General features: G+C 69.4%; 55 protein-coding genes, 1 tRNA gene and 1 pseudogene (2 of these 57 running past the window's edge). 27 read left to right on the top strand and 30 right to left on the bottom strand.

All coding sequences use genetic code 11. The annotated features are described in order from the left end of the window. A protein-coding gene (locus tag AB0C46_RS14280; RefSeq protein ID WP_362828103.1) for an ATP-binding cassette domain-containing protein crosses the window boundary here: on the bottom strand, window positions 1-404 show its 5' portion. The gene continues 691 nt to the left of window position 1, outside the view; only the first 404 of its 1095 coding nucleotides appear in the window; the start codon lies at window positions 402-404; its stop codon lies beyond the left edge, outside the window. A gap of 689 nt (window positions 405-1093) precedes the next feature. Here AB0C46_RS14280 and AB0C46_RS14275 point away from each other — a divergent pair. From AB0C46_RS14275 to AB0C46_RS14265, 3 genes are read left to right on the top strand one after another with little or no spacing between them, the layout of a single operon-like run. Beyond that, a complete protein-coding gene (locus tag AB0C46_RS14275; protein ID WP_362828102.1) occupies window positions 1094-1462 on the top strand; it encodes a hypothetical protein in 369 nt (122 codons plus the stop codon). Continuing rightward, complete coding sequence (locus tag AB0C46_RS14270) at window positions 1455-1913, top strand: hypothetical protein (RefSeq protein ID WP_362828101.1); 459 nt, start codon at window positions 1455-1457, stop codon at window positions 1911-1913. Before AB0C46_RS14275 ends, AB0C46_RS14270 begins: the two co-directional genes overlap by 8 nt. Window positions 1914-1931: 18 nt before the next feature. Then, on the top strand, window positions 1932-2258 hold the full coding sequence (locus tag AB0C46_RS14265; protein ID WP_362828100.1) for an IPT/TIG domain-containing protein: 327 nt from the start codon (window positions 1932-1934) through the stop codon (window positions 2256-2258). A 95-nt stretch (window positions 2259-2353) separates the two neighbouring features. On the opposite strand, the gene AB0C46_RS14260 is transcribed toward AB0C46_RS14265, so the two are convergent. Together AB0C46_RS14260 and AB0C46_RS14255 are read right to left on the bottom strand one after the other, a co-directional pair. Beyond that, on the bottom strand, window positions 2354-2869 hold the full coding sequence (locus tag AB0C46_RS14260) for a GNAT family N-acetyltransferase (protein ID WP_362828099.1): 516 nt from the start codon (window positions 2867-2869) through the stop codon (window positions 2354-2356). 321 nt (window positions 2870-3190) lie between these two features. Continuing rightward, on the bottom strand, window positions 3191-4327 hold the full coding sequence (locus AB0C46_RS14255; RefSeq protein ID WP_362828098.1) for a glycerophosphodiester phosphodiesterase: 1137 nt from the start codon (window positions 4325-4327) through the stop codon (window positions 3191-3193). A gap of 325 nt (window positions 4328-4652) precedes the next feature. Here AB0C46_RS14255 and AB0C46_RS14250 point away from each other — a divergent pair, with 325 nt between their 5' ends. Then, the gene (locus AB0C46_RS14250) at window positions 4653-5321 is read left to right on the top strand and encodes a lysophospholipid acyltransferase family protein (RefSeq protein ID WP_018087682.1); all 669 of its coding nucleotides are present in this window, start codon (window positions 4653-4655) and stop codon (window positions 5319-5321) included. 72 nt (window positions 5322-5393) lie between these two features. Here AB0C46_RS14250 and AB0C46_RS14245 read toward each other — a convergent pair whose 3' ends face one another. From AB0C46_RS14245 to AB0C46_RS14220, 6 genes are all read right to left on the bottom strand, one after another. After that, on the bottom strand, window positions 5394-7364 hold the full coding sequence (locus AB0C46_RS14245; protein WP_362828097.1) for a bifunctional metallophosphatase/5'-nucleotidase: 1971 nt from the start codon (window positions 7362-7364) through the stop codon (window positions 5394-5396). A gap of 247 nt (window positions 7365-7611) precedes the next feature. Next, a complete protein-coding gene (locus tag AB0C46_RS14240) occupies window positions 7612-9246 on the bottom strand; it encodes an MFS transporter (RefSeq protein ID WP_362828096.1) in 1635 nt (544 codons plus the stop codon). Continuing rightward, entirely contained in the window at window positions 9243-9794 is a 552-nt protein-coding gene (locus AB0C46_RS14235) for a helix-turn-helix domain-containing protein (protein WP_362828095.1), read from the bottom strand. Before AB0C46_RS14235 ends, AB0C46_RS14240 begins: the two co-directional genes overlap by 4 nt. Before the next feature lie 118 nt (window positions 9795-9912). Next, the gene (argH, locus tag AB0C46_RS14230) at window positions 9913-11355 is read right to left on the bottom strand and encodes an argininosuccinate lyase (RefSeq protein WP_362828094.1); all 1443 of its coding nucleotides are present in this window, start codon (window positions 11353-11355) and stop codon (window positions 9913-9915) included. A 90-nt stretch (window positions 11356-11445) separates the two neighbouring features. After that, on the bottom strand, window positions 11446-12639 hold the full coding sequence (locus tag AB0C46_RS14225; protein WP_362828093.1) for an argininosuccinate synthase: 1194 nt from the start codon (window positions 12637-12639) through the stop codon (window positions 11446-11448). 117 nt (window positions 12640-12756) lie between these two features. Further along, window positions 12757-13134, bottom strand: coding sequence for a DUF488 family protein (locus AB0C46_RS14220; RefSeq protein ID WP_362828092.1), 378 nt, complete (start codon window positions 13132-13134; stop codon window positions 12757-12759). Between the two features lie 142 nt (window positions 13135-13276). Here AB0C46_RS14220 and AB0C46_RS14215 point away from each other — a divergent pair. Beyond that, window positions 13277-13350 (top strand) — tRNA-Pro (locus tag AB0C46_RS14215). A gap of 91 nt (window positions 13351-13441) precedes the next feature. On the opposite strand, the gene AB0C46_RS14210 is transcribed toward AB0C46_RS14215, so the two are convergent. The 3 genes from AB0C46_RS14210 to AB0C46_RS14200 all read right to left on the bottom strand — a co-directional run bounded on the left by AB0C46_RS14210 (window position 13442) and on the right by AB0C46_RS14200 (window position 15550). Then, window positions 13442-13924, bottom strand: a complete 483-nt coding sequence (locus tag AB0C46_RS14210) for an SAM-dependent methyltransferase (RefSeq protein ID WP_362828091.1) — start codon at window positions 13922-13924, stop codon at window positions 13442-13444. Between the two features lie 76 nt (window positions 13925-14000). After that, window positions 14001-14528, bottom strand: a complete 528-nt coding sequence (locus AB0C46_RS14205) for a GNAT family N-acetyltransferase (protein ID WP_362828090.1) — start codon at window positions 14526-14528, stop codon at window positions 14001-14003. Beyond that, complete coding sequence (locus AB0C46_RS14200) at window positions 14528-15550, bottom strand: hypothetical protein (protein ID WP_362828089.1); 1023 nt, start codon at window positions 15548-15550, stop codon at window positions 14528-14530. Before AB0C46_RS14200 ends, AB0C46_RS14205 begins: the two co-directional genes overlap by 1 nt. Before the next feature lie 479 nt (window positions 15551-16029). Here AB0C46_RS14200 and AB0C46_RS14195 point away from each other — a divergent pair, with 479 nt between their 5' ends. Both AB0C46_RS14195 and AB0C46_RS14190 read left to right on the top strand, forming a co-directional pair. Continuing rightward, window positions 16030-16446, top strand: coding sequence for an ATP-binding protein (locus tag AB0C46_RS14195; RefSeq protein ID WP_362828088.1), 417 nt, complete (start codon window positions 16030-16032; stop codon window positions 16444-16446). After that, window positions 16443-16634: a hypothetical protein gene (locus AB0C46_RS14190; RefSeq protein WP_362828087.1), complete on the top strand. Its 192-nt coding sequence runs from the start codon at window positions 16443-16445 to the stop codon at window positions 16632-16634. The genes AB0C46_RS14195 and AB0C46_RS14190 overlap by 4 nt, the downstream gene beginning before the upstream one ends. Before the next feature lie 92 nt (window positions 16635-16726). Here AB0C46_RS14190 and AB0C46_RS14185 read toward each other — a convergent pair whose 3' ends face one another. The 8 genes and pseudogenes from AB0C46_RS14185 to AB0C46_RS14150 form a co-directional block, all read right to left on the bottom strand. Then, window positions 16727-17812, bottom strand: a complete 1086-nt coding sequence (locus tag AB0C46_RS14185; RefSeq protein ID WP_362828086.1) for a mechanosensitive ion channel domain-containing protein — start codon at window positions 17810-17812, stop codon at window positions 16727-16729. 348 nt (window positions 17813-18160) lie between these two features. After that, window positions 18161-18703, bottom strand: coding sequence for an arginine repressor (locus AB0C46_RS14180; RefSeq protein ID WP_362828085.1), 543 nt, complete (start codon window positions 18701-18703; stop codon window positions 18161-18163). 8 nt (window positions 18704-18711) lie between these two features. Further along, complete coding sequence (locus AB0C46_RS14175) at window positions 18712-19947, bottom strand: acetylornithine transaminase (RefSeq protein ID WP_362828084.1); 1236 nt, start codon at window positions 19945-19947, stop codon at window positions 18712-18714. Further along, the gene (gene argB / locus AB0C46_RS14170) at window positions 19944-20861 is read right to left on the bottom strand and encodes an acetylglutamate kinase (RefSeq protein ID WP_362828083.1); all 918 of its coding nucleotides are present in this window, start codon (window positions 20859-20861) and stop codon (window positions 19944-19946) included. Before argB ends, AB0C46_RS14175 begins: the two co-directional genes overlap by 4 nt. Window positions 20862-20952: 91 nt before the next feature. After that, entirely contained in the window at window positions 20953-22149 is a 1197-nt protein-coding gene (argJ, locus tag AB0C46_RS14165; protein WP_362828082.1) for a bifunctional glutamate N-acetyltransferase/amino-acid acetyltransferase ArgJ, read from the bottom strand. 64 nt (window positions 22150-22213) lie between these two features. Continuing rightward, entirely contained in the window at window positions 22214-23242 is a 1029-nt protein-coding gene (gene argC, locus AB0C46_RS14160) for an N-acetyl-gamma-glutamyl-phosphate reductase (protein ID WP_362828081.1), read from the bottom strand. 165 nt (window positions 23243-23407) lie between these two features. Beyond that, a pseudogene (locus AB0C46_RS14155) lies at window positions 23408-23773 on the bottom strand (VOC family protein); the annotation flags it as partial. Window positions 23774-23905: 132 nt separating this feature from the next. Continuing rightward, complete coding sequence (locus tag AB0C46_RS14150) at window positions 23906-24097, bottom strand: DUF1059 domain-containing protein (protein ID WP_362828080.1); 192 nt, start codon at window positions 24095-24097, stop codon at window positions 23906-23908. A 120-nt stretch (window positions 24098-24217) separates the two neighbouring features. On the opposite strand from AB0C46_RS14150, the gene AB0C46_RS14145 reads away from it, so the two are divergent. The 3 genes from AB0C46_RS14145 (at window position 24218) to AB0C46_RS14135 (ending at window position 26812) form a co-directional block, all read left to right on the top strand. Then, window positions 24218-25306: a methyltransferase domain-containing protein gene (locus AB0C46_RS14145; RefSeq protein ID WP_362828079.1), complete on the top strand. Its 1089-nt coding sequence runs from the start codon at window positions 24218-24220 to the stop codon at window positions 25304-25306. Window positions 25307-25393: 87 nt separating this feature from the next. After that, window positions 25394-26143 (top strand): helix-turn-helix transcriptional regulator, encoded by a 750-nt coding sequence (locus AB0C46_RS14140; RefSeq protein ID WP_362828078.1) that lies wholly within the window; start codon window positions 25394-25396, stop codon window positions 26141-26143. A 216-nt stretch (window positions 26144-26359) separates the two neighbouring features. After that, complete coding sequence (locus AB0C46_RS14135) at window positions 26360-26812, top strand: nuclear transport factor 2 family protein (protein ID WP_362828077.1); 453 nt, start codon at window positions 26360-26362, stop codon at window positions 26810-26812. Between the two features lie 50 nt (window positions 26813-26862). Here AB0C46_RS14135 and AB0C46_RS14130 read toward each other — a convergent pair whose 3' ends face one another. The 5 genes from AB0C46_RS14130 to AB0C46_RS14110 all read right to left on the bottom strand — a co-directional run bounded on the left by AB0C46_RS14130 (window position 26863) and on the right by AB0C46_RS14110 (window position 30907). Continuing rightward, window positions 26863-27225, bottom strand: coding sequence for a DUF4333 domain-containing protein (locus AB0C46_RS14130; protein ID WP_362828076.1), 363 nt, complete (start codon window positions 27223-27225; stop codon window positions 26863-26865). Window positions 27226-27230: 5 nt separating this feature from the next. After that, complete coding sequence (locus tag AB0C46_RS14125) at window positions 27231-27938, bottom strand: hypothetical protein (RefSeq protein WP_362828075.1); 708 nt, start codon at window positions 27936-27938, stop codon at window positions 27231-27233. A gap of 229 nt (window positions 27939-28167) precedes the next feature. After that, window positions 28168-28737, bottom strand: coding sequence for a histidine phosphatase family protein (locus AB0C46_RS14120; protein WP_362828074.1), 570 nt, complete (start codon window positions 28735-28737; stop codon window positions 28168-28170). A gap of 43 nt (window positions 28738-28780) precedes the next feature. After that, complete coding sequence (locus tag AB0C46_RS14115; protein ID WP_362828073.1) at window positions 28781-29254, bottom strand: GNAT family N-acetyltransferase; 474 nt, start codon at window positions 29252-29254, stop codon at window positions 28781-28783. 147 nt (window positions 29255-29401) lie between these two features. After that, window positions 29402-30907 carry a PLP-dependent aminotransferase family protein gene (locus AB0C46_RS14110; protein WP_362828072.1) on the bottom strand — a complete coding sequence of 502 codons (1506 nt, stop codon included), beginning with the start codon at window positions 30905-30907 and terminating at the stop codon, window positions 29402-29404. Between AB0C46_RS14110 and AB0C46_RS14105 the strand changes: the two genes are divergently transcribed. Continuing rightward, on the top strand, window positions 30906-31895 hold the full coding sequence (locus AB0C46_RS14105; RefSeq protein WP_362828071.1) for a DMT family transporter: 990 nt from the start codon (window positions 30906-30908) through the stop codon (window positions 31893-31895). The two genes, AB0C46_RS14110 and AB0C46_RS14105, sit on opposite strands and share 2 nt — an antisense overlap. A 203-nt stretch (window positions 31896-32098) precedes the next feature. Further along, complete coding sequence (locus AB0C46_RS14100; RefSeq protein WP_190140886.1) at window positions 32099-32308, top strand: DUF1918 domain-containing protein; 210 nt, start codon at window positions 32099-32101, stop codon at window positions 32306-32308. Window positions 32309-32374: 66 nt separating this feature from the next. On the opposite strand, the gene AB0C46_RS14095 is transcribed toward AB0C46_RS14100, so the two are convergent. Continuing rightward, window positions 32375-33604 carry a family 10 glycosylhydrolase gene (locus AB0C46_RS14095; RefSeq protein WP_362828070.1) on the bottom strand — a complete coding sequence of 410 codons (1230 nt, stop codon included), beginning with the start codon at window positions 33602-33604 and terminating at the stop codon, window positions 32375-32377. A gap of 158 nt (window positions 33605-33762) precedes the next feature. Between AB0C46_RS14095 and AB0C46_RS14090 the strand changes: the two genes are divergently transcribed. Together AB0C46_RS14090 and AB0C46_RS14085 are read left to right on the top strand one after the other, a co-directional pair. After that, a complete protein-coding gene (locus AB0C46_RS14090; protein ID WP_362828069.1) occupies window positions 33763-34620 on the top strand; it encodes a 3-hydroxybutyryl-CoA dehydrogenase in 858 nt (285 codons plus the stop codon). After that, entirely contained in the window at window positions 34620-34799 is a 180-nt protein-coding gene (locus tag AB0C46_RS14085) for a hypothetical protein (protein WP_362828068.1), read from the top strand. Before AB0C46_RS14090 ends, AB0C46_RS14085 begins: the two co-directional genes overlap by 1 nt. Before the next feature lie 470 nt (window positions 34800-35269). On the opposite strand, the gene AB0C46_RS14080 is transcribed toward AB0C46_RS14085, so the two are convergent. Next, window positions 35270-37087, bottom strand: a complete 1818-nt coding sequence (locus AB0C46_RS14080; protein WP_362828067.1) for a hypothetical protein — start codon at window positions 37085-37087, stop codon at window positions 35270-35272. Between the two features lie 1113 nt (window positions 37088-38200). On the opposite strand from AB0C46_RS14080, the gene AB0C46_RS14075 reads away from it, so the two are divergent. Together AB0C46_RS14075 and AB0C46_RS14070 are read left to right on the top strand one after the other, a co-directional pair. Further along, window positions 38201-40690 carry a tetratricopeptide repeat protein gene (locus tag AB0C46_RS14075; RefSeq protein WP_362828066.1) on the top strand — a complete coding sequence of 830 codons (2490 nt, stop codon included), beginning with the start codon at window positions 38201-38203 and terminating at the stop codon, window positions 40688-40690. A 137-nt stretch (window positions 40691-40827) separates the two neighbouring features. Then, window positions 40828-41742, top strand: a complete 915-nt coding sequence (locus AB0C46_RS14070) for a transporter (protein ID WP_362828065.1) — start codon at window positions 40828-40830, stop codon at window positions 41740-41742. Between the two features lie 92 nt (window positions 41743-41834). Here the strand turns inward: AB0C46_RS14070 and AB0C46_RS14065 are convergent, their stop codons facing one another. Then, window positions 41835-42581, bottom strand: coding sequence for a site-specific DNA-methyltransferase (locus AB0C46_RS14065; protein ID WP_362828064.1), 747 nt, complete (start codon window positions 42579-42581; stop codon window positions 41835-41837). 609 nt (window positions 42582-43190) lie between these two features. Between AB0C46_RS14065 and AB0C46_RS14060 the strand changes: the two genes are divergently transcribed. From AB0C46_RS14060 to AB0C46_RS14020, 9 genes are all read left to right on the top strand, one after another. Next, complete coding sequence (locus AB0C46_RS14060; protein ID WP_362828063.1) at window positions 43191-44312, top strand: C40 family peptidase; 1122 nt, start codon at window positions 43191-43193, stop codon at window positions 44310-44312. 89 nt (window positions 44313-44401) lie between these two features. Next, window positions 44402-44710 carry a DUF6112 family protein gene (locus AB0C46_RS14055; protein WP_362828062.1) on the top strand — a complete coding sequence of 103 codons (309 nt, stop codon included), beginning with the start codon at window positions 44402-44404 and terminating at the stop codon, window positions 44708-44710. Continuing rightward, window positions 44710-45396 carry a hypothetical protein gene (locus tag AB0C46_RS14050; RefSeq protein WP_362828061.1) on the top strand — a complete coding sequence of 229 codons (687 nt, stop codon included), beginning with the start codon at window positions 44710-44712 and terminating at the stop codon, window positions 45394-45396. Before AB0C46_RS14055 ends, AB0C46_RS14050 begins: the two co-directional genes overlap by 1 nt. Before the next feature lie 31 nt (window positions 45397-45427). Then, window positions 45428-46819 (top strand): ATP-binding protein, encoded by a 1392-nt coding sequence (locus tag AB0C46_RS14045; protein WP_362828060.1) that lies wholly within the window; start codon window positions 45428-45430, stop codon window positions 46817-46819. Window positions 46820-46916: 97 nt separating this feature from the next. Then, the gene (locus tag AB0C46_RS14040; RefSeq protein WP_362828059.1) at window positions 46917-48386 is read left to right on the top strand and encodes an SCO6880 family protein; all 1470 of its coding nucleotides are present in this window, start codon (window positions 46917-46919) and stop codon (window positions 48384-48386) included. A 44-nt stretch (window positions 48387-48430) separates the two neighbouring features. After that, complete coding sequence (locus AB0C46_RS14035; RefSeq protein WP_362828058.1) at window positions 48431-48886, top strand: DUF6238 family protein; 456 nt, start codon at window positions 48431-48433, stop codon at window positions 48884-48886. A 17-nt stretch (window positions 48887-48903) separates the two neighbouring features. Continuing rightward, window positions 48904-50487 (top strand): ATP-binding protein, encoded by a 1584-nt coding sequence (locus AB0C46_RS14030; protein ID WP_362828057.1) that lies wholly within the window; start codon window positions 48904-48906, stop codon window positions 50485-50487. Between the two features lie 75 nt (window positions 50488-50562). After that, entirely contained in the window at window positions 50563-50955 is a 393-nt protein-coding gene (locus AB0C46_RS14025) for a hypothetical protein (protein WP_362828056.1), read from the top strand. A 250-nt stretch (window positions 50956-51205) separates the two neighbouring features. Beyond that, on the top strand, window positions 51206-51793 hold the full coding sequence (locus AB0C46_RS14020) for a hypothetical protein (protein ID WP_362828055.1): 588 nt from the start codon (window positions 51206-51208) through the stop codon (window positions 51791-51793). Between the two features lie 1283 nt (window positions 51794-53076). Here AB0C46_RS14020 and AB0C46_RS14015 read toward each other — a convergent pair. Beyond that, a complete protein-coding gene (locus AB0C46_RS14015) occupies window positions 53077-53229 on the bottom strand; it encodes a hypothetical protein (protein WP_362828054.1) in 153 nt (50 codons plus the stop codon). Between the two features lie 641 nt (window positions 53230-53870). Between AB0C46_RS14015 and AB0C46_RS14010 the strand changes: the two genes are divergently transcribed. Continuing rightward, window positions 53871-54617 carry a phosphotransferase gene (locus tag AB0C46_RS14010; protein ID WP_362828053.1) on the top strand — a complete coding sequence of 249 codons (747 nt, stop codon included), beginning with the start codon at window positions 53871-53873 and terminating at the stop codon, window positions 54615-54617. Between the two features lie 75 nt (window positions 54618-54692). On the opposite strand, the gene AB0C46_RS14005 is transcribed toward AB0C46_RS14010, so the two are convergent. Next, window positions 54693-55501 (bottom strand): IS5 family transposase gene (locus AB0C46_RS14005; protein ID WP_362828139.1). Its coding sequence is split into 2 segments (ribosomal slippage): window positions 54693-55021 and window positions 55021-55501, totalling 810 coding nucleotides; the frame shifts between segments, so codons are not numbered across the junction. Window positions 55502-55655: 154 nt separating this feature from the next. On the opposite strand from AB0C46_RS14005, the gene AB0C46_RS14000 reads away from it, so the two are divergent. Beyond that, window positions 55656-55676: the beginning of a hypothetical protein gene (locus AB0C46_RS14000; RefSeq protein WP_362828052.1), read on the top strand. 522 nt of this gene lie beyond the right edge of the window; 21 of the gene's 543 nt are visible here — the first part of the coding sequence; its start codon is at window positions 55656-55658; its stop codon lies beyond the right edge, outside the window.

Here is a 55676-nt window from a genome sequence, read left to right as displayed (position 1 = left end):
CCGACCAGGTCCAGCAGCTCCAGGGCCTTGCGGGAGCGCTCCTGGCGGTCGGTCTTGAGGATCTCCAGCGGCAGTTCCACGTTGTCCTGGACGGTGCGCGAGGACAGCAGGTTGAAGTGCTGGAAGACCATGCCGATGTGGCTGCGGGCGGCCCGGAGCTGGGCACTGGCGCGCTTGCCGCGTCCGGCGATGGACGTCAGCTCCTGGCCGGCGACGGTGACCGTGCCGGAAGTGGGACGCTCCAGGAGGTTGAGGCACCGGATGAGGGTGGACTTGCCGGCGCCGCTCTGGCCGATGACGCCGTACACCTCGCCCTCGCGGACGTGCAGATCGACGCCGTCCAGGGCGGTGACCTCGCGGTCTCCTGAACGGTAGACCTTGGTCAGGCCCGTTGTGGTGATCACAGGGAATTCCGTCACTGTCGAGTGCTCGGCGGCTCGCCCGCCGGGCACGGGGCATTCTTGCGAGTGCGGCAGGGGGGAACAGGGAGCGGCGGCGGGCGCGGGGCCCGGCTCCGGGTTCCGGTGACGCGGGGCGGCCGAGGGCGTCGGAAGGCCGACGTACGGCTCATGAGTCGGGATCCCCCCTGCTCCTTGAGAGCTCGGGGAGGTCTCGCTTCGGGGCGCGAGCTCAGGCGGGGGCCCTCAGCGGTCACACATTCGACACATGCAACGAGCACCGGGCGTCTGATACGCCTCGGTCGCAGGGGTGCGGTAGCTCGTCGTGGTCATGCGGGAAGTAAACCAGACAGCAGTACGGGCCGATCAAGCCAGTCCGAATTGCGGACACCACTGACCGACCCGTGGACAGCCCCTCGCCCGGCGCGGATGATCTCCCGCGTTCGGTCCGTGGCCTGCGCGGATGCCGTCGGGAGCGGGGGACGAGGAAACCGGCCGGCGGCGTTGCGGGCCCGGTGCGCTGTGGTCAACGCCACGGTCAACATGCCGCAAAGGAGCGCATCAGCGCTGATCCTCCTGCTTCATGGGCGTACGTGCCACGGTGGGGCCGGACGCTGCCGCCCGTCCGCCGCCGATTAGCATCGCCCCATGCCCCACAACCCCACGGCGCGCGGCCGTGCCACCCGGAGGCCCCGGTGTTCGACGCGCTGACGATCGCGGTCGCGGTGACCGCTCTCGCCCTCGCCGCCTGGTGCGGCTTCGCGGCGTTCCGTGACCAGCCCACCAAGGACTGGCATTTCCTCGGCATGGGCCTGGTGTCGCTGCTCGGCATCGTCCAACTGGTCATCGCCGTCGTGCAGTTGGCGCGCGGGGTGTCGCCGGACAAGGGCACCGCGCTCTTCGTTTCGTATCTGCTCGGGGCGGCCGCCTGTGTGCCGGCGACCGGCTTTATGTCGCTCTCGGAGCGCACCCGCTGGGGTTCGGCCACCGTCGCGGCGGGCGCCGTGGTGCTGGCCGTACTGGAAGTGCGGCTGTTCGACATCTGGGGAGGCGGCAGTGCCTGAGACCACGGCGACCACCGCGGCGGACGGCGGCACGGCCGCCGCGCCGGGCAAGCGTTCCCTGGGCACCGGCCCGGGCCGGCTGCTGGTCACGCTCTACGGGATCTTCACCGTCGCGGCCGCGTCCCGCTCGCTCTACCAGCTGCTCGCACAGTTCGACCGGGCGCCGCTGGCCTACAGCCTCTCGGCGGTCTCCGCGGTCGTCTACGGGTTCATCACCTTCTCGCTGGTGCGCGGCGGCGAGGGCGCCCGCCGGGCCGCGCTCGCCTGCTGTGCGCTGGAGCTGCTCGGGGTGCTCGGCATCGGCACCTGGACTCTGCTCGACCCGTCCGCGTTCCCGGACGCCACGGTCTGGTCGGACTACGGCATGGGCTACCTCTTCATTCCCGTCATCCTGCCCGTCACCGGGCTGATGTGGCTGCGCCGGTCGCGTACGGAGCGGCCGGGAGCCTGAGGCCGTCCGGCGAGCGAGTTGCGCCATCCGGGTGAGGCCGTCCTCGCGCTGGGCGGCAGCGCCACGGCACCCGGGGCCTTCGGCTTCGTCGCCGCGCCGACCGCCACCGGCTTCAGCCCGCTGACCGGTCTGACCGCGGGCGGCACGCTGGTCGACTTCACGGGCACGGGACTGTCGACGACCACCGGTGTGACCTTCGGCGGCGTGCCGGCCGCGTTCGCCGTCCTGTCCGACACCAGGGTCGCGGCCGTCGCGCCGAGCCACGCCGTGGGCGCGGTCACCATCGCGCTCACCACCACGGGCGGCAGCGCCACGGTGCCCGGGGTCTTCCTCCATCTGCTCTGATGCGGACGGCTTTCTGCTCTGCTGCGGATGGCTGTCCGCTCTGATGCGGACGGCCCGGCGCACCCGCCCCGCCCGGGGCGGGCACGCCCCCGGCGCTACGCCTGTGCGACGAGTTCCCCGGCTCCGGCCGGCTGGGGCACTTCCTTCTCCATCGTGACCACGTTCAGCCGGGGCGTGCGCTGCTCGGTGCCCACGGGCACATAGCCGTGACTGCGGTAGAGCCGCAGATTGCCCTCGCTGCGGTGGCCGGTGGACAGGCGGTAGCGGGTGGCCGAGCGCTCGGCCGCCAGCCGCCCCTCGACGGCGTCGAGCAGCCGTCCGCCCAGGCCGTGCCGCTGCATCCGCGGGTGCACGATGAGCTTGGCTATCGTCCCGGTGCCGTCCTCGTCGACCGTGCCGCGCACGGATCCGACCACCTCCTCGCCGAGCCGGGCCACCACGACGCAGCCCTCGCCGAGTTCGGCGCGCAGCGCCTGCAGCGTCTGGGTGAGCGGCTCGATGCCGTAGTCGTCGTACAGCGCGGCTTCCTGCTGGTAGCAGAGGTACTGGAGTTTGAGGATCTGCTCGGCGTCCTGGTCGGTCGCCGCAGAGATGGTCACACTCGTGCCCATGCGCGTATGCCTCCCCTATTCGGTTCGCTGGTCCGGGCGCGCTGAGGGTGAGAGGGGTGCGCCCGGAACGATGTGCCCTGACGGACGGCGCCGTGGGGTACCCGTCGCCGCCATGACGTGGCTGACACCGCTCCTTCCGGATTCCCCGGTAAGGGGCAGCGGCAATCTCCGCCGCGAGCATTCTGCGCAGGCAATTGGGGCAAGCGGAACGGACCGGCACCGAGCTCTCCTGTGACATTCCCAACTCAGATGAGAATGCAGGGGAGGTGGCACCGGTCCGGGCGGCCGGGCTCCGCCGTGGCAGCGGTCCGGGCAGCGGCGTCAGCGCTTGCGGAACTCCGCGGCGGCCAGCAGCGCGGTGTCGGGATTGTCGGAGAACAGGCCGTCAATGCCGGTACCGAGGTACGCCTTGAACACACCGAGGGCGTCGCCGTAGGCGTCCGGGTCGGTGCCGCGGCGGTAATCGGCCGGCAGGAAGGTGTTCTCGTTGCGGACCGTATACGGGTGCAGGACCAGTCCGGCGGCGTGGGCGTCCTTGACGACGGACGTGGGCTCGCCGAGCTTGCCGTCCTTGTCCCGCGGGATGATCACGGTCAGGTCCGGGCCGATGCCCTGGGCGAAGCCGGCCAGCCACTTCAGGCCCTCGGGCTTGACCAGATCGGCGACCTTGCGCGGGTCGCCCGCCTCGACGAAGTCCCAGGGCTGGGAGTCGAGCGTGGAGAGCAGGACGACCTTGGGGCAGTCGACGAGCCTGCCGAGGCGCTGGATGCTGCTGGGCTCGAAGGACTGCAGGAAGTTCGGGGAGTTCCTGCGGTGCCGGCCGTGCGCACGCAGCGCCTTGGCCACCCGCTCCTCCAGACCGAGGCCCAGCTTGCGGAAGTAGGTGGGGTGCTTGGTCTCGATGTGCAGCCAGACGCGGCGGCCCCGCTTGCGGCCCTCGTGCTCGGCCCACTGCAGCACCTCCTCGAAGGTCGGCACCTCCCACACCCCGTCGTAGACGGTGTTGTGCTGCCGGGTTCCCGGTATGCGCTCCTTGGCGCGCAGCGTCTTGAGTTCGGCGAGCGTGAAGTCCTCGGTGAACCAGCCGGTCAGCTTCTCCCCGTCCACGCTCTTGGTGGTCTTGCGGTCCGCGAACTCGGGGTGCGCGGAGACATCGGTGGTGGCGGTGATGTCATTCTCGTGGCGGCAGACCAGATGCCCGTCCTTGGTGGGGACGAGGTCCTGCTCGATGACGTCCGCGCCCATGTCGAGGGCGAGTTGGTAGGAGCCGAAGGTGTGCTCGGGGCGGTAGCCGCTGGCGCCGCGGTGGCCGACGATCAGCGGTACCGGCAGTTCCTGGGGCGCCCCGGCCCGCTGGGCCGCGCTCGCCTGGCCGGCTCCGCCGAATACCGCCGCTCCCGCGCCGAGGGCCGCGGCCCCCAGCACCGTCCGCCGTCCCGGCTGCTGCCGCTTGTGCATGCGCACGCTCCTTGTTCGAGTTGTTCGCTGGTCTTCCGAGTGCTTCCGGACACTTCCGGGTACTTCCGGGTACTTCCGGGTGTTTTACGGCGTGCGGTGAGGCGTGTTGCACACCGGCCCGGAGAGCCCGGCCGATCGTAGGCACGGACGGGTCACGCCGGGGAGACGGAAGACAACATCGGGGGGAAGATGGTGGTAACACACGTCAACTGTGCGTATCGACCTCGTGAACCCGAGGTGCGCGCGGGAGTAACCCGCGAGTATGGTCCTTGGCTGCAGTGTTCTGCGCCGCTTGACGTTGACCAGTCACGACCCGGAGGGCCCGTTGTCCCGCATTGTGCTGAAGGCGATTCTCGGATTCGTCATGCGTGTCCTGTACCGCCCGAAGGTCGAGGGCATGGAGCGCATTCCGGCGACCGGACCGGTGATCCTGGCCGGCAACCACGTCACCTTCATCGACTCGCTGTTCCTGAGCCTGGTGGTCAAGCGCCCGGTGTACTTCATCGGCAAGGACGAGTACGTCACCGGCAAGGGCCTCAAGGGCCGGGCGATGGCCTGGTTCTTCACCAGCGCCGGCATGATCCCGGTGGACCGGGACGGCGGACACGGCGGTGTCGCGGCGCTGATGACCGGCCGCCGGATCCTGGAGGAGGGCAGCGTCTTCGGCATCTACCCCGAGGGCACCCGCTCCCCCGACGGCCGGCTCTACCGCGGCCGTACGGGCATCGCCCGGCTCACCCTGATGACCGGCGCGCCCGTCGTCCCGTTCGCGATGATCGGCACCGACAAGGTGCAGCCCGGCGGCAAGGGCCGCCCGCACATCGCCCCGGTGACGGTGCGCTTCGGTGAGCCGCTGGACTTCTCCCGCTACGACGGCATGGACCGCGACCGCTATGTGCTGCGGGCCGTCACCGACGAGGTGATGAGCGACGTCATGGAGCTGTCCGGCCAGGAGTACGTCGACATCTACGCCACCAAGGCCAGGGCCGCCTGACCCGTCCGCCGTGTGCCGGGCCCCATCCGTTCCGCGGATGGGGCCCGTTGCGTGTGCTCCTGTGCGGGCGGGTCAGCAGGGCACCCGGAAGCCGCCGGGGGCGCGCTGGCCCTCGGCACCGCCGGTCAGCGCCGTACGCAGCGCTGCCTCGGGCCGCGGCACCACGCTGCCGTCGGGCTGGAGCAGCTGCTGGCGCTGGGTGACGGTGCCGGTGCGGGCGCCGGGCACCTCCGCGTTCTTGACCGCCACCCGGTTCAGCGCTGCGGGCTTCAGCTGCTTCTTGGTGCGGATGAAGGAGACAAAGCTCTCGAAGTCGCGGGTGTGCCGGACCGGTGCGGTGAATCCGGTGAAGGCGCTGAAGCCGTCCTGGTTGATGAGGGTGTAGGAGGGGGCGGCGAGCCGGTAGCGGCGGGTGAGGTCGAGGGCGGTGCCGTCGATGAACACCTCGGCGGGCTCGATCCGCCGGCCGACCGGTCCCGCGGCGTCGAAGGTGTAGCGGACGTTGCCGGAGACGGCCAGCGGTGAGAAGCCGAGTCCGCCGCCGGCGGTCGGTGCCCACTGCTCCTCCAGGGCGTCGTGCAGCTGCCGGCCGGTGACGGTGACGGTCATGATCGGGTCGCCGAAGCCGACGGAGTTCCAGGCCTGCGCGAAGGTGACGGTGCCGTCCGTCTCCTCGTCACGGATCAGATCGCCGGCGATCACGGCCTGGCCGACGCGCGGCGCGACCGCGATGACGGCGAGGTCCGCGGGGGTGTTGGGGTGGTCGGCGGGATCGTCCATCGGGTCGTGCGGCTGACGGCCCGCCCACAGGGCCCAGTCGGCGACGAGGTTGCCCATGGTGCTCTCCCCCACCGCGTTGCGCCGCCGGGTGAAGGAGGCGGTCTGGGTGCCGAGGCGGCTGCGGGCGCGCCGGCTGCCGTAGTCCGCCCAGTAGGCGGCGATCGACTTGAGTTCCGGGTCGGGTGTCACATCCCGGGTGTTGGGGTGGTTGGTGGCGGTGGTCAGCTCCCGGATCACCGCTCCGGTGTCGGGGTCGAGGCGCAGATTGATCTCGTTGACGAGCTGGCCGTAGCAGCCGGCCTCGACGAACGGCCGGGGCACGCCGTCGGGGTCGGGCAGCATCATCGTGAAGGCGGTGTGCCAGTGGCCGGTGACGATGGCGTCGATGTCCGGGGAAGCCCGCAGGGCCAGTTCGTAGGCGGGCCCCGAGGGGTTGCTGCCGCTGGAGAAGTCGCCGCCGGCCACCGCGCCGTCGTGCATGCTGAGGACGATCGCCCGGACGCCGCGGGACTTGAGTTCCGCCGCGCAGCGGTTGGCGGTCTCCAGCTCGTCGAGGGTGCGCAGTCCCGGCTGGTAGGAGCCGGGGAAGGACTCGGTGCCGATGGCGGTCAGATGGATGAAGCCGACCGGCAGCCGGCGGCCGCCGCCGGCGTCCACATACTCGATGTTGTACGGCGGCAGCACGGTCTCGCCGTTCGCGTGCCACACCATGTTGGCGCTGTAGTAGGGGAATTTCGCGCCCCGGAAGCGGCGGCCGGTGGAGTCCTTGAAGGCGTCGTCGCGGCCGACGACCGGGAAGCTGTCGCCGTCCTCCATGTGCGAGGTGAGGAATCGCGCGGACTTGTCGAACTCGTGGTTGCCGGCCGAGGCGAAGTCCATGCCCATGGCGTTGAGCGCCTCGATGGTGGGCTCGTCGGCGAAGGTGGCGGCGTCGAACTCCCAGCCGGAGAAGAGGTCGCCGGGGGCGAAGAAGAGGGAGTTGCGGCGGCCGTCGCGCAGCCGCTCCAGGTGGGCGGCCATATGGGCGACGCCGCCGACGGTGTAGGTCTTTCCGCCGGCCCCGGTGATGATCGAGTGGGCACCGGGGGCGCCCTGCAGATAGCCGTGCAGGTCGGTGATGTTGAGGAGCTGGACGTCGACGTATTCGTCGGCGGTGGCCGCGTCGCGGGCGTGGCCGGTGGCGTAGGCGTCGCTGCCGATGGCGCTCGCGGTGGCCAGGGCCCCCGCGGCGGTGAGGAAGGAACGTCGTCCGATGTCGCGCACTGCGTCACTCTCCTGGCCGTCCGTAGGGGGACGACGGGAGAGTCAATCGAGCCGCACGGGACGGCCGGTCACCAGGACGCGTACCGGGCGTGAACGGGCGGGGGACAGTCGCCCCCAGGGCGTGTCCCGTTGATCATGGCGGGTGCGGGGCACCGTGATCCACGGGACACGCCCTGGGGCGCGCTGCGTGCCCGCCGTCCGGCGGATCGGCCGTACAGCGTTACGGGTGATACGGGCGCTACCGGCGTTACGGGCGCTCCGCCGGGCCGCCGGCCGCCGAACCTGACTCGCGCCCCGGCTCCGCTCCGGCCGCGGCGAGCGCGGGCCCGGTCGGTTCCGGGCTGCTCGCCAGCTCCTGGCCGCGGAGCAGGAACCACGCGGCCACCGCGGCGGACAGCAGGACCGCCGCACCCACCCCGGCCGCGACGTCCACGCCCGCGACGAAGGAGTCCTGGGCGGCCTTGATCAGCGCCGCGCCCTGGTCGGCGGGGAGTTGGCCGGCCGTCTCGAAGGCGCCGCCGAGCGATTCGCGGGCGGCGTCCGTGGCGGGTCCGGGCACCCCCGGCGGTGCGTCGAAGCCCCGGTAGATGCTGGTCACGATGGAGCCGAGCAGGGCGATGCCGAGCGCGGCGCCCAGTTCGTAGGCCGTTTCGGAGACCGCGGAGGCGGCGCCCGCCTCCTCCTTGGGCACGCTGGAGAGGATCACATCGGCGGTGACGGTGAACGAGAAACCGGCGCCGACGCCGACGACGAAGAGGATGACGCACATCGCGGCGGTGCCGGTGTCGCCGTGCAGGGTGGTGCAGCCGACCAGCGAGAGGCCGACCACGGCGAGGCCGCCGGCCACCACGATCCGTACGGACAGCCGCCGGGCGACCCAGCCGGCGGCCAGACCGGCACCCACCGCGCCGACCGCCGCCGGGAGTTCGACGAGCCCGGCGTTCAGCGGTGAGCGCAGCTGCACCATCTGGAGGAACTGGGAGAGAAAGAAGACCAGCCCGGACAGCCCGAGGATGGTCAGCAGGTCGGCCAGTACCGCCCCGGAGAATCCCCGGTGGTGAAAGAGCTTCATGTTCAGCAGCGGCGAGGCGAGGGTGAGCTGTCTGCGGACGAACACGGTCAGGGCGAGCACACCGGCGACGGCGCTCAGCGCGATGTCCCAGCGGTAGCCGTGCACCGCCGCTTCCTTGATGGCGTAGACGACACAGACGATGCCCACCAGGGCCAGCAGAACACTGGGGATGTCCCACGGGCCGGGATCCGGATTGCGTGACTCCGGGATGACCTTGGCGCCGACGGCCACCAGCAGCGCCATCACCGGCAGGTTGATGAGGAAGACCGAACCCCACCAGAAGTGCCCCAGCAGAAAGCCGCCGAGGACCGGCCCCACGGCCATTCCGGCCGAGGCCATGGCGCCCCAGATACCGACGGCCAGACTGCGTTCCTTGGGGTCGTGGAAGAGGTTGCGGATCAGTGCCAGCGTGGACGGCATCAGCGTCGCACCGGCCACGCCCTGCAGCGCGCGGGCCAGGATCATCATCTCGGGCGTGGTGGCGTACGCGGCGAGCACCGACATCGCGCCGAAGCCGACGGAGCCCAGCAGCAGCAGCTTCTTGCGGCCGATGCGGTCGCCGAGGCTGCCCATGGAGACCAGCAGGCCGGCGATGACGAAGGAATAGATGTCACCGATCCACAGCAGCTGCGTCCCGGACGGGCGCAGGTCTTCGCTGAGGAAGGGGGTGGCGAGGCCGAGGACCGTGGCGTCGACGCCGACCAGCAGGACGGCGAGGACGAGAACGGCGAGCGCGAGCCAGCGGCCCGGTCGGGGCTGGTCGTCCACATGGGCCGAGCCTGCCGGTCCTGACGCTATGGTCTCGGTCATTTCTCCATGCTCCGTCGGATGCCGCCGAGCAGCAGCTCGGCGATCGAGTGGTTGAGGTCGTTGCGGGCGACCCGCCCTTCGTGCACGGCCCAGGCGCCGGCGCCGATCAGTCCGTAGAAGGCCTCGGTGAGCCAGGCGGTGCTCAGATCGATCCGGAAGTCGCCCTCTTCCTGGCCGCGTCGGAAGAGGGCGGCGATGCGGTCGTCGAGCTCCGCCCAGCCGGCGTTGATCTCGCCGTCCTCGAAGAGCTGGTTCTCGGTGAAGAGGAAGGCCAGTACGGCGGCGACCGGTTCGGCTTCGGCGATCAGCCGGCGCAGCGCATCGGCGGCGGCCCCCTCGTCCAGCCGGGCCGCGTCCATCGCCTGCACGAACTGCGCGATCCCGTGCTCCTCCAGCGCTCTGATCAGGGCGTCCCGCCCGGCGAAGTGCCGGTGCAGGGTCGCCCGGCTGATGCCCGCGGCGCGGGCGATCTCGTCCATCGGCGTCGAAGCCCGCCGCGTGAGCAATGCGGCGGCTTCCTTGAGTACGCGTTCACGGTCCAGGGCCATGAGACATACAGTAGCCGAATGAGACACCAATGTCTCATCAGAGTCTCCCGCGCAACACGACGGCGGCCCGCCCCGGGTCTCATCCCGGGGGCGGGCCGCCGTCGTACATCCCTGCTGACTAGGCCAGCTCGGTGGTCTCCTTGGCCGTCGCCCACTCCTGCTGGGTGACCAGATCGGCCCGTACCTCGGCGAGCTGGACCGCGACCGCCGAGGGTGCGGTGCCGCCACGGCCGCTGCGCGAGGCGAGCGCGCCGGGGACATTGAGCACGCCACGGACCTCAGGGGTCAGATGCGGCGAGATCTTCGCGAACTGCTCATCGGTGAGCTGCTCCAGCTCGATGCCGTGCGCCTCGCACTCCTTGACGCACTCGCCCGCGACCTCGTGCGCCACCCGGAACGGCACGCCCTGCTTGACCAGCCACTCCGCGATATCGGTGGCCAGCGAGAACCCGGCCGGGGCCAGCTCCTCCATGCGCTCCCGGTTGACGGTCAGGGTGGCCATCATCCCGGTGAACGCCGGGAGCAGCACCTCCAGTTGGTCGCAGGAGTCGAAGACCGGCTCCTTGTCCTCCTGGAGGTCGCGGTTGTACGCGAGCGGCAGTGCCTTGAGCGTGGCCAGCAGCCCGGTCAGATTGCCGATGAGGCGCCCGGACTTGCCCCGCGCCAGTTCGGCGATGTCCGGGTTCTTCTTCTGCGGCATGATCGACGAGCCGGTCGAGAAGGCGTCGTGGAGCGTGACGAAGGAGAACTCCTTCGTGTTCCAGATGATGACCTCCTCGGCGATCCGGGAGAGGTTCACCCCGATCATCGCCGTGATGAAGGCGAATTCGGCGACGAAGTCACGGGAGGCCGTGCCGTCGATGGAGTTGCCGGCCGAGCCGTGCTCGAAGCCGAGGTCCGCGGCGACCGCCTCCGGGTCGAGACCGAGCGAGGAGCCGGCCAGCGCGCCCGAGCCGTACGGGGAGACCGCGGTGCGGTCGTCCCACTGCCGCAGCCGCTCCGCGTCCCGGGACAGCGACTGCACATGCGCCAGCACATGGTGGGCGAAGAGCACCGGCTGGGCGTGCTGGAGGTGGGTGCGGCCCGGCATCGCCACGTCCGGGTGGGTCTCGGCGAGGCCGACCAGCGCCTCCTGGAGGCCGGCGATCAGCCCGCCGATGATCCGGGCGTGGTCGCGCAGATACATCCGGAAGAGCGTGGCGACCTGGTCGTTACGGGACCGGCCGGCCCGCAGCTTGCCGCCGAGGTCCGGGCCGAGCCGCTCCAGCAGCCCGCGCTCCAGGGCGGTGTGCACGTCCTCGTCGGCGATGGTGCCGGTGAACGAGCCGTCGGCGACATCCGCGGCGAGCTGGTCGAGCCCGGCGTGCATCCGGGTCAGCTCGTCCTCGGTGAGCAGGCCCGCCTTGTGGAGGACACGGGCGTGTGCGCGGGAGCCCGCGATGTCGTACGGGGCCAGCCGCCAGTCGAAGTGAACCGACGCCGACAGCTGGGCCAGCGCCTCTGCCGGTCCGTCGGCGAACCGGCCGCCCCAGAGCCGGACGTCACCGCTGTTGCTGCTCACTGCTGCTCCTCAAGGCTGCTGTAGAGGTGCCGCCACCTCCCCGCCGCGAGGGCAGGGAGGCGGCAGCCTTATAGATCCAACGAGACGGGCTCAGGCCAGGTCGCGCTTGGCCGCGATCTTGCTCGACATGCCGAAGAGTTCGATGAAGCCCTTCGAGAGCGACTGGTCGAAGGTGTCGCCGGTGTCGTACGTCGCGAGGTTGAAGTCGTACAGCGACTGGTCGGACTTCCGGCCGGTGACGACCGCGCGGCCACCGTGCAGCGTCATCCGGATGTCGCCGCTGACCTGCTGGTTGGCCTCGTTGATGAAGCCGTCCAGGGCCCGCTTGAGCGGCGAGAACCACAGGCCGTCGTAGACCAGCTCGCCCCAGCGCTGCTCGACCTGCCGCTTGTAGCGGGCCAGTTCGCGCTCGACGGTGACGTTCTCCAGCTCCTGGTGCGCGGTGATCAGCGCGAGGGCGCCGGGCGCCTCGTACACCTCACGGGACTTGATGCCCACCAGCCGGTCCTCGACCATGTCGATCCGGCCGATGCCCTGGGCGCCGGCCCGCTCGTTGAGCTGCTGGACGGCCTGCAGGACGGTGACGGGCTTGCCGTCGATGGCGACCGGGACACCCTCCTTGAAGGAGATGATGACCTCGTCGGCCTCCCGCTGGGTGGCCGGGTTCTCGGTGTACTCGTAGACGTCCTCGATCGGCGCGTTCCAGATGTCCTCCAGGAAGCCGGTCTCCACGGCCCGCCCGAAGACGTTCTGGTCGATCGAGTACGGCGACTTCTTGGTGGTCGCGATCGGGAGTTTCTTCTCCTCGCAGAACGCGATCGCCTTGTCCCGGGTCATGGCGTAGTCACGGACCGGGGCGATGCAGTGCAGGTCGGGGGCGAGGGAGGAGATACCGGCCTCGAAACGGACCTGGTCGTTGCCCTTGCCGGTGCAGCCGTGGGCGACGGTGGTGGCGCCGTGCTTCTTGGCGGCGGCCACCAGGTGCTTGACGATGGCCGGCCGGGAGAGCGCCGAGACCAGCGGGTAGCGGTCCATGTACAGGGCGTTGGCCTTGATCGCCGGGAGGCAGTACTCATCAGCGAACTCGTCCTTGGCGTCCGCGACCTCGGCCTCGACCGCGCCGCAGGCGAGCGCACGCTTGCGGATGACGTCCAGGTCCTCGCCGCCCTGGCCGACGTCCACGGCGACCGCGATGACCTCGGCGCCCGTCTCCTCGGCGATCCAGCCGATGCAGACAGAGGTGTCCAGGCCGCCCGAGTAGGCGAGTACGACGCGCTCGGTCACGGGTTTCTCCTTACGGTGCATTCACTGATGGGTATAAGTATGCACTCCACCGTATGTTTCGTCAACGGATCGATGGATACGCAGGTCAGCGGCAGGCCGTCGGTGCGATACGGCGCCTCAGAACCCCTCCCGCAGCACCTCGGCCAGGACGTTCACATGGCTCACCGACACATCCTTCGTGGCCGTCAGCAACGTCAGCGGCCCCTGCGCGGCCCGCTCCCGCAGCCCCTCCAACGCCGGCCGCACCGCCTCCCGCGCCAGCTCCTCGCGATACCGCTCGGCGAACTCCGCGAACCGCGGTCCCTCGTGGTGGAACCAGCGGCGCAGCTCCGACGAGGGCGCCACGTCCTTGCACCACTCGGTGAGCTGCGCATCCGCCTTGGACAGCCCGCGCGGCCACAGCCGGTCGACCAGCACCCGCGCCCCGTCCGCCGGCTCCGGCGGTTCGTACACCCTGCGCACCCGGAGGGCATCTTCGGCGGATATTTCACCCATATCTCATCGAACCACGGAAGCAGGTCCCCCGCCGGAGGCCCCGGAAGGACCCCGCGGGGGACCCGCTTTGGATTCATGGCCCGGGACAGGGTATTTTTCTTCTGCACGCCCCGGCCGGGAGTCCTCCGGCCGGCACGAGCACCGGGACGTGGCGCAGCTTGGTAGCGCACTTGACTGGGGGTCAAGGGGTCGCAGGTTCAAATCCTGTCGTCCCGACGGTGCAGTAAGGGCTTTCAGCCCAGGTCAGGGCCTTGTTTCCGCTTCGGCGGGAACAAGGCCCTTGATCGTTTTCTGGGAGAGATTGCCTTTACTCGCGAGGAACGGCGTAGTAGTCGGCCAGCATCTCCGAGGGCCAGGCAGGCTCGCGTACGTCGCCCTGCGGGCCCATCGCGGTGAACCACGGCTTGATGTCCAGGACCGGTGTTCCGTCCACGGCATCCAGCGCTTCCACGTGGAGATCCAGGCCGTCCACCTTGACCAGGCGGCATCGGGAGACGCCCAGCCAATTCACTCGGCGCATGTTGCGGTGAGCGAAGATGCCACCGGCCGGCCAGTCGGGGTTGCCGCGGGGGTGCCGGGGCTCGGGGTGCAGATCGGTGGGGTCGGTCAGGTGGAAGCGGAAGACGACCTCAAGGTGGGAGAAGGCCTCCAGGCCGACGACCGACTCCTTGGTGAACTGCTCCGGGTCGATACGGATGACGGCGCGGGTGCCACCCCAGTAGTCATCCGTGGGCTCGGCGCGTCCCCCCACCACGTGGGCGACGGGCACGACCTTGAACTCTTCTGCCATGAGGGCTGAACTCCTCGGGGAGGGATCGGAAGGAGGTGGGTGGGCGGGCAGGCGACTCTCCGCGGACGCGCCCTGGTCACGGGAGCGGCAGTCCCACCAGCATCAACGCAAACACCGGGGAGTCGGGGAAGGGCTGGCGCTCGCCCACCTTCTGGTACCCCCAGGACTCGTAGAGGGCCTGGACCTTGGGGTGCGTCACGTCCACCAGCAGCGCCGCGAGGTCCGCCTCCCTGGCGTCCATCAACGCCCGGTGCAGCCGCTCGGACGTGCCTGTCTTCCGCCACCGCTCGCGCACCATCAGTTCCGAGACATGGAACGTGCGGCTCTTCTCCGGCGCCGGGTCCAGATGCTCACGCCACCATTCGCGGCCCTCGGCTCCGGGAGCTCCGTAGGCGAAGCCCACCGCCTCGTTGCCGTCGTACGCGATCACGCAGGAGAACTCGGGGTGTCCGCCCCAGTGGTCGACGAACCACGGGAACTTCTGCCGGAACTCGTCGTCCGACATCTGGTCGGCGTGCACGTCTGCGTGCACGTCGAGCAGCGTCTGCCGGATCTCCGGCAAGTCGCCGTGGCTGTAGCGACGCAGTTCCAAAGCGGAGGTCATCAGGTGTGGCTCCATTCTGATCGGTAGCGGTCCTTCCACTCGCGCGAGATGCTTGAGTCAGGCGCGAGGGTGGTCAAGTCGCGGTAGAAGTCCCCTAGGTAGCAACGCATCCGGCCCGGCAGGGGATCGCCATCCATCAGCACGAACACCTGCTCCGCGGTGGCGCACGCCTGCTCCTCGTCCCGTTGGTGAAGCTGCGCGAGGGCGAGCCGGAGCGTGGCCAGAGCACGGTTCCGGCGGAACTGCTGCGGGATGGCCGCCAGGGCACGGTGTGACGCGGCCTCGGCCCCGGCAGCGTCCCCGATGTCGTCCCGGACAATGGAAGTGATGGCCATCAACTCGGCCGGGCCGTAGAAGGCCACCCAGGACGGCCGGGGCTCGTCCGTGGACGCGTTCGCCAGCGCCTCTTCCGCGCACCCCAGGGACCGCAGGGCGCCCCGCCGGTCCCCGACGCTTGAGTGCCCGATCGCCGTGCGCGCATGGGCCAGGGACGCGAACAGCGGGTCGCGGCGCGTGACGGCTGTCGCCTGCGCGGCCCGGCCCGCGTCCATGGCCTGCGAGAATTCCCCGCGATGGACCGCCAGCATGGCGTGCGAATTCCACACGCGCAGTTCCGCCACGGGGTCATTCCCCATGCCCGCCAAGTACAGCGCCCGGTTGAGGTGAGCTTGTGCACGGTCCCTCTGACGATCGTCCACGGCCGACCAAGCCGCCGACGCGGTGTAGTTCGCGGCCACACTGAACAGCCGCTGCCGGATGCGCTGGGACGCCGCCCGCTTCTGTAACTCCAGCGCTTCTGCGGCGCCCGCCAAAGCGGCCCGCTCCAGCACCTCGTGCCCGCCTTTGGCGGCGTCCAGGGCGGTGAGGGCGTCCAGGCCGCTGCGGAGGCGGATGACCTCGGAGGTGCCGACGGCGTACGGGCGGGCGGGCGGCGACCAAGGGTACGACGGCGGCCGTTGTTCCGGCGGCGGTGGTGAGGAAGTGCCTGCGACGCACGGGATCCTCCGTCCTGTGAGGGCCACGTCTGCCCGCCGGAGGAGCGAAGCCCAACTCCTCGGCGGTACATCCGAATACTGCTTCCAAGGCTTCCCGCTGCCGAGGGTGCGGCCACCGCGTCTTTCCGGTCAGCCAGTGGCGCACAGTGCGGTCGCTGACGGTGCCCGCCCGGCCGAGCGACCGCAGGTAGTCGTTCACCGCATCGGCCAACTCGGCCTGGGTTAAGCCCGCTTCTCCGAGGGCGTCGGCAAGACTCTCGTTCGCCTTCACCCCTGCACGGTATCCAGTTCGCGCGCGCCGCCATCCCGGACGGCGGCGAAATTTCCGGTCCGCCGTACGGCACGCGGCAGCGGAATTTCCGTACGGCATATGACAGCCCGTCGTTGGATGCATACAGGGCGTCGCCGACCTGGACGGTGCGGCGGCGCAAAGGAGAGAAGCCCGCCTTCACCCCCACTTCGGGGCAGCGGGCCATACCTCACCGCCCACCACCGACGAGGTCCCGATGACCATGACCGCATCCAGCCCCACCGGGCACCCCGGATACAGCGAGACGCTGCTGCGCAGGCCCGAGAGCGTGGCCACCGCCCGCCGTCTGGTACGGACCGCGCTCGCTGCCTGGGGTATGGAGGAACTGGCCGACGACGCAGCCCTGGTGGTCTCCGAGTTGGTGACCAACGCCGTGCTGCACGCGCGGAGTGAGGTGATCCGGCTGGTCATCAGCCGCCCCGGCCCGGCCACAGTGCGGATCGGGGTGGTGGACAGGTCAAAGGCCCCTCCACGGCACCGCCGGTCAGAGGACGACAACGGCAGCGGGCGGGGGCTCGTGCTGGTGGCCGGACTGGCGGCGGCCTGGGGTACCGACCCGCTCCCCTGGGGCAAGCGGGTCTGGAGCGAACTGCACAGGAAGGACAGCCGGTGAACGGTACGGGGAAGCCCTGGGTGGGTGATCTGGTACATGGCGAGGGGGTCGAACGGACCGGCATCGTCAGCGATGTCCGCAAGGGTGTCTATGTACTGCGGCCGGAGAACGGGCCGGGCCAGTGGCTCTGTGACGTTCCCGGCCGGCTGACGGTGGTTGTCTCCCGTGCGGAGCGGCGTGACGGCTGAGAGGTGAGATGTGGTGCGACGCCGTGCCGCCCCGGCGGGTGAAAACCCGCGCGGGGCGGCCGCGTTCGTGGCCGGGGATCCGGCGGGGCGCCCTACGGCACCGGCGGTACCGGGGCCGACAGATCGCGCTGGTGCGGTATCAGGATTTCGTCCGGCTTCTGCAGGGCGACGGTACGGGCCGGGGAGGGGATCCTGATCCCCTCGGCGCGGTAGCGCTGGTGCAGGCGCTTGATGAACTCGTGCTTGATCCGGTACTGGTCGCTGAACTCGCCGACCCCCAGGATCACCGTGAAGCCGATCCGGGAGTCGCCGAAGGTGTGGAAGCGGACGGCCGCTTCGTGGTCGGGGTCGCCGCCGTTGACGTCCTTCATGACGCTGTCGATGACCTCGGTGGTGACCCGCTCGACCTGGTCGAGGTCGCTGTCGTAGGCGACGCCCACCTGCACCAGGATCGTCAGCTTCTGTTCCGGGCGGGTGAAGTTGGTCATGTTGGTGCCGGCCAGCTGGGCGTTGGAGATGATCACCAGGTTGTTGGAGAGCTGCCGCACCACGGTGTTACGCCAGTTGACGTCGACGACATAGCCCTCCTCGCCGCTGCTGAGGCGGATGTAGTCACCGGGCTGCACAGTCTTCGAGGCGAGGATGTGCACGCCCGCGAAGAGGTTGGCCAGGGTGTCCTGGAGGGCCAGGGCGACGGCGAGGCCGCCCACGCCCAGGGCGGTGAGCAGGGGGGCTATGGAGATGCCCAGGGTCTGGAGGACCACCAGGAAGCCCATCGCCAGGACGATGATGCGGGTGATGTTGGCGAAAATTGTGGCTGATCCGGCCACCCCGGACCGGGACTGTGCCAGGGACTTCACCACCCCGGTGATCACCCGGGCCGCGGTGAGCGTGACGACCAGGATGAGCAGCACCATCAGCGTCCGGTTGACGGTGTGTCCGACCGTCTCCGTCAGCGGCAGGGCCGCGGCCGCCGCCGCCAGACCGCCCGTGAGCGCCGCCCAGGGCACCACGGCCCGCAAGGCGTCGACAAGTATGTCGTCCCCGCTCCACCGCGTCCTGAGTGCGTGTTTGCCCAGCCAGCGCAGGGCCACCCGCAGCAGCAGCCCCGCCGCGATACCGGCGGCCAGCGCGGCCCCTGCGACGATCAGGTCGTGCAGTGTGAAAGCCCGGTTCACCGGCCGGCTCCCGCTGTCCGGGGGAACGGCTCCGCCATGAGCCCGATGTGATGTCTCGTCACCTGGTCCACCTGCTTGTCTCTGAGGCTGCGAAGGCGCCGGGACATCCATGGACACCCCGACGCGAACTGCCATCCTGCCGCATGCCGTTCGGCGGGCGGCGGGGGGATCGGGGAGATGACCGGATGACCGCCTTCCCGCGGGGGGAGACGGTTGTTTCCTGGGGTGCTGGTGTGAATCGGTGGGGCAGCAGCCGAGTCCATCGGCTGCCGTGGGGGCGGCTGAGGGCAGTAACGGGACGTGGGTACGGGCGCCCCGACCCGTCGTCGGAGCGCCCGAACGCCCGCCTCAGTGCGGCTTCTGGGCCAGCCGCAGCAGATGATCGGCGAGTGCCTGGCCGCCCACCGGGTCTCGGCTGATGAGCATCAGGGTGTCGTCGCCGGCGATGGTGCCGAGGATGTCGTGGAGTTCGGCCTGGTCGATGGCCGAGGCCAGGAACTGGGCGGCGCCCGGCGGGGTGCGCAGGACCACGAGGTTGGCGGAGGCCTCGGCGGAGATGAGGAGTTCGCCGGAGAGGCGGCGCATCCGCTCCTCCTTGGCGGACTCGCCCAGCGGCGCCCGTGGCTTGCGGTCGCCGCCCTCGCTGGGCACCGCGTAGATCAGCTCGCCGCCGGTGTTGCGGATCTTCACCGCGCCCAGTTCGTCCAGATCGCGGGAGAGCGTCGCCTGGGTGACGGACAGGCCGTCGTCGGCGAGCAGCTTGGCGAGCTGGCTCTGGGAGCGGACCGGCAGCCGGTTGAGGATGTCCACGATCCGGCGGTGGCGGGCGGTGCGGGTCTGCGGTACGGCCTGGCCACCGTTGTGCGACTCGTTGTCCTGCGGCTCGGTCATCGTTGTCGTCAGTCTCCGGCTCGTCGTTCCCCGTCGGCCCCTTGGCGGGCCGTGTTGAGGACGGCGGGCAGCTTCCGGAGGAACAGCTCCGCGTCGTCGTCGGAGACGATCAGCGGCGGGGCGAGCCGGATGACGTCCGGCGCGACCGCGTTCACCAGAAGGCCCGCGTCCTGAGCCGCCTGCTGCACCTGCGGCGCCAGCGGCTCCGCCAAGACGATACCCAGGAGCAGCCCCGCGCCGCGGACCTGGCCGACCAAGGGGTGCCCCAGGGCCTCGGTCCCGGCGCGCAGCCGCTCGCCGACGCGCTTGACGTTCTCCAGGATGCCGTCCCGCTCGATGGTGTCCAGGACCGCGAGGGCGCCGGCGCAGACGACCGGGTTGCCGCTGAACGTCGAGCCGTGCGAACCGGGCGTGAGCAGGTCGGCGGCCGGGCCGAAGGCCAGCGTCGCGCCGATCGGCAGTCCGCCGCCGAGGCCCTTGGCGAGGGTGATGATGTCGGCCTCGACGCCCTGGGCCTGGGATTCCAGCCAGTGTCCGGTCCGGCCGATGCCGGTCTGGATCTCGTCGAGGACGAGCAGGGTGCCGGTGGCGGCGGTGATCTCGCGGGCGGCCTGGAGGTAACCGGGCGGCGGGACGATGACGCCGTTCTCGCCCTGGACGGGCTCCAGGATGACGAAGGCGGTGTCGGTGGTGACGGCGGCGCGGAGGGCCTCGACGTCCCCGTACGGGACGTAGTCGACGTCGCCGGGCAGCGGGGCGAACGGGGCCTGTTTGGCGGGCTGGCCGGTGAGTGCGAGGGCGCCCATGGTGCGGCCGTGGAAGCCGCCGGCGGTGGAGACCATATGGGTGCGCCCGGTCAGCCGGCCGATCTTGAAGGCGGCCTCGTTGGCCTCGGCGCCGGAGTTGGAGAAGTAGACCCGGCCGGGGCGTCCGGCGAGCGCGAGCAGGCGCTCGGCGAGGGCCACGGTGGGCTCGGCGACGAAGAAGTTCGAGACGTGCCCGAGCGTGGCGACCTGGTCGGAGACCGCGCGGACCACCGCCGGATGGGCATGCCCGAGGGCGTTGACCGCGATGCCGCCGAGGAAGTCGAGGTACTCCTTGCCGTCGGCGTCCCACACGGTGGTGCCCTCACCGCGGACCAGCGGGATGCGGGGGGTGCCGAAGTTGTCCATCATGGCGCCCTGCCAGCGCCCGGTGAGGCCTGCGTTGGTCACCGGGCCATGGGTGTGTACCTCGTCGCTCATGCCGCCCCCTCGATCGTGTTCGCGTCCGGCACGACCATCGTGCCGATTCCTTCGTCGGTGAAGATCTCCAGCAGGATCGAGTGCTGGACCCGCCCGTCGATGACCCGGGCGGTGTGCACCCCGTTGCGGACGGCGTGCAGACAGCCCTGCATCTTGGGGACCATGCCGCTGGCCAGGTCGGGCAGCAGCTTCTCCAGTTCGGTGGCGGTGAGGCGGGAGATCACCTCGTCGCTGTTCGGCCAGTCCTCGTAGAGGCCCTCGACGTCGGTGAGCACCATCAGCGTCTCGGCGCCGAGGGCGGCGGCCAGTGCGGCCGCGGCGGTGTCGGCGTTGACGTTGAAGACGCCGGAGACATCGCCCTCGTCGCTGCTGCGGGCGATGGAGGAGATGACCGGGATACGGCCGTCGTCCAGGAGCGCCTGGACCGCGCCGGGATCGACGGCGGTGATCTCGCCGACCCGGCCGATGTCCACCCGCTCGCCGTCGACCTGGGCGAAGTGCTTGGTCGCGGTCATCAGATGGGCGTCCTCGCCGGTCATGCCGACGGCGAGCGGGCCGTGCTCGTTGAGCAGTCCGACCAGCTCACGCTGCACCTGGCCGGCCAGCACCATCCGTACGACGTTCATCGCCTCGGGTGTGGTGACCCGCAGGCCGCCCTTGAACTCCGACTCCAGGCCGAGCAGGTCCAGCTGGGCGCTGATCTGCGGGCCGCCGCCGTGCACGACGACGGGGCGCAGTCCGGCGTGCCGCAGGAAGACCACGTCCTGGGCGAAGGCGCCCTTGAGCTCCTCGTCGATCATGGCGTTGCCGCCGAACTTGATGACGACGGTCTTGCCGTGGTGACGGGTCAGCCAGGGCAGCGCCTCGATGAGGGTGCGGGCCTTGGGCAGCGCCGTGTGCTTGCGTGCGCTCATGTGCGGGCCTCCCTTCTCCCCCACGCTTCGCGCGGGAGGTAGCCCCAGGCGTGCTGTGAGCACAGCACGCACCGGTCAACAGTGCGCACGCTCATGACGAGTACGCGCTGTTCTCGTGGACGTAGTCGGCGGTGAGGTCGTTGGCCCAGATGACCGCGGACTCGGTGCCGGCGGCGAGGTCGGCGGTGATGCGGACCTCCCGGTAGCGCATGTCGACCAGCTCGCGGTCCTCACCCACGGAGCCGTTCCTGCAGACCCAGATGCCGTTGATGGCGACGTTCAGCCGGTCGGGTTCGAAGACGGCGGACGTGGTGCCGATGGCGGAGAGCACCCGGCCCCAGTTGGGGTCCTCGCCGTGGATGGCGCACTTGAGGAGGTTGTTACGGGCGATGGAGCGGCCGACCTCGACCGCGTCGTCCTCGTCGGCCGCGCCCACGACCTCGATCCTGATGTCCTTGCTGGCGCCCTCAGCGTCCCCGATCAGCTGCCGGGCGAGATCGTCGCAGACCGTGCGCACCGCCTCGGCGAAGTCACCGGCGGCCGGTACGACGCCGGAGGCGCCGGAGGCGAGCAGCAGCACCGTGTCGTTGGTCGACATACAGCCGTCGGAGTCGATCCGGTCGAAGGTGGTGCGGGTCGCGGACCGCAGCGCCGTGTCGAGCTCGGCGGCCGGCAGATCGGCGTCGGTGGTCAGTACGACGAGCATGGTGGCCAGGCCCGGGGCGAGCATGCCGGCGCCCTTGGCCATACCGCCGACGCTCCAGCCGTCCTGGCTCACCTGCGCGGTCTTGTGCACGCTGTCGGTGGTCTTGATGGCGATCGCGGCCTTCTCGCCGCCGTGCGCGCTCAGTTGGGCGACCGCCTTGTCGACGCCGGGCAGCAGCTTGTCCATCGGCAGCTCGACACCGATCAGGCCCGTCGAGCACACGGCGACCATGCCGGCGTTGTGCCCGCCGGTTTCGTCGTACCCGGCCGTGTTCAGCGACGCGGCGACCTTCTCCGCGGTGGCGTGGGTGTCCTGGAAGCCCTTCGGGCCCGTACAGGCGTTGGCGCCACCGGAGTTGAGGACGACGGCGGACAGCTCGCCGCTCTTCAGTACCTGTTCCGACCAGAGCACCGGCGCCGCCTTGACGCGGTTGGAGGTGAAGACACCGGCGGCGGCGCGGCGGGGCCCGTGGTTCACCACGAGGGCGAGGTCCGGGGCGCCGCCGCTCCCATTGGCAGGAGGGGCCTTGATGCCGGCGGCGATGCCCGCCGCCGTGAATCCCTGTGCTGCCGTCACGCTCACTGCTTGTCCTCCGTCGCTTCTCCGGCCCCGCCGGTCACGCCTTGCTGCCCTGTGCCGGTTCGGGTCACGGCGCGACCCCGACCTGCGGGAGCCCCGTCGCCTCGGGGAGGCCCAGGGCGATGTTCATGCTCTGCACCGCACCGCCCGCGGTCCCCTTGGTGAGGTTGTCGAGGGCGCTGATCGCGATGATCCGGCCGGCCGCGGCGTCGAGGGTCACCTGGACCTGGGCGGTGTTGGAGCCGTACACGGCGGCGGTCGACGGCCACTGGCCCTCGGGCAGCAGCCGGAGGAACGGCTCGTCGGCCAGCGCCTTCTCGTACGCGGCCCGTACGGCGGCGGCGTCCACACCGGGCTTCGCCTTCGCCGAGCAGGTGGCGAGGATGCCGCGGGACATGGGGGCCAGGGTTGGGGTGAAGGAGACGCTGATGCGCTCGCCGGCCACCGCGCTCAGGTTCTGGATCATCTCGGGGGTGTGCCGGTGGCTGCCGCCCACGCCGTACGGGCTCATCGAGCCCATGACCTCGGAGCCCAGCAGATGCGGCTTGAGGGCCTTGCCCGCGCCGGAAGTGCCGGTGGCCGCGACGATCACGGCCTCGGGCTCGGCGAGCCGGTCCGCGTACGCGGGGAACAGGGCGAGCGAGACGGCGGTGGGGTAGCAGCCCGGGACCGCGATGCGCCGGGTCCCCTGCAGCGCGGCGCGGCCCCCGGGCAGCTCCGGGAGGCCGTACGGCCAGGTGCCCGCGTGGGCGGAGCCGTAGAAGTCCTCCCAGTCCGTGGCGTCGCTCAGCCGGAAGTCGGCGCCGCAGTCCACGACGAGCACATCGGGTCCGAGCTCCTCGGCGACCGCGGCGGACTGGCCGTGCGGCAGCGCGAGAAAGACGACATCGTGCCCGGCCAGGACCTCGGCGGAGGTCACCTGGAGCTCCCGGTCGGCCAGCGGAGCCAGATGCGGCTGCAGCGCGCCCAGGCGCTGCCCGGCGTTGGAGTGCCCGGTCAGCGCACCGATCTCCACCTCCGGATGCCCCAGAAGCAGGCGCAGCACTTCACCCCCGGCGTACCCGCTCGCACCGGCCACTGCTGCTCGTACCGTCATGGACCCTCCTTCTCGATGGCATGACTATACGGAATCCAGCAGTTTTATGCAATGGGGGCGTGGCGCCGCCGGCGATGGCCGGTGCTGTGGCTCAGCGCTTCCGTCGGTGCGTGGAGTGTTGTGGCCGGCGCAGGCTCCGCGTCAGGACGGGGACGGGGACGGGCCGAGGACGCAGAACTCGTGGCCCTCCGGGTCGGCGAGGACCGTCCACGGCACGTCGCCCTGGCCCACGTGGGCGGGCGTCGCACCGAGAGCCTCAAGGCGCGCGACCAGCTCCGCCTGATGGGCCGCGGAGGTGGTGGCGAGGTCGAGGTGCACCCGGTTCTTCGCTGTCGTCTTGGGGTCCGGAACGGCAACGACGTCGATGCAGACGGCGACCGGGTCCGGCCAGGCGAAGCCACCGCCGGGCTCCACGTTGGTCACGCCGGGTCCCTCGCTGGAAACACCCCAGCCGAGCGCCTCCACCCAGAACCGGCCGACCGCCGAGTCGTCAAGAGCCTTGATGCTCACCTGAACAGGTCGCAGTGCCATGCCGGCGACCCTATGCACGCTGCAACGACATCCGCAGGTCCCTCGCCAAACAGAGATCAACTCGGGCGGTGGCAGCCGGCCACCGCACGACCGCCGCACCAGGTCAGGGGGCGGCGTGTCGGCGCGCACGCGTCAGGCGTGCTGCGGCATCTCGTCCTTCAGCGATGCCCTGATCTGTTCCCGCAGCTCCGGGTTGTCCGTGTGGCCGTGTACGGAGACGGCGTGCTCACTGGCGGCGCGGACCACTTCCTCCTCCTCGCCGGCGATGACGAGGGTGCAGTGCATCTCGCTCGGGTAGTCCCTGCAGTCGACCTTCTTCCGCATGGCGCACCTCCTTCCCACCCAGTGTCGGCCGGTCACCGCCACCGGTCGTATACGGCGAATCCCGTATGGCGCGCGGGTGGCCGGACTGCTGCAGTGAGAGGGGTCGAGGAGGTGTGAGCCATGGCGATGTCCGACGAGGTCACCTCGGGCGCGGTCCTGGATCAGGACCGGGTACAGGCGTTCCTGGAGAAAGTGATCACCGACTCCGGTGCCGCGGTCGCCGGTCTGTGCACCTCGCTCGGCGACCGGCTCGGCCTGTACACGGCCATGGCCGGCGCCGGTCCGCTCACCTCCGCACAGCTCGCCGCCCGCACCGGGCTCGTCGAGCGCTATGTCCGCGAATGGCTGACCGCCCAGGTCGCCGGCGAGTACGTGAGCTACGCGCCCGACACCGACACCTACCTGCTGCCCGCCGAGCACGCCGCGGTCCTGGCGGACCCGGAACTGCCCACGTACGCGGCGGGCTTCTTCACCGCGATGCAGGCGCTCTACGCCACCGAGGACGCCCTCATCGACGCCTTCCGCACCGGCGAGGGCGTCGGCTGGGAGGAACACGGCCCGGCGCTGTTCGCCGGCACCGCGAAGTTCTTCCGCCCCGGCTACGCGGCCGCCCTGGTCCCGGAGTGGCTGACCGCGCTGGACGGTGTGGTGGAGAAGCTGGAGCGCGGCGCGCGCGTTGCGGACATCGGCTGCGGCTACGGCTACTCCACGACGCTGATGGCGCGAGCCTTCCCCCGGTCGCACTTCGAGGGCTTCGACTTCCACCGCCCGTCCATCGAGGCGGCCCGCGGTATCGCGGACGAGGAGGGGCTGGGCGACCGGGTCAGCTTCGAGGTCGCCACCGCCCAGGACTTCCCGGGCGAGGACTTCGACCTGATCACGTTCTTCGACTGTCTGCACGACACCGGCGATCCGGGCAGTGCGCTGCACCACGCCGAGCAGGCGCTGGCCGACGGCGGGACCTGCATGGTCGTCGAGCCGAACGCCTCGGGGAACGCCCAGGAGAACACCAACCCCATCGGCCGGGCACTGACCGCCGCCTCGGTCGCCGTCTGTCTGCCGTCCGCGCTGGCGCAGCACGGACCGCAGGCAATGGGAAACCACGCGGGTGAGGAGGCGATGCGGGAGATCGCCGACGAGGCCGGACTGCACCACTGGCGACTCGCCGCCGAGAGCCCCGTCAACCGCGTCTATGCCGTCGGGCGCTGAGGCGCCTGACGCGCCCGGCCGGTCTTCCCCCGGCCGGCCGGGTGGCCCTCGCTTGACGGGCCCCGGCCCCCTCGGCACGCTGGACATATGAGCGCGGCCGCGGAGGCCGGCCTGCGGCGCATTCTCGCCGTCGTGGACCTCCTGATCGATGCCGTCGACGAGGACACCCTTGTTCCGGCACTGCTTCCGCTGTTGCTCGGCGCCGTTCCCGGCGACAGCATCATCTGGTCCCCGCGCGCCGGCTCCGCCGAACGGCCGCTCACCCTGCCCGCCGGTCTGCTGACCCCGGACGTACAGGCAGCGTTCGCCCGGGAGGCGGCGGCGGACTCCCTCGTCACTCACACCACTCTCGGCTCCGGCGCCCCGATGCGGCGCTCCACGCTGCAGACCCGCGCCGAGTTCCATGCCCTCGCCGCCTACGCCGATGTCTACCGGCCGTTCGGCGCCGAGCAGCAGCTCGCGATGTCGTTCCCCGCGGGCTACGCCGCCGGCCGGCCGCGAAAGGTCTGTGTGGCGATCAACCGCAGCGGCAGCGACTTCTCCGACGACGATGTGGCGGCCGCCGCCCTGCTGCGCACCCGGCTCAGCCGCGTGCTCCACCGGCTCGCCCCGCCGGCGCCCCTGCCCTCCCCCGTCACCCGCCGCGAGTCGGCCGTACTCGCGCTGCTCGCCCGGGGTCTGACGAACCAGCAGATCGCCCACCGGCTGGCGATCAGCCCGCGCACCGTCGACAAGCACCTGGAGCACGCCTACGCCAAGCTGCGGGTGAGCAGCCGGGTCGCGGCGGCGAACGCCTGGCTGACCCGCGATCAGGCGGCGGTGCGGCTCGGGCCGTAGGGCTGCCCGGCGGCTCAGCCGTCGAGCCGCTCCGGGTCGGCGGCCACCGCCCGGGCTCGCACCGCGCCGGCTCGGGCGGCTCCCGCCGGCTCGGGCGGCTCCGGCAACTCAGGCGGCCCAGGCGGCCCAGGCCGATGAGTTTCCGTACCCGCCGGGGTCTACCCGTCGGACAGAGATTCCGCGGCGCCACGGCGCCGTCCGACGGGAGGATCCCTCATGACCACCGACATCGCACGCAAGACGGACGAGGCGCAGATCCGGGAGCTGCTGGCGGACCGGGCCGCCGCGACGAAGGAGCGGGACGCCCGGCGGTTCCTGGCGTCCTGTGCGCCCGATCTCGTGGACTTCAGCCTCGCTCCCCCGTTGCAGTACAAGGGGCCCGAGGCACTGGACCAGCAGGCCGTCGAGGCCTGGTACGCGACCTGGGACGGGCCGATCGAGGTGACCCTCACCCAGGTCGAGATCACGGTCGGCGACGATGTCGCGTTCGGCCACAGCATCAACCGGATGCACGGCACGAAGACCGGCGGCTTCGAGGTGGAGCTGTGGAGCCGGTCCACCGTCGGCCTCCGCAAGATCGACGGCGCCTGGAAGGTCACGCATACGCACGACTCGGTGCCGTTCCTGATGGACGGGTCGGGGCTGGCCGCCCTGGATCTCAAGCCGTAGGGCGGGCCAAGCCGTGGGGCGGGCCCGTCCCGCCTTGCCGACGGGGCCGGTCAGCGGGGCAGGGAGTGGCGCCGGTAGGTCACCAGGTTGTGCCGGACACGGGTCACCTCGACGGTCAGATGGCGGTCCAGGCCGATGGGGAAGTGCGCCGTACAGCGCACCTCGTCGTTCCGCACCGGCCGCAGATCGCCGGAGCAGTGCACCGCGTCGGGCCCGTTGCGGAACGGCAGGGTGAGCTGGCCACTGATGGTTCTGGCGATCTCGGTGCGCAGCACGGTGTGGGTGCCGTCGTCGACCTCGCTGGTGGCATCGCGGTCGCGGAGCCGGGCGGCGGTGAGCGCGAGCACGCCCGCCGCGGCGAGGACCGTGAGGAGACCGAGGAGGAGGGCGCGCCGTGGCGGATGTGCGCTCACCGCCGTCAGCTCCGGTTGCCGCGGGTGCGCCGGCGGCGGGCCAGGGCGCCCCAGCCGGCCGCGGCCAGCAGTACCACTCCGCTGAGCGCCGTGGCCGCGCGGCCGGAGCCGGCCGTTCCGCCGAGGCCGGTGTCCGTGCCGCCCTGCGGAACGATCTCACCGGCGTCACCGGAGACGACCATGGTGCCGGTGAGGGTCCTGCGGCCGTCGCCGGGTGCCTTCCCGCGCCCTCCGCCGTCGTCGGTGTCGCCCTGCTCCGTGCCGTACGCCTCACCGTGTTCCTCGCTGCCGCCCCGGTCCGCGTCCGTGGCGCTCTGCCGGGCTCCGGACGTGCCGCCGCAGGTGATGGTGACCCGGTACGAGCCGGGCGCGGTGCCCTCCGGCATGATCGCGCTGCCCCCCATCCGGTCGCTCCCGGGGGTCAGCTGCATCGCGGGGATGTCCGCGCCCTCGAAGGTGGCCTCCGCGGTGTCGCCCGAGCAGGTGCCGCCGTCGTGGACGGAGAAGGTGCCGCCCGGCGCCACCGGGTCGGGCTGCACGACCACCGCGTGCGAGGTGTCCACGGCGGGGGCAGCCTCGGTGACGGCCTGGGGCACCGCCCCGGAGACGGCCTCGGTGGCGGCGTCGGCACCGTCGCCGTCTCCGAAGAGCAGGACGGACACCGCCAGCGCGCCGGCCGCCAAGGCGTACAGAGGTATGTGGCGTATGTGCATAAACCGAGAGAAGCGCCCGGCCCGGCGGTGCGCACCTCGATGGTGTGCGCCGCCCGGGTCCAACTGCCGCGGAAGACGCCCGCCTTCCGGGCCTTTCCGCAGGTCACACGGGTGCGAACGCCCCGGACGGCGGAACCTGCCGGCTGGGCTTTCCGGGTGGTGCACCCGGGCGGCCCGGCGGCGCCCGCGGCACGCCCCGGCAGACGGCGCCCGGTGACCGCGCGCCGGCTCACGCCTCCAGCAGGAGGTCCCACTTGCCGGACCGGCCGGTGAGGGTGGTCACCGAGAGCGGCTGGACATCGATACGCCAGTACGCGTGCGGCGGCGCCTGGAACACATAGACCAGGGCGGCGCGGACGACGGCGGGTTCGGCGACCGCGAGCAGCCCGGCGGCGTCCTCGGCCGGCCGGGTGTCCAGCCAGCCGCCGATCCGGGTGATGAACTCCGTCAGCGACTCCCCGCCGTGCGGTGCGGAGCGCGGATCGGCCAGCCAGGCTTCCACCGCGCGGGGTTCGGCGGCGGTCACCTCGCCCAGCGTGCGGCCGCGCCAGCGCCCCATGTCGCAGTCGCGCAGGGCCGGCTGGGCGAGCGGGCGGAGGCCGAGGGCCTCACCGGTCTGCCGGCAGCGGGCGGACGGCGAGCAGTAGCGGAGTTCGGCGGCGGCGAGGCGGCACAGGACGGGGGCCGCCCGCTCGGCCTCGTGCCATCCCGCGGCGTCGAGCGGGCGGTCGTCGTCGAACCGCGTCTCCAGCAGCGAGGAGTTACGGGCCGCGGCGAGCAGCTTGAGTCGAACGCTCATCCGCCGATGGTAAGAGCAGCACCGCCCGCGCGGCGCAGGTTGATCACATCTCGACAGGACCCGGGTCGATCAGCCCGAGGGTCATCCACTGCTCCGGGGACACCAGGGTGCGGAAACCGACCTTCTCGTACACACCGTGGGCGTCCTTGGTGGCGAGCGTCAGCCGGCTCAGCCCGCAGGGCGCCAGATGGTCGGCGATGGCCTCGATCAGGGTCGTGCCCAGGCCCCTGCCGCGGTCGTCCCGGCAGATGTAGACGTCGCAGAGCCAGGCGAAGGTGGCGTGATCGGTGACCACCCGGGCGTACCCGGCCTGGCGGCCGGAACCGGACGCATACAGACCGAAGTTGAGCGAACCCGCGACGGCACGGTCATGGAGCTCCCGGGGGCGGTCCACGGCCCAGTAGGCGTCGGTGGAGAGCCAGTAGGCGTCGGTGGAGAGCCAGTAGTGGACCAGGTCGGCGTCCAGGCGGGCCGGGTCGGTGGAGATCTCGTAGCCGTCGAGGGCGTCCTCATTCATGCCGGGAGGTTGGCAGAAGGGCGGGGCCGGCGTCGAACCGGTATACGAGAGCCGCGGCCGGACGGAAGACGGCCCCACGACAGGCCCGCCGTTCCTCCTGCCTTTCCTCCCGCCTCCCTCCCGCCTTCCCCCCGCCTTCCCCCGCCGTCAGCTCACCGGCACTCCCAGCTCCTCGCACGCCGTCCGGAGCCGGCGCACGCCCTCCGTGATCTCCCCGGTGCCGGACGCCGACGCGAAGCTCAGACGCAGATGCGCGGCGGGCGGCTCGGCGGCGAAGTACGGGCGGCCGGCCGCCACCGCGACGCCCGCCCGCAGGGCCGCACCGGTCAGGGCCGCCTCGTCGGTACCGTCCGGCAGCCGCAGCCAGAGGTGGTAGCCGCCCGGCGGGACATACAGACCGCCGGGCGCCGGGTCCTGGCCGTACGCCGTCCCGTGCCCCGGCTCCGGCCCGGCGAGCGCGGGCAGCTGCTGGTGCAGGGCGGCGGTCAGGGCGTTCCGGCGGGCGGTCAACTCACCGGCGATCAGCCGCAGATGGCGGGGCCAGGCCGGCGAGCCGACGAGTTCCAGGGCGGCTTCCTGCAGCGGCCGGGGCACGAAGAAGCTGTCGACGACCTGGATGGCGCGCAGCCGGTCGAGCACCGGACCGCGGGCCGCCAGGGCACCCACCCGCAGATTGGCCGAGGTGGCCTTGGTCAGCGAGCGGACATGGACGACCGTGCCGTCCCGGTCGTCCGCGATCAGGGTCGGCGGGGAGGTGGGGGCGTCACCGTGCACCAGCAGCCGCGCGAAATCGTCCTCGATCACGAAGGCGCCCGCCGCGCGGGCCACCCGCAGCACCTCGCGCCGCCGCTCGGCGGCCAGCACCGCGCCGGTCGGGTTCTGGAACAGCGGCTGGCAGACGAACAGCCGCGCCCCGCTGACGCGGAAGGCGTCGGCGAGCAGATCCGTACGGACCCCGTCCGCGTCGAGCGGTACGGGCACCGGCCGCAGCCCGGAGGCGCGGGCCACGGCCAGCATGCCCGGGTAGGTCGGGGACTCGACCAGCACCGGAGCGCCGGGCGCGGCGAGCGCCCGCAGCGCGGCGGTCAGCGCACTCTGACCGCCCGCGGTGACCAGGACATCGCTGGCGGCGAGCGGGCCGCCGGAACCGGCGATCTCCCGCGCGAACCAGGCCCGCAGCTCCGGTACGCCTTCGACCGGTGGCCGCCCCCAGGCGCCCGGCCGGCGTCCGGCGCGGGCCAGCGCGGCGGCCAGCGCGCGTTCGGGCTGCAGATCGGAGTGCAGATAGCCGCCGTTGAGCTCGATGACGCCGGGGCCCGGGACGCCGAGCGTGGCCACCACACCCGAGGCGTCGACGCTGCGCGGCACCTGGTCGCCGCCCGGCTCCGCGCTCAGCGCGATCTCCTGCCAGGAGGTGTCGACCGGCCGGGGCGCCTCGCTGCGCGGCTCGGCCCGGAAGGCCCCGGCGCCCGGCCGGGTGGTGACCAGGCCCTCCGCCGCCAGCTCGGCGAGCGCCCGGGAGACGGTCACCGGGCTGACCCGGTACCGCTCCACCAGCGCACGACTTGACGGCAGCTTCTCTCCAGGCGAGTAGCGATTCAGCTCCGCACGGAGGGTCGCGGCCAGTTCCGCCCCACTGCTACGCTCTTGCATGAGAGACAACGATAGCGCTACCGCCACCGCCACGATAGCGGTCAGCACCCCGGACCCCGCCGGGCAGGTCACCCGGGCCATCGCCGGACAGGAGACCCCGGCGACCGCCGCCGCCCCCGCCCGCGGCACCCTCGTCAGCCGCGGCGCCCTGCTCGCCGCCGTCGGCGTGGCCGCCTTCTCGCTGACCTTCCCCGCGACCGCCTGGGCGCTGGAGGGCATGGGCCCCTGGACCGTGGTGATGCTGCGCAGCGTGCTGGCCGCCGTACTGGCCGTCGGCGCGCTCGCCGTCTTCCGGGTGCGCCTCCCGGAGCGGCGCCACTGGACGGGTATCGCGGTGGTCGCGGGCGGCGTCGTCCTCGGCTTTCCGCTGCTGACCACCCTCGCCCTGCAGACCTCCACCACCTCGCATGCGGCCGTCGTGATCGGCCTGCTGCCGCTGACCACGGCCGCCTGCTCGGCCGTACGGACCGGGGCCCGGCCCTCCCGGACCTTCTGGATCGCCTCGCTGGCCGGCGCCGCCGTCGTCATCGGCTTCGCGGTGCAGCAGAGCGGCGGGGCGCCGGGCCGCGGCGATCTGCTGCTGTTCGCGGCGCTGTTGGTGTGCGCGGCCGGTTACACCGAGGGCGGCCGGCTCGCCCGCCACATGCCGGGCTGGCAGGTGATCGGCTGGGCGCTGGTACTGGCACTCCCGGTGACGGTGGTGGGCGCCGCGGTGGCGTTGTCCACCGAGCCACTGCGGCTCACGGCGCACGCGATCGGCGGGCTGCTGTGGCTGGCGACCGGCTCACAGTTCCTCGGGATGGTCGCCTGGTACCGCGGGATGGCCGCGATCGGCATCCACAAGGCGAGCCAGCTGCAGCTCGCCCAGCCGCTGCTGACCCTGGTCTGGTCCGTGCTGCTGCTGGGCGAGCAGCTGCCGCCGGCCGCTCCGGCGGCATCGCTGGCGGTCCTGGCGTGCATCGCGGTCACCCAGCGGACCCGCGGGTGACCGGCCACGCCACCGGAGGGGACGAGTCAGTACTTACCGGGTGCAGCCGCCACCTGCGGACGTAAACTTGCCGCGACGGCAGATACCGCCGCCCGGGCCACTCCCGGCCCGTAAACCGTGGAAACCGTTGGCCGTTCAACCGTTGGCCGTCACGCTGTCGGCCGAACCGGTCGCACGGCCGCCCCGAAGCGGGGAGGACCCTCATGCACGCAAGCAGGGGCGACCGGCTGGTGGTGCACGGCAGGACCGTCGGGCATCACGACCGGGTTGTCGAGATCATCGAGGTACTGGGCACGAACGGCGACCCGCCCTACCGCGTCCGCGCCGAGGACGGACATGAGGCGATCATGTCGCCCGGCCCCGACTCCGTCGTCCGGCACGGCAAGACCACCGACGTGGACACCGGCCGGTAGCCGCACCCCGTACGCGGATCGCCACCGCGGCCGCGCGGACGGTTCCGCCGCCCGCGCGCACCGTCCCTACGGTTGTGCCGCGCTGCCGTAGTGGTCGCGGACGACCCGCGCCATGGCACCGGCCCGGTCCCGGGCCACCTCCTTCGCCGAGAAGTAGACATGGCCGCCCACCTGCGGGTAGCCGCGGGCGAAGGTGAGATGGCGGGAGAGTTCGGCCGGGTTCTTCCAGGCGGCGGGCTGTGCGTCACCCGCCTTGTAGAGGGCCTCGCCGATGTAGAGGTCCACTCCGGTGCCGTCGACGGTCCGCGCCCACCAGGGCACGAGTTCGGCGTAGTCCGCGGGCGCGGAGCCGAGGGGCCAGTAGACCTGCGGCACGATGTAGTCCAGCCAGCCCTCGCGGACCCAGCGGCGCGTGTCGGCATACAGATCGTCGTAGGTCTGCACCCCGGCCCGGGTACGGGAGCCCTGCGGGTCGGTGCCGTGATTGCGCCAGACCGCGAACGGGCTGACACCGAACCGCACCCGGCGCCCGGCCCGCTCATTGCCGTCCCGGAGCTTCCCGGCCATCTCGTACACCAGCCGGTCGATGTTGTCCCGCCGCCAGGCGGCCCGGTTAGCGAAGCCGCTGCCGTACTCGTCGAACGCCGCGTCGTCGTCGAAGCGCTGCCCGGCGACCGGATACGGATAGAAGTAGTCGTCGAAGTGCACCCCGTCGACGGGGTAGCGCCGCACCGCGTCCAGCATCGCGTCCTGGACGAAGCTGCGGACCTCCGGCAGCCCGGGGTTGTAGTAGAGCTTGCCGCCGTACGGGAGGATCCAGCGGGGGTGCCGGCGGGCGGGGTGGTCCGGCGCCAGCCGGCCGGGGTCGGTGTGGTTGGCGACCCGGTACGGATTGAACCAGGCATGCAGTTCGAGACCCCGCCGGTGTGCCTCGCGGACCGCGAAGTCGAGCGGGTCCCAGCCGGGATCGCGGCCCTGCTGCCCGGTCAGATACTGCGCCCAGGGCTCGTACGGGGACGGCCACAGGGCGTCCGCGGTGGGCCGCACCTGGAAGAACACGGTATTGAGCCGGCGGGCGACGGCGGTGTCGAAGTGGGCGCGCAGTTCGCGCTGTTGCTCGGCGGGCCGGAGCTTCGCGCTGGAGGGCCAGTCGAGGTTGGCGACGGTCGCCAGCCACATCCCGCGCAGCTCGCGCCGCGGCGCCCCGCTCGCGGACGGCGCCGCACCTGCGGCGAGCAGTGAAGAGGCCGCCCCCAAAGCGGCCGTGGCAAACGTTCTGCGGGTGATCCGTCTCATCAAAAATCCCCAAGTTGTCCGGTTCGTCCGTCCTGAGGGCTCAGAATGCCCGCCCCGGCACCCATGGCCCAGCACCGCGCGGAGTAACGTCGGGGTCGAGGCGGGTGCCGGGCCCTTACGGCGTACCGCCGGTCCTGAAGATCAGCGAAAGGCACGATGTGACCGACATCGAACGCGTCGGAGTGGTCGGCTGCGGCCAGATGGGTGCAGGCATCGCCGAGGTGTGCGCCCGCGCCGGACTGGACGTCATGGTCGCCGAGACCACCGGCGAAGCTCTGGAGCTGGGTCGCACCCGCTTGACCAACTCCCTCGGCAAAGCCGCCGAGCGCGGCAAGATCACTGCCGCGGAGCGGGACGCGACGCTTGGCCGGCTCAGCTTCACCACCGACCTCGGGGAGTTCGCCGACCGCGATCTCGTCATCGAGGCCGTGGTGGAGAACGAGCAGGTCAAGACCGAGATCTTCCAGGTCCTCGACCAGGTGATCACTCGTCCGGACGCCATCCTGGCCTCCAACACCTCGTCGATCCCGCTGGTGAAGCTGGCGGTCGCCACCTCCCGCCCCGACCAGGTCATCGGGATCCACTTCTTCAACCCGGCACCGGTGCAGAAGCTCGTCGAGCTGATCCCGGCCCTGACCACCGGCGAGGAGACCATCAAGCGCTCCGAGGCGCTGGTGCAGGACGTGCTGGGCAAGCATGCGATCCGCGCCCAGGACCGCTCGGGCTTCGTCGTCAACGCCCTGCTCATCCCGTATCTGCTCTCCGCGATCCGGATGTTCGAGTCGGGCATCGCCAGCCGCGAGGACATCGACAACGGCATGGAGCTGGGCTGCGCCCACCCGATGGGCCCGCTCAAGCTGGCCGACCTGATCGGCCTGGACACCGTGGTCTCGGTCGCCGAGTCGATGTACCACGAGTACAAGGAACCCCTGTACGCCGCTCCCCCGCTGCTCGCCCGGATGGTCGACGCGGGGCGGCTGGGGCGGAAGAGCGGGTCGGGTTTCTACTCGTACTGATGAGTCGGCGACGCCGCCAACTGGCGCTGTTCAAGGGCGAATTCACCCAGAACAGCGCCTACGGCGGCGCCGTCGTCGGGTGGCTCGCGCGGCGCCTACCAAGCACCTCGTCCGCGCATCCTCGCCCCGCCACCATGGTCTGCCCGAGACACGACTTGGCGAGCGTCATCAGCTGGTAGGAAAACGGCCCTGACCTCGGGCTTTGCGCCTTTCGGAGCTGTCAGGGCCTTCCCCTCTTACTCAGCGGAAAGTCCCTGGAAAGTCCCTGAGACAGAGCTGAAAGTCCCTGAAAAATCCCTGAGAAGTACCTGGTTCGGAGCGGCCCGACCAGGGCTGTCGAGCCTGCATCGGCGGTGCGGGCGACGGGATTCGAACCCGAGACCTGCGCATTACGCGGGCCTGCAAGGGGGTGCAAGATCGTGATGGGTGCTGCCGGGTGATCACACGAGATCCTGATTTGCCTGGTCAAGGCTTGGCAGTCTCTCGATCCTGACGGTCACGTCTGGGGGTGCCGCCCGTCCGCTCACGCATCGCTCACGCACACCGGGTTATCTGACCGGCAAGATCTCCCGCATGTCGGCGCGAATATGACTGCACTGCCGAGATCGCCTCCATGCAGCCCGGGAATTCGACATCATCCGAGCAGCCCCTAATCGTCAGTCGCCCGATCGGCCGCGAGCGCTGCGGCAACTTCACGTGGAGGCCGTGATGTGGCTCGGGCGATAGCGTTGCAAAGGTCAACGGTGGTGTAGAGGTCTGGCGACACCCCAGTGAGCCAGATCGTAGGCGGTTCCCAGTAGTCGGTGCCGTTACGGTACAGGCGTGCGAAGAACGACATGGTGCCCGTGTCGAAGCCCCACTCGCTCACCTCATCCCAGCCGGGCAAAGGTAGTTCCAGGATGAAGTCCTCATGTATCCGTGCCCCCTGCGCCACGTATAGAGCCGTCATGCGATGCCACCGACAGTGCGCATCCTCGCCCTGAACTAGCACCTCGCATGTCTCGTGAAGTGCCGGATTACCCCGGCACAACCGCTTGTGTCGATGTTCTCGGCAGTAGGGACGACCATCGTGGACCAGGGACGTGCATTGACCGCCTTCGGGGATGGGTGCCATGCATCGCTGGGTAGAGGCCCTTCCACCATGGCTGCTCAGAGCGGAACCGGTCCGTAGCTGGTCGTCGACGGCGCGGTGGATCCGAGCGACGCTCTCTTCCCTGGCCAGCCCCTCCAGCCTGTAGACCGTTCCATGGCTCGCAAGACGCCTCGCGTACTCGTCGTACGACAGGGGCGGCTTCAGGAACCATGAGAGCGCCTGGTGGTCAAGGGGATGCACAACAGGCGCGTCGGCTTGTGGCGGGGTCACTTGCAGGCAGCGACTCTCGACGATCGCGAGCCACAGTTCAAGGGTGAGTTCGCAGTCATCCGCGATGGACTGAAAGGACCACCGTTCCTCAGCGTCCGCAATGCTCTTGATTCCACGGTGCGCCTGAGTTCGGGACTGCTGCTTTGCCCGGTCGCGTAGGCCGTGTGCCCGTGCCAGGGAGGTGAGATCGAGCCCTGCCGGCTTACGGAACCCTCCCGAGAGCACTTGCCGTGCCGCGTACAGAGTGTCGACCGACTTGACGATCAGGGGCTCAAGGTCGAGGCGATCCGTGTAGGTGCGAAGGCACCGGTAGTCGCCGTCGAAGAGATTGTGCCCGAGCACCAGATCGGCCGTGCTGAGGATGGCTGGCAGTTCACTCAGGGTGTCGTCACGGAGCGTGTGGAATGCGGTCTGCTGCCACTGACCGTGCCCGGGCGCCATATCCTCTGCCACGGGTTCGACAACCAAGACCCCGACTACGTCGATGTCCCATTTCTCGGGAAGTGACTTTCCACTGACTCTGGCGTAGTCGACGTCGAGGACAGCAATGGTGTTTGGCATGGAGTGCGGCAGCGGTCCAGCCACCTTGGTGCGGTAGACCGAAGGGGCCTCTCCATACCGGTCCGCACTGACGACGTCGGGGTCTGGCGCGACGATGGGAGTCCAGGATGCGATCTCGTCCGGGGTCGCGTGGGCCATATCTCCGCGCCCGTGGGTACAGGCTGAATGCGCCCTGTACAGGGCGTATCCGCGCCGACGCAGGTCCATCTCGTCCGGGTCCTGGGCGACGAACTCGACCGGATAGACCCAGATATAGATGGGGACCGCTTGGTCAGTGCGTACGTACCAACCGGCCTGCATGGGGGCACGGGGAGCATCGAGCGGAGGAACGAAATCGGGTGAATAGCCACCAGGAGCTTGAGGTATGAGAGCGGGGTACGGCCGACCGCCCTCCCGGGCAACCTCGATCAAGCGCCTGAACGCCCACCCCTTCGACGGCCATACCGGCCCTCCGAACGTGATCTCAGCCGGCCTGCTATCCGCGCTTGCGGCGGCCCGGTTGGACCTTGATGCCTTCCTCGGTTGCTTGCGCTTCTTGGGCATGTGCGGAAGGTACCAACCGGCTATGACACTTGCTCTCCCTGTACGACTCTGAGCGATGCCGTACCGGCACAGGCAACAGGACACTGCAACGGGCTCCCGCCCCCACACATCAAGTGGGATCGAATCCGTGCCGTGCGGTTCCAGGCAGTGCCGTGTGGTGCTGTTCTACCTAGTCAGCACTGCGCGACACGAATCCTGGTACTGCAGGTGACGCCTGGACTGGCCCGTCCACTCACGCATCGCGCACGCACCAGGGCTCTGGAAGATCAGGGAGGCTGATGAGTACATCGGTGCGGTGTGGGACCGGAGGCGCCGACACGGTCATTGTCCCCCCATGCGGGCACGCCGACGATCGGCTCAGCTGCCCATGCCCCGTCTTCCGCACGAGCGTCATGTCCCAAAGCTCCCCCACCATCAGCATGGTGTACGCCGTTACAGACGGCAGCAAGTTGCGAAGATCACCGAACTTGGAAGCCATAGAGTAAATTCCAAAGCCTGGTACCACCATGATGACGATAACTCCTTTACATGCAAACCGAGTTCGGCGCAGACGGCATAGGCTCAGCCACGACGTCTTGGTGGTGACAGGACAGTCGACTGTGGTGAGGATGGCGGGATGACGGGGAGAACGAGAGTGCTGGCGTGGTGCGGGGCAGTCGCGGGCACGGCGTTCACCGTGGCCCTGATCGCTGTCGCAGTGCTGGGGGACCTGGATACGGCGGGGCAAGTTGCGGGGATCGGGGGAGCGGTCATCGGTCTGCTCGGGGTGGCGGTTTCGGTGTATGCCCTGGTCCGGGACTCGCCTCGACGACCGACCACCGGGACGGAAGTGGTCGCTTCTGGGGCGCGATCCGTCGCTGCTGCCGGAAGTGTCGGCACCGCGATTACCGGCGACCAGACACAGGCGGTTCCAGGCGGGACGGCGCCCGCGCCGTCGTCCGCACCGCAGGGCGCGCTCGCGTCGGGTGGGACTGTGCAGGCGTCGGGTGAACGGTCGGTCGCAGCGGGCGGGGATATCGGGCATGTCGCGACCGGAGACTCGGGCATCGGATCGGCTACCTCGTGAGATGGCTTCGGCGTCAGCGGCAGGCGCCATCCTCCCAAGGCGTCCCGGTGACCGCGTCCGGAGAACGAGCGGTCGCCGCTGGCCGGGATGTCCGACAAGCGGTCACCGGGAACGGTGCTGTCGGGGTGCACTTCGAGCATGCGACGATGCTGCCCCCGGAGGCATTTGGTCCGGTTGGTTCCGTGGTGTGCCCTCCCGGACTGATGAACCTGCCTGTGAGGCAGGGGCTGTTCGTTGGCCGAGATCGGGAACTCGCACTGATAGACCGGGCGTTGGCCGACGCCGGCGTCGGCGGGACCGTGGCCGTCCACGGGCTGGGCGGGGTCGGAAAATCCACCTTAGTCGCGCACTGGGCCGCCTCTCGGGGCGGAGAATTCCATCCAGTGTGGTGGATAACTGCCGACACCCCCGCTAACCTCAACGCCGGCCTTGCTGCCCTGGCCGTTGCCTTGCAGCCTGCTCTTGCTGACGCCCTTCCGCATCACGCGCTCCGGGAACGGGCGCTGCAATGGCTCGCTGTCCACCAGGGGTGGTTGCTGGTGCTGGACAACGTGGCCGATCCGACCGATGTCGCCCCGCTGCTCGCCCAGGCCCCCACCGGCCAATTCCTGATTACCAGCCGCCGTGCCACTGGCTGGCACGGCGTCGCTACCCCGCTGACCCTAGACGTGCTCGACCACGCGGACGCTGGCGAGCTGTTCACCCGCATTCTCACCCACCACCAGCCCCGTGAGGCCGACGCTACGGACCAGGTCTGCACAGAACTCGGCTGCCTTCCGCTCGCAGTGGAGCAGGCAGCCGCCTTCTGCGCCGAGACCGCTACCTCCCCACGGGCCTACCTGGACCTGCTGGCCGCCTATCCAGCCAACCTGTATGCAGCCACGGCCGAAGGCGGAGACACCCAGCGCACCATCGCCCGGATCTGGCATCTGACCCTGGACCGGCTCACCGATGACCCGCTCACCGGCCAGATTCTGCGCACCCTGGCCTGGTACGCCCCCGAATCGATCCCCCGCGCGCTCGTGCACAGCCTCGCCGAACCCCCGCGGGTATTGCGTGCCCTCGGGCGGCTTGCTGCCCACAGCATGCTCACCCTCTCCCCCGACACCGGCGCCATCACGATGCATCGCCTCGTCCAGGCTGTCGCCCGAACGCCCGACTCCGACGATCCCCACCGTCAACCCAATAGCATCGCAGACGCCCGCAATCATGCTTCCGCTTACCTCGCCAGCGCACTTCCCGACGACTACGAGGACCCCGCGCTCTGGCCCACCTGGCGTGCGCTGCTCCCTCATGCCGATGCCCTCGCCGATCACAGTCCGTCTGACCACGACACCATCGACACCATCCGCATCCTCAGTCACACGGCTGGGTTCCTTCTAGGCCAAGGCGCGATGCAACGAGCCATCGCCTACTTCCACCGCGCTTGGGTCGATTGTGTACGGATTATGGGCGCAGACCACCCCGAAACCCTGGTTGCGCAGGGCGACCTTGCCGTCTCCTTCGTGGAGACAGGGAACCTGTCACGCGCCATCGGACTGTTTGAGCCCGTCCTCGCCAGCCTCATACGGGTCCTGGGCGACGAAGATCCTCGCACGCTGAGGGCACGAGTGAATCTCGCTGGCACCTGCCATGCAGCGGGGGACCTCAGACGTGCCATCGAGTTGTACGAGCGCGCCCTTGTCGACCAGGTACGGGTCTTGGGCGAGGACCACCCTCATGTTCTACTCTGCCGGGGCAACCTCGCCCTCGTGTACCAGGAGGCTGGGGATCTAAAGCGAGCCATCGAGCTGCTTAAGCACGCGTGTACCGACCGTGCCCGTGCGTTGGGCAAGGATCACCCCAACACTTTGAAAGCGCGAATGAATCTCGCTGGCGCCTACCGTGCCGCAGGGGACCTCAGACGTGCCATCGAGCTCAATGAAAGCGCCCTAGCCGACCAGCAAAGGGTCTTGGGCGAGGACCACCCCGACACTCTCGTCTCCCTCAACAACCTCGCCGTCGCCTCGTTTGACGTGGGGGACCCAAAGCGGGCCATTGAACTCCTTGAGCTCGTTCTCTCCGACCGCATCAGGGTTTTGGGAGAAGAGCACTTCCACACCATGAGAGCACGATTCAACCTCGCTAGCGCATACGCCGAAGCGGGGGACCTCAAGCGTGCTATCGAGCTGTACGAACGCACTCTCGCCGACCAGGTAAGCGTCTTGGGCGAGGATCACCCGGACATCCTGCTCTCCCGTGGCAATCTCGCCATTGCATACGGAGAGGCAGGAGACCTGAAGCGGGCAATCGAGCTGCACGAGCGCACTCTCGCCGACCACATACGCGTTCTAGGAGAAGACCACCCCAGCACCCTCGTAGCACGGGGCAGCCTTGCCATGGCCTGCCATGTCGCAGGGGATGTCAGTTGCGCTATCGAGCTGATTGAGTGCCTCTACACCGACTACGTACGGGTAATGGGTGACGATCACCCCCGGACTCGGATCGTGCAGGACTTCCTCAACGAGGCCAGGGACAAGGGTAACGTCCGGAGATAGCATCCAGGTCGACGGTGAGTTCACACCGGCTAGCCAGACAGGCTGCCGGTGATGCGATGTCCGACGCCTCTCCGGAATAAACGCCTCCAAGTCTCGATTATTCGTTCGTGGGATCGAGCGGAGGGCACGGAAGGCGCATGAGCAATCTGAAGGCGTTTCGCATCTGTGAGGGGCACGCGACGGAGATACCGGGCTCGTCGGTGGCTCTGGAGCGTCATCTGCAGACACTGATCGAGGCCAACATGGAGACGATGCTCGGTATCCGTTTCCTGGCGAGCGAGTACGCCACGGGTCGGCACCGGGGCCGGATCGACTCTCTCGGCTTGGACGAGAATGGGACACCGGCCATCGTGGAGTACAAGCGCGCCCACGATAAATCGGTGATCACCCAGGCTCTCTCATACCTGTCCTGGCTCCACGACCATCATCACGAGTTCGAGTGCCTGGTCAAGGAGAAGCTCGGCACCGAAGCAGCCGAGGCGATCGACTGGTGCAGTCCCCGACTCATCTGCATCGCCGGGGACTTCACTCCGCACGATGCGGTGGCCCTTGAGGTGATCGGTCGTCGTATCGACCTGGTGAGCTACCAGACCTTCGGTGACGTGCTGACCCTGCAGCTTGTGGCGTCTGTTGCCAGCGCTACCGCTCCGGCTCGCGGGAAGGCGTCCGCCACCACTCGCACCTTCAGTTCGGCATCGCCGAAGTCGGTCCAGCAGTACCTCGACGAGTCGCCACAGGCGCTCCAGGACCTGTTCGCGGATCTCGACGCGATGCTGCTGTCCCACGACGTGCAGAAGGAGACTCAGCTCCACTACATGGCGTACCGGCGGATCAAGAACGTCGCCACGGTGCGCGTGCAGCCACGGAACCGGATGCTGGTGGTCAACCTGAAGCTGGACCCGGATGCCGTGGAGCTGGAGGAGGGCTTCTCCCGGGACGTCCGCGGCCTGGGCTGCCTCGGAATCAAGGACGGCGTCGAGGTGCGGATCAGATCACGCGAGGATCTCGCACGGGCCAGTGACCTCATCCGGCAGAGCGCCGAAGCGGGCTGACCTGGAGCGTCAAGGGCGATTGCGTCATCGGGTTTTCGATGACGCAACCGCCCTTTTCTGCGTTCTGGCCCGGTCTACCGGGCGTGTCGTTCTCACTCCTCGGGCCCGACGAGTGCGAAGTCGTCCTGGGTCAGGACGCTGCGGAGGCGCTGTTCGGCGATGCCCGCGTAGTGGTCGGAGAGTTCGACGCCCACGAAGTTGCGGCCCTCCTTCAACGCTGCGACGCCGGTGGAGCCGGAGCCGGTGAAGGGGTCGAGGACAGTGCCGCCGGGCGGGCAGACCTGGACGAGTTGCTGCATGACTTCGACGGGCTTTTGGGTGATGTGGACGCGGCCCTTGCGGGGCTGGGAGGCGATGTAGTGGCCGGGCAGGTAGAGGTCCCGGGTGTTGTCGAGACTTCCCTTGACGCCCCAGAGGATGAACTCGGAGTCCTGCTTCGGCCCACCCTTTCGAGGGCGCGAGGCCGGCTTGATCCACGGGATGGTCCCAGACCACGTCCAGCCCGCCATCTGCAGGGCATCCGAGGTCGTCGGCTCCTGCCTCCAGTCGGTGAAGACCATGACGACGGCGTGCTCGCGGCTGGCGCGGTATGCCTCGGTGAGCAGCTCGGTCAGCCAGCTGCGGTAGGAGCGCTGGTCGCGGTTTTCGCCGGGGAAGTTGGCCAGGTCGTGCCGGGCGTCGCCGCTGGTGTACTTCGCCCGTGCGGTGCGGGCGGTGCGGTCGGAGCTGGTGCGCCCGCCGGAGTTGTACGGCGGGTCGGTGATGACACTGTCGACGCTCTCGTCCGGGAGGGACTTGAGGACGGTGAGCGCATCGCCTCGGTGCAGGGTGTACGGCATTACGCGAATCTCTCTTTCCGGAAGGCAGCCACACGCACGTATCCACGGAGCGGGATATTCGGGTCAGGGCAGCTCGGGGCAACTGCGGACCGAGCCGCCTGGGGCGTGCAATGCGCTGGAGGTTATCCGCCTTTTCCGGCCTCACCCAATGACGCAACAGTGGCCGTTCATTCCATGATCGCAGCTCGTTTGGTGCGGCCGGATTCCGTCTCTACAGTCTCGGCATGTTCGCAGGACGGGCCCTGGTTCCGGTCCTGGTGAGCTGTGCTGATGCGTGTTGTCCCGTTGAATTGACGGCCCGCTCGGCACCCGCTGGAGCGACTCTCGATGTGAGGAGGAGAGGAATCCACCGTGTGGCACCTGAGATTACGAGCGCGGCTTGCTGCCGCATTGCGATGAAGGGGCCGGCGCTTAGGAGTTAGCAGCTCCGTAAGCGCGGCCCTCCCTTCGGGGATTACGGATGTTTAACCGGCGTGGTGCCGGTGGCCTTTTCGACGAGAACGCCGGCACCGCGCTGCCTACGAGTAAGGAGCTGCTGATGCAGCATGCCCAGGCACGCCCCTCGCCCGAGCCGGCTCTTTGGATACGCCAAGCGTCCGGTGGCCGGCTGTGAAGAAGGTCGCTGCGATAGCCGGGGGCGTCGCCCTCGCCCCGGTGCTGCTGATCGCGCCCATCGCCGTCGCCCTGGCCGGGGCCAGCAACGCCCAGGCCGCCTGCGGCGAAGCCGGTGGTGCCGGTGCGGTAGACGCCAAGGCCGTGGCCAGGCAGGTGGAGTCGATCCTCAAGGGCGGCGGCAAGGGTTCGGCGTCCGTTCCGGGGCTGGACAATCCGAAGGAGCAGATACCGAACGCCAAGACGATCCTGGCCACCGGCGTCGCGATGAAGGTGCCGGCGCGCGGGCAGATCGTCGCGCTGGCGACTGCGTTGCAGGAGTCGGGGCTGCGGAACTTGGACTACGGCGACCGGGATTCTCTCGGTCTGTTCCAGCAGCGCCCCAGCCAGGGATGGGGCACCGCAGCTCAGGTCCGGGATCCGGTGCACGCCTCGACGAAGTTCTACGAGGGGCTGCTGAAGGTCTCGGGCTGGCAGTCGATGTCCGTCGCCCAGGCCGCGCAGGCGGTCCAGGCGAGCGGGTTCCCCGATGCCTACGCAAAGTGGGAACCGCTGGCCACGACCCTGCAGAAGGCCCTCGCCAAGAATCTGCCCGTCAAGGGCAGTTCCGATGAGGGTGCTAATCCGGAGGCTCCCGCTGGTGGGTGCGGTACGGGAGGCGATGGGAGCGGGTTCGGCCCGATCCCTGCCGGGTCCGTCCCCAAGGGCTACAAGATCCCGGCTGATGCGCCCAAGTCGGTCCGTACGGCGATCCGTTGGGGTCTGGGGCAGCTCGGCACTCCGTACCAGTGGGGTGGCCACTGCACTGACCCGCGTGGCCAGGACGCAATGGGCCGCTGTGACTGCTCGTCCTTGATGCAGGCGTCGTACAAGGCTGGCGGTGTCGCGATCTCCCGGACCACGTACTCCCAGGTCAAGGAGGGCAAGGCGGCCAGCGTCGATGCCCTCAAGCCGGGCGATCTGCTCTTCACCCGCGGTACGGCCGCTGTGCCGGAACACGTCGGGATGTTCATCGGCCAAGGACTGATCCTGCAGGCCCCCAAGACCGGCGACGTGGTCAAGATCTCGACCCTCGCTTCCTGGCGGCCGGACGTCCTCGCCGCCCGCCGAGTCGTCTGACCGGCCTCCTCTCCCCCTCCCCTTCCCCATCCCTCCGGGTCTTCGCGCCCATGGGCCTCTGCGCGCCCAAAATCGCACTGGAGTTTGAAATGAAGCTCATTGAGCACGCCCAATACCTGGCATACAACCCCGGCGTCACGCCGAAGCAGGGCGGGCTTCCCGGCCTCGATGTCCTGAAGAACGTGATGGGCAGCATCAACCTGTTCGGCATCATCGCCGCGGTCGGAGCCCTGGTCATCTCCGCGGTCGTCTGGGCCTGGGGCCACCACAGCGGCGGCCACCAGGCGGAGGCCAACGGCAAGAAGGGCACCGCCGTCGCCGCCGGATGCGCACTACTGCTGGGCGCGGCCAACGGCATCGTCGCGTTCTTCTCCGCAATGGGGACGCAGGTCCACTGATGCCGAAGAAACGTTCCCGCACCGCCCAGGAGCGCACGTACGAGGCGCCCTCGTCGGTGCTGCGGCGCTCCCTGATCGGCGGCATCGTCCTCGCCGTGCTGGTAGCCGTCGCCGGCCTCGTCGCGTATCTGACACGCCCCGAAAGCCCGGCCGCGACCAAGCCCTCCCCAGCTCCGAAGTCCGCCCCGGAATCGCCTTCCCCGACCGCAACTCCCCACAAGGGGGAAGCAGTCGCGGCGCCGCCCAGGACGAGCGATCCGATCACGTTCGCCAAGGCGGCCACACAGGTCCTGTGGACGTACGACACTCGCTCCTTCTCCCAGGCCGAGCACCTGGCCGGGCTGAAGCGGTGGATGACCGGCGATAAGAAGTACGCCGACTGGAAGTCCGTCTCCGACCAGGTGCCCAGCCCGGTGCTGTGGGCGCGAATGCGCGACAACCATCAGCACGCGAGCGCCACGGTCGGCGAGGGCCACTTCCCCCAGGCGTTCAAGACCGCCCTGGCCCAGGATCCCGGTGCGATCACCGAGGCGTACGTCTACGCCGTCACGGTCACCGGCAAGCAGACCATCGCCTGGAAGGGCTCCGGAACCGGAGCCGAGGCCCGCTCGATGACCCTCGCCGTCCAGTGCCGGCCGCACCAGGACTGCGCGCTGACCGGTGTCATGCCAAACGTCTCACCATGACCGCTCCCAACCCGGATAAGGAGGTGCCCTGATGGGAGCCTGCGACCTTCCTCTGATGAACTCGGTCTGCGACGCCGTCGGCGGCGTCGTCAGTTCCACCGGCGAGGCGGTCACCGATGGCATCGGTGCATGGATCGCCAAGTCGATGGGCGAGGTGGCCCAGTCCGCTGCCGACCTCGCGTCCAAGGCGGTCGACAAGACCACCGCCATCGATCTGAACGCCGAGTGGTTCCGCAACAACTACGAACTGCTGTTGCCGATCGGTTTGATCCTGACCGTTGGCACGTTCTGCCTGCAGCTGACCCGCGCCGCCTGGCGCAGGGACGAACGCGCCCTCGTCCAGGCCGCGTTCGGGACCATGGTGGGCGTCTTCTTCGCCTTTGCCGCCATCGCGTGCACCACCGTTGCGATCACCGTTGTCGATGCGCTGAGTGCCGGTCTGTTCAAGGCGGCCAACAGTTCCGTCGATGATGCGGTGCGCCGCATGATCAAGGTCAATGAGCTGGGGGCGATGTATGGCCTGGGCTGGGGCGTCCCCTCGATCATCGCGCTTGGCTGCGCAGTCGGAGCGTTCCTCTACTGGGCGGTGATGGTTGCCCGCAAGGTCGGCATCCTGGTCCTGGTCACGTTGGCGGTCTTCGCTGGTGCCGGCGGCGGCTGGGAGGTGGCCAAGCGCTGGCGGCGCGGCTGGATCGAGGCAACGAGCACCCTGGTCGTCTCAAAGCTGTTGATGACGATCGTGTTCTTGCTGGGCGTCTCGGCCATGGGCAAGACCGATGCGCACGACGGCCTCAGTGCCCTGTCGGACGCGATCGCGGGCATCGTGGTGATGGTCCTGGTGATGCTCTGCCCCTACGCCACCTACAAGTTCATTCACTGGGCGGCCGACGGCTCAGGCCACGACGACCTGCACCGCACCGGCGTGGCTGGAATGGCGGTAGCCGCGGGCGCGGCCAAGACCGCGGGCCAGCTCGCGATGCAGGCCAGTACGGGCACGCCTGCGCCGCAGGGGCCGTCGAAGGTGCCGGGCCAGGGCACCGGCGGTGTCGCCTCCGGCATCGATCCGACCGGCGGCTCGGGCGGCAGCAAGCCGAAGCAGACGCGCTTCCGCTTCGGTGAGGACCCGAACGCCACAGGCGACAAGGGCCAGGCGCTGATCCAGCGCCCTCCCACGGACGGCGACCGCGGTCAGCCCTTGATTCAGCGTCCCGGCCAGGGAGCCTCATCGGGTTCGGCGGCTGGATCGGCGCCGGTCTCCTCCGGGCCGACGTCCCAGGGCGCCTCGGCCGCGTCGAGTACGCGCATGGACCCGCCGGCGCCACCGCGCAGCGGGCCGCCTCCGGCGAGCGGACCACCACCGCAGGGCGGCACCACACCGCAGCGGTGGATCTACCCCAAGCCGCCGGGTGGATCGGGCTCGTAGCCCGCTCCTGACGGGGGCGGGCACAGGACGCCGCTCTCGGCCCGCCCGCCCCCGTCTCCCCCTTTTACTCTCTCCACGCTCCAAGGACGGCTTCGCCATGCACTCCGACTTGTCCACATCCGACGGCCCGGCCACCGTGAAGTTCCCCCACCGCTCGCGCCGCGGCGTGCTGCTCGGCCTCTCGGTCGCCCAGCTTGTCGTCGTCACCGTGACGGGCCTGCTCCTGCTCGCGGTGCTGATGCGCGCCGGCGTCACCGGGGCGCTCAAGCTCATCCCGCTGTGGGCCGTCATCCTGGCGGCGGTCTTCATCCGCCACCGCGGACGTTCCCTCGCCGACTGGGCGCCCATCGCCCTGCGATACGCGCTGCGGCGGTTCCGTGGCCAGCTCATCTGGCTCGTCCGCCCTTCTCGCCGACCGCGGCGCGAGGGCCTGCTCCACCTGCCCGGCACTGCCGCCTCCCTGCGGGTGGTCACCTCCCCTGACGGTCAGTTCGGTGCGGTGCATGACCCGCACAACGGCACGCTCACCGCCGTGGTGAAGGTCTCCTCCCGCGCCTTCGCCCTGCTCGACCCGGCCACCCAGACCAGCAACGTCGCAGGCTGGGGCCGCACCCTCGCCGCCCTCTCCCGCACCGGACACATCGCCCGCGTCCAGGTCCTGGAGCGGACCGTGCCCGACTCCGGCGACGCGCTCAACCGCTACTGGCACCAGCACGGCAACGCCCAGACGCACCTGGCCGGGCCCATCTACAGCGACCTGCTGGCCGCCGCCGGTCCTGCCGCCGCACCGCACGAGGCGTACGTCGCGCTCGCCCTCAATCTCAAGGCCGCCCGGCGCCTGATCAACCAGGCCGGAGGCGGGCTCACCGGTGCCTTTGCCGTCCTGAGCCAGCTCACCTCAACGTTCGACCAGGCGGCCCGTAACTCCGGTCTCACACCCACCGGCTGGCTGGCCGCCGACGAGATCGCAGCCGTCATCCGCACCGCGTACGACCCCAAGGCGTCCGCGGCCCTGGACCAGTGGTCCGACTCCGGCCGCCCACAGGCCGACCCGGCTGCCGCAGGCCCGGTTGTCCTGGTCGAGAAGGCCGACCGGATCCAGACCGACTCGGCCCACCACGCCACGTTCTGGATCGAGAACTGGCCCCGCATCGAGACCTCGCCCGGTTTCCTGCACCAGCTGCTGTTCACCTCCGGTGTCCGCCGCACCCTCTCGCTGACCTATGCGCCCAAGGGTCTGGATGCAGCGCTCAAGGACGTGCAGCGCAAGAAGGCCACCGTGATCGCGGATGCGGCCGAGCGGCAGCGCAAGGGCCAGGTCGACTCCGAAGAGGACTCGGTCGAGTACGCCGACATCAAACAGCGCGAGCGCCAGCTGATCGCCGGCCACGCCGACGTCGCCCTCACCGGCCTGCTCACCGTCAGCGCCGACACCGACGAACAGCTCAATGCCGCCTGCGCCGCCATCGAAACCGCCGCCGTTTCCGCCCTCCTCGATCTGCGGCTCCTCACCTGGCAGCAGGCCGAAGCCTTCACCAACGCCGCCCTCCCGCTGGCCCGCCCGTAGCGCACCCAGCTCCACCCACCGCGCTCTACCGAAGGGCCCCTCTCATGCCGACCGATCCCCTGCCCGAACCGGCTGCGGACTTCATCCCGTTCGCCACCGCAGCCCTCGACTTCCACCGGGCGATCAACCTCCCCGCCGGGCCCGTAGCCGCAAACCGCACCGAGATCGACTCCCTGCACGCGCACGTCATCGCTCTGTACGGGCTGCTCGACGCCCACACCGCCCGGACCGGCCCGGTGGCCGAGGCCGAGGGCGATCACCTGCGGGCGTGTCGGATCCGGCTGTGGCAGGCCGCCGAGCACCTCCACGCCGCCTACCACACAGCCCCGCACACGGGCTCCGGCCGCCTCCCTAGCCGGGAGGCGAGTCGGGCCCGGCTCGCCGAGGGTGCACCCGAACTCACCGTGTGCCAGCGCCACTTGGCCACCTCTGCCCAGGTCCGCCATGACCACACCCCGGCCGATCTGCGCGACCCGTTCACCGGCCTGATCCGCCACTGACTGTCAGGAGCACCGTCATGCCCACCCGCAACCGCACTCGTGCCAGCGCGAGCCCGCTGTTCGTCCCCCGCAAGACCGACCGCCGCACTGCCCGCGCGGCCCGCGACCAGTTCGCCGCCGCCTGTGACCAGGCCCGGCACGCCGCACGCCCCGAAGCCCGCCGTACCGAACCTGGCGTCGACCCCGAGCTGCGAGCCACCTACCCGGCCACCGGACGCCCTGGCCCGTTCTCCGCCCGCGGTGGCCGTCTCAAGCTCCCCGCCCACCGGATGACGACCGCCACCGCCAGCGGCGCGTATCCCTTCCTCGCCGAGGGCGGCCTGGGCGCTCAGGGCATTTACATCGGCCGTGACGTCCATGCGGAGGCGGCGTTCACGTACGACCCGTTCGCGCTGTACGGGCGTCTCGACGGGTTCACGAATCCGAACATCCTGCTCGCCGGGATCATCGGCATGGGCAAGTCCGCCCTGGCCAAGTCCCTCGCCCTGCGGGCCGTCGCCTTCGGCTACCGGATCTACGTCCCCTGCGATCCCAAGGGCGAGTGGACCGTCGTCGCGCAGGAGCTGGGCGGCCAGACCATCGCCCTCGGCCCCGGCCTGCCCGGACGGCTCAACCCCCTGGACGCACCCGCCAGGCCACACGGCGTCAGTGGAGAGGATTGGGTCAACGAGGTTCGCAAGCGCCGCCTTCTCCTCCTCGGCTCACTCGCGAAGACCGTTCTGCGGCGGGATCTGCACCCGATGGAGCACACCGCTCTCGACGTCGCCCTCGACCAGGCCGTCGCCCACGCCGAGACAAACCGCACCACCCCGCTACTGGGCGACGTCGCGCATGTTCTCGGCTCTCCCGAGCGGCTCGAAGGTGCGCTCGGCGAGCTGACCGGCCGCCTCGGACACGCCGCGGAGGACTTGGCCCACGCGCTGCGGAGGTTGGTGCACGGTGACCTGGCCGGGATGTTCGACGCCCCCAGCACTGTCGCCTTCAACCCGAGTGCGCCGATGCTGTCCATCGATCTCTCGCGCCTGGGCGGGGCCGGCGACGACACCGCGCTCGTCCTGGCGATGACCTGCGCCTCCGCGTGGATGGAGTCCGCGCTGGCCGACCCCACCGGAGGACGGCGCTGGGTGATCTACGACGAGGCATGGCGCGTCATGCGGCACGTCGCGCTTCTGGAACGCATGCAGAGCCAGTGGAAGCTCTCGCGTGGCCTTGGCATCGCCAACTTGCTGGTGATCCATCGCCTCAGCGATCTGCTGACCGCGGGCGACGCCGGCTCCCGGGGCCGGGCGCTGGCCGAGGGCCTGCTCACCGACTGCTCGACCCGGATCATCTACCGCCAGGAAGCCGACCAACTGATCTCCGCCGCAGCCCTGCTGGGACTGACCGGCGTGGAGACCCAGGCCGTGTCCGCCCTCACCAAGGGCCGGGGCCTGTGGAAGGTCGCGGGCCGGTCGTTCATCACGCAACACCTCCTCCACCCGCGCGAACGCGAACTGTTCGACACAGACGCCCGCATGCACGCCATTTCCCGAGAGTTCGGGAAATCTGAAGGGACTTCAGGCGGGAACCCATGGGGTGATGCTAGGGGGAGCCGGAGTTGAAGTCGCGGGTTCGGGAAGCTGTGGGGTTACTGCGACGTGCTCGGTCGGCGAGCAGCGGTCGCGAAGGCGGCCGGGGTGTCGAACTGGCTGGTCTATGGGGAGGGAGTACGCGAGCATATCGAGGCTGCCCGCAAGAAGCAGTCGGGCCAGCCCAGGCGGGATGCCCAGACTGGTCTGTCGCCGAGTGCGGCGAGTCTGCAGACCGATCTGGAGCTCTCCAAACAGCAGATCGCCGCTCTGCGGGCCGAGCGAGACCGGCTCAGAGCGGCGCTTCAACAGCAGCTCGGCCAGCAATTGGATCAGGCTGGCGCCGCAGACCGAGCGGCGAGGGTGTGGATGAGCTGGCTCCAGTACGAGGAGCTGACCGCGGAGCGGGACAGTCTGCGGCGAGAGAAGGAAGATCTCGAAGGCTGCTGGCGCAAGCACAGGAAGATCTGGCTGCTACCCGCTCCAGCCTGCGGCGGATGATTCGCGTAGAGAACATCGGACCGGATCCGGTGTGGTCTAGGTTCTCTGGGCCATCGAGCGCAGGGGGGCCAGCGCTGCTGGAGCGGAGCCCGCGTTGAGGTCCACATCGGTCCGCAACTGCCGTCACGATCTGTGTCTGAAGAGCCGGACTTCGCCACGCATCGAGCTGGGGGACCCTCTCGTCTCTTCACCCAGTTGCGACAAGGCGAGGTCACAGGATCATAGGAAGAGGCGGCGCCTGGAGGGAATCATGAACATCATCACCGAGTTCGAATTCCTGGATCTCCCAGACAGTCTTTCGATAGTCCGCGAACAGAGTCTTACATTGATAGAGATTCTGGAGCGACTGAACTGCGATATCGCAACAAATCAAGGAGAACCCCCGGCTGGTTTTGAACGAGTAGATGAGAAGTGGCTAGACCTAGCACGCATGTGGCCGGTCACCGGAAGAAAGCTACCTCCGGCCAAGTTCATGTTGGTGGAGCGCCCAGCGGGGCTGATACACCCATGGACCGAGGTTCGATACCTGGACAGCGACAAAAGGCAGGTAACAATCTTCCCGAACGACGCTTCAGCCGATCCTAGAGTCATGCTATACGCACCAGGGGAGGAAATCGACGGTGTCGTGACGTTGCAGGTTATTAGCGTCGAAATATGGAACCGTAGCGAGGGGTATGCGGGCATTGGGAGAGGCGCCTTTCGATACAGCGCTACTCACTGCTTGATCGATAGTTCGGGGAACTGTGTCAGCTCCCAAAATGGGCACCCATGTGAATACGGCTCCTGGGATGAATCCGACCTTGGATGGTCCGAGATATGCTACTGTCCGCATTGCTAGGCACTAGCTTGCCTCAACAGTCGCCTTCCAAAGTGCCGGAATGGTTGCAGATAGCTGCGGCGACTGCCACGACGATTGGGGCGGCCATCGCCATTGCCGCAGTCGTTACGACGTTCACGATCTATAGACGCTCTGGGCCGCGCGCCAAGGTCCGGGCCGATGCCGATCAGCACGGCAACGTACGGATCGTCGTTGGAAACTGGGGGCGCACATCCTTCGAGGTAATATCAATCGGACTAGCGAGGCGCAAAAAGCGGAGGTTTCCAGGAGGCAGGCCAGCTTCAGTGTTCCGCCTGAGCTACAAGCCGGATCCGAACGCGCCGTATTTGCGCTGCGTGTGGTCGTCCCCAGATAAGCCCGAAGTTATAGATCCCGGGAGTAGCGTTTCGTGGCATATGCGATGGCCGGAATTTCCTGACGGGGGCGCAGTCTCGGTTGTTCACGAGTATAGATTCAACGATCGCGAGAAGCGTGCGCGGGGGAAGAGGGACCCCATCCGATGGGGCGACTGGGGAGATGTTCGCGCGATCGCATTGCTCTTCGATAGGAGCATAAGCAGCAAAATACAGGACGAGGATGATCCCCTAATTATACTTAGGCCGCGTGGACCTGCTCTGCCACAACCTCCCGCCGTTCCGCTACACGCCGCTCAACTACCGCCGACCCCAATGATGGAGCGGGTGAAGTATCTCTTCAAGGGGCATGGAAAGACCGAATGAACATGCACCCCATCCGACATGCGGCTATTTTCGCGGGATATTCACGGCGAGGCCCACTTGATGTTCGCGGCAAAGAGCGCATTCGCGGCGAACTCGAATCACGAATTCAGACTCGGGCTCTCGTGGCTGCACCTGAAAGAACGAGCCTATTGCTTCCCATGGCGTCCAGGCGTGGCTGCAGCCGATCCCGAATAGCTCTTTAGCGTTTCTAAGAATGCGCTTAACGGCCAATGGTGAACCTCCACCAGGTCGGGATTAAGGGGACAGTTCCGAATCTGCCATTGGTGGGACGTCAGCCGGACACTAGTTCGCCAGGTACCCAACTACAAGAGATCAAAGACAACCGTTGCCGTCTTGTGAGGCTGACCTTGAATCCCCATGACTCGTTAGATTGTCTTGATCACATGCGGATGTCTCGCGCAGCGCCAGCATGTCCGCCCAAAGAGCTGCCTGGGACTACCAGCAGCACGCGCCCGACCTCTGAAGGTTCCTCGGTCATCGGACCAGTGCCTGACTTGCCTTGAAAGCTTCTACGCATGGGAGCTGGTCCGGAGCTTGACAACCCTAAATACCGGTGGACGACACCAAGACCGTGGGGATCCCGTGTCCGACGTCGGCGAGGAAGCTGGCAGAGCCGATGCCGCGTACGCCGGGCATCAGCCACGTCTCGTCCTCGTGGCGGGTGGGCTGGTCGGCGTGCTGGGCGGCGTCGGTCATGGCGAGTAGTCTCGCCGAGGGCTGCATCACGGCGGGGGTGGAGAAGCACACGAAGGCCGCGGTGGGCCGGCCGTACGGTTCACCGAAGGGCCGGACCGGTCATTCGTCCGAGGCCAGTCCGGGCAGGTCAAGGTCTGCCCGGTAGCGTTCGGCCCCGGCTATGCCGAGTCCGAAAAGGTCACAGAGGCGGCGCAGGTCGCCGGTGGCTGTCACTTCGTCGAGATTACCGACCGCAGGAGCTCGGATACCGGCTCTGAACTGCGACGACTCATAGACTACATGTCCGTGACGGCGAGTTGGGGGCGATGCTGTCGCTCATACGTGTGGTCTCAGTGTCGGTCACGGTTTGGCGGATCCTCCTGCTGTTGCCCTGCTGCTCTGCTCTTGGTGCTGACTCGATGCGATCTCTAATAGCGGCGGTAGTGCACAGCCCCCACGGGCTTTGGAGCCGATCTACCGACGTGTTGTTCACCTGGGGATAGCTCGTGCTGCTTAGAACTCCTAACAAAAGTGGTGGACTTGACCTAGTCAGAGGTCGGTGTCGCGCACGAGGCCGCCGGGGATCGGGACGCAGTCAGCCGCGTAATCGCACGCAATAAACCCGGCGACATCGGCGATCATCCCCGGGATACTGGCCGCCCATGGATGAGGTCAAAGTCGTTGTCGCCCATTCCGAGCGCGCGACCCTGCGCGTCGGCGACGTGTTCCTGAAGGTGGACGCCGATCAGGCGCGCATCGACGTCGAGGTCGAGGCAATGTCCCTCGCGCCGGTCCCGACCCCGGAGGTCCTGTGGCGCAAGCCGCCCGTGCTCGCGATCGCCGCCCTCCCGGGGACGACGCTTGGGCGCCTCGGCGGGCCGTCGACAGGGTCGTCGGCGGCGTGGGCCGCGGCGGGCGCCGCCATCCGGAAGCTACACGACGCGCCGCTGCCGCCCCTGCCCGGCCGGGCCGGCCGGAGCATCGTCGCGCTGGCGGCGGAACTCGACGACGAGTGCGAGTTGCTCGTGCCGAACGGCCTCCTGCCCGCTGACCTGGTCACCCGCAACCGCCAAGTCGCCGAGGCCGCACTCCGGCCGTGGACTCCGGCGTTCACGCACGGCGACCTGCAGATCGCGCACGTCTTCGTCGACGGCGACGAGGTCACGGGCATCATCGACTGGTCCGAGGCGGGCCAGGGTGATGCCCTGTACGACCTCGCCACCTTCACGCTCGGACACGAGGAGCACCTCGACGACGTCCTCGCCGGCTATGGCACCGACATCGACCTCGACGTGATCCACGCGTGGTGGTCGTTGCGAAGCCTGCTGGCAGTTCGCTGGCTGATCGAGCACGGCTTCGACCCGTTCGCGCCGGGCTGTGAGGTCGACGTGCTGAGATCCCGGATGTGAGGCTGCGCGGGCCCGACTGCTACGAATGCGCTCTGACGCATCGAGCAGGCCATCCCCTGGGCTGATCGCCCGCCCTTACTCTCGACAAAGTACGGTGCGCAGTCGTCGCCAGCAGATGACAGCGCAGCCGACGGTGACGAACGCGTGGTGGATGTCGTCGCGGATCTCCCAGCGGATACGCAGGCGGCGGAACCAGTGCAGCAGCGCGATCGCTCCTTCCACGACCCAGCGGTACACGCCCAGACCGGAGCCGTGCCCGGTGCCGCGCCGGGCGATGTGCGGGGTGATCTGGAACCGGCGGACCTGGTCTCGGTAGACCTCGTGGTCATAGCCGCGGTCGGCGTACAAGTGCTTGGGGCGGCGCAGTGGCTGGCCGCGCTTGTCGCGGATCGGCGGGACGCCTGGATCAGCGGGATCAGTTGGGTGACGTCGTTGCGGTTGCTGCCGGTTGTGATTGCCGCGAGCGGGATGCCGTGCGCCTCGACGATCAGGTGGTGCTTGCTGCCGGCCTTGCCCCGGTCCACCGGGGACGGACCGGTGGCCGGCCCGCCCTTCATCGCGCGGATGTGGCTGGAGTCGACCGCTGCGCGGGAGAAGTCCAGCAGGTCTGCGGCCCGCAGCTCGGACAGCAGCAGCTCGTGCAGGTGCTGCCAGACCCCGGCCTCGTTCCAGTTCCGCAGCCGTCGCCAGCAGGTCATCCCCGAGCCGAAGCCCAGCTCCTGGGGCAGAAACTCCCAGCGGATCCCGGTGTACAGCACGAACAGGATCCCGCACAGCACCTTGCGACTATCCAGACGCTTACGACCTGGACGCCGCGGATTACGCGGGACGACCGGCAGCAGCGGCTCGATCCGCGCCCACAACTCGTCGTCGATCTCCCACAGTCTGGCAGCGGTCTTCCTCGTCTCGGCTAGCTCCCACCCCCTTCGGCCAGCATCAACGAGAACTGACACACCGCCATTCCCGGAGTTCCAGAAACTTCCTTTTGTTAGGAGTCGTTACTGGCAATGCATTCACTCCACCGGCAGGATGATCTCCATGGATGTAGGAACCGCTTTG

The organism is Streptomyces sp. NPDC048637, assembly GCF_040650675.1.
Taxonomy (GTDB): Bacteria; Actinomycetota; Actinomycetes; order Streptomycetales; family Streptomycetaceae; genus Streptomyces.
The sequence above is the reverse complement of the archived record's forward strand: the minus strand, read 5'-3'. Positions and strand labels throughout refer to the sequence as shown.

Excerpts from the sequence above, each read along its gene's own strand:
- AB0C46_RS14030 (WP_362828057.1), top strand. The coding sequence starts at position 48,904 with ATGCCCACCCGCAACCGCACTCGTGCCAGCGCGAGCCCGCTGTTCGTC.
- AB0C46_RS14110 (WP_362828072.1), bottom strand. The coding sequence starts at position 30,907 with ATGCAAGAGCGTAGCAGTGGGGCGGAACTGGCCGCGACCCTCCGTGCG.
- AB0C46_RS14260 (WP_362828099.1), bottom strand. The coding sequence starts at position 2,869 with ATGGGCACGAGTGTGACCATCTCTGCGGCGACCGACCAGGACGCCGAG.
- AB0C46_RS14050 (WP_362828061.1), top strand. The coding sequence starts at position 44,710 with ATGCCGAAGAAACGTTCCCGCACCGCCCAGGAGCGCACGTACGAGGCG.
- AB0C46_RS14240 (WP_362828096.1), bottom strand. The coding sequence starts at position 9,246 with ATGACCGAGACCATAGCGTCAGGACCGGCAGGCTCGGCCCATGTGGAC.
- AB0C46_RS14020 (WP_362828055.1), top strand. The coding sequence starts at position 51,206 with ATGAACATCATCACCGAGTTCGAATTCCTGGATCTCCCAGACAGTCTT.
- AB0C46_RS14045 (WP_362828060.1), top strand. The coding sequence starts at position 45,428 with ATGGGAGCCTGCGACCTTCCTCTGATGAACTCGGTCTGCGACGCCGTC.
- AB0C46_RS14140 (WP_362828078.1), top strand. The coding sequence starts at position 25,394 with ATGAGCGCGGCCGCGGAGGCCGGCCTGCGGCGCATTCTCGCCGTCGTG.
- AB0C46_RS14070 (WP_362828065.1), top strand. The coding sequence starts at position 40,828 with ATGAGCAATCTGAAGGCGTTTCGCATCTGTGAGGGGCACGCGACGGAG.
- AB0C46_RS14085 (WP_362828068.1), top strand. The coding sequence starts at position 34,620 with ATGAGTCGGCGACGCCGCCAACTGGCGCTGTTCAAGGGCGAATTCACC.
- AB0C46_RS14055 (WP_362828062.1), top strand. The coding sequence starts at position 44,402 with ATGAAGCTCATTGAGCACGCCCAATACCTGGCATACAACCCCGGCGTC.
- AB0C46_RS14035 (WP_362828058.1), top strand. The coding sequence starts at position 48,431 with ATGCCGACCGATCCCCTGCCCGAACCGGCTGCGGACTTCATCCCGTTC.
- AB0C46_RS14125 (WP_362828075.1), bottom strand. The coding sequence starts at position 27,938 with ATGCACATACGCCACATACCTCTGTACGCCTTGGCGGCCGGCGCGCTG.
- AB0C46_RS14080 (WP_362828067.1), bottom strand. The coding sequence starts at position 37,087 with ATGCCCAAGAAGCGCAAGCAACCGAGGAAGGCATCAAGGTCCAACCGG.
- AB0C46_RS14235 (WP_362828095.1), bottom strand. The coding sequence starts at position 9,794 with ATGGCCCTGGACCGTGAACGCGTACTCAAGGAAGCCGCCGCATTGCTC.
- AB0C46_RS14255 (WP_362828098.1), bottom strand. The coding sequence starts at position 4,327 with ATGCACAAGCGGCAGCAGCCGGGACGGCGGACGGTGCTGGGGGCCGCG.
- AB0C46_RS14015 (WP_362828054.1), bottom strand. The coding sequence starts at position 53,229 with ATGACCGACGCCGCCCAGCACGCCGACCAGCCCACCCGCCACGAGGAC.
- argC (WP_362828081.1), bottom strand. The coding sequence starts at position 23,242 with ATGACGGTACGAGCAGCAGTGGCCGGTGCGAGCGGGTACGCCGGGGGT.
- argB (WP_362828083.1), bottom strand. The coding sequence starts at position 20,861 with ATGAGCGCACGCAAGCACACGGCGCTGCCCAAGGCCCGCACCCTCATC.
- AB0C46_RS14195 (WP_362828088.1), top strand. The coding sequence starts at position 16,030 with ATGACCATGACCGCATCCAGCCCCACCGGGCACCCCGGATACAGCGAG.
- AB0C46_RS14120 (WP_362828074.1), bottom strand. The coding sequence starts at position 28,737 with ATGAGCGTTCGACTCAAGCTGCTCGCCGCGGCCCGTAACTCCTCGCTG.
- AB0C46_RS14150 (WP_362828080.1), bottom strand. The coding sequence starts at position 24,097 with ATGCGGAAGAAGGTCGACTGCAGGGACTACCCGAGCGAGATGCACTGC.
- AB0C46_RS14100 (WP_190140886.1), top strand. The coding sequence starts at position 32,099 with ATGCACGCAAGCAGGGGCGACCGGCTGGTGGTGCACGGCAGGACCGTC.
- AB0C46_RS14010 (WP_362828053.1), top strand. The coding sequence starts at position 53,871 with ATGGATGAGGTCAAAGTCGTTGTCGCCCATTCCGAGCGCGCGACCCTG.
- AB0C46_RS14175 (WP_362828084.1), bottom strand. The coding sequence starts at position 19,947 with ATGAGCGACGAGGTACACACCCATGGCCCGGTGACCAACGCAGGCCTC.
- AB0C46_RS14220 (WP_362828092.1), bottom strand. The coding sequence starts at position 13,134 with ATGGGTGAAATATCCGCCGAAGATGCCCTCCGGGTGCGCAGGGTGTAC.
- AB0C46_RS14095 (WP_362828070.1), bottom strand. The coding sequence starts at position 33,604 with ATGAGACGGATCACCCGCAGAACGTTTGCCACGGCCGCTTTGGGGGCG.
- AB0C46_RS14115 (WP_362828073.1), bottom strand. The coding sequence starts at position 29,254 with ATGAATGAGGACGCCCTCGACGGCTACGAGATCTCCACCGACCCGGCC.
- AB0C46_RS14105 (WP_362828071.1), top strand. The coding sequence starts at position 30,906 with ATGAGAGACAACGATAGCGCTACCGCCACCGCCACGATAGCGGTCAGC.
- AB0C46_RS14135 (WP_362828077.1), top strand. The coding sequence starts at position 26,360 with ATGACCACCGACATCGCACGCAAGACGGACGAGGCGCAGATCCGGGAG.
- AB0C46_RS14145 (WP_362828079.1), top strand. The coding sequence starts at position 24,218 with ATGGCGATGTCCGACGAGGTCACCTCGGGCGCGGTCCTGGATCAGGAC.
- AB0C46_RS14205 (WP_362828090.1), bottom strand. The coding sequence starts at position 14,528 with ATGACCTCCGCTTTGGAACTGCGTCGCTACAGCCACGGCGACTTGCCG.
- AB0C46_RS14065 (WP_362828064.1), bottom strand. The coding sequence starts at position 42,581 with ATGCCGTACACCCTGCACCGAGGCGATGCGCTCACCGTCCTCAAGTCC.
- AB0C46_RS14180 (WP_362828085.1), bottom strand. The coding sequence starts at position 18,703 with ATGACCGAGCCGCAGGACAACGAGTCGCACAACGGTGGCCAGGCCGTA.
- AB0C46_RS14040 (WP_362828059.1), top strand. The coding sequence starts at position 46,917 with ATGCACTCCGACTTGTCCACATCCGACGGCCCGGCCACCGTGAAGTTC.
- AB0C46_RS14210 (WP_362828091.1), bottom strand. The coding sequence starts at position 13,924 with ATGGCAGAAGAGTTCAAGGTCGTGCCCGTCGCCCACGTGGTGGGGGGA.